At 69.6% G+C, this 48,919-nt stretch carries 47 protein-coding genes and 3 pseudogenes; 23 read left to right on the top strand and 27 right to left on the bottom strand.

All coding sequences use genetic code 11. The features are described 5' to 3' along the window. The 4 genes and pseudogenes from C468_RS15120 to C468_RS15105 all read right to left on the bottom strand — a co-directional run. Positions 1-203: pseudogene (locus C468_RS15120) on the bottom strand (hypothetical protein); the annotation flags it as partial. Continuing rightward, the gene (locus C468_RS15115) at positions 196-2,130 is read right to left on the bottom strand and encodes an ABC transporter permease (RefSeq protein ID WP_008849775.1); all 1,935 of its coding nucleotides are present in this window, start codon (positions 2,128-2,130) and stop codon (positions 196-198) included. The gene C468_RS15115 and the pseudogene C468_RS15120, both read right to left, overlap by 8 nt. Then, positions 2,127-3,197 (bottom strand): ABC transporter ATP-binding protein, encoded by a 1,071-nt coding sequence (locus C468_RS15110; protein WP_008849774.1) that lies wholly within the window; start codon positions 3,195-3,197, stop codon positions 2,127-2,129. Before C468_RS15110 ends, C468_RS15115 begins: the two co-directional genes overlap by 4 nt. A gap of 175 nt (positions 3,198-3,372) precedes the next feature. After that, complete coding sequence (locus C468_RS15105; protein WP_008849773.1) at positions 3,373-3,888, bottom strand: CNNM domain-containing protein; 516 nt, start codon at positions 3,886-3,888, stop codon at positions 3,373-3,375. Between the two features lie 367 nt (positions 3,889-4,255). On the opposite strand from C468_RS15105, the gene C468_RS15100 reads away from it, so the two are divergent. Beyond that, the gene (locus C468_RS15100) at positions 4,256-4,795 is read left to right on the top strand and encodes an SRPBCC family protein (protein ID WP_008849772.1); all 540 of its coding nucleotides are present in this window, start codon (positions 4,256-4,258) and stop codon (positions 4,793-4,795) included. Between the two features lie 402 nt (positions 4,796-5,197). Continuing rightward, positions 5,198-7,675 carry a glycosyl hydrolase gene (locus tag C468_RS15095; RefSeq protein WP_008849771.1) on the top strand — a complete coding sequence of 826 codons (2,478 nt, stop codon included), beginning with the start codon at positions 5,198-5,200 and terminating at the stop codon, positions 7,673-7,675. Between the two features lie 55 nt (positions 7,676-7,730). Here C468_RS15095 and C468_RS15090 read toward each other — a convergent pair whose 3' ends face one another. Continuing rightward, on the bottom strand, positions 7,731-8,213 hold the full coding sequence (locus C468_RS15090; protein ID WP_008849770.1) for a VOC family protein: 483 nt from the start codon (positions 8,211-8,213) through the stop codon (positions 7,731-7,733). A 97-nt stretch (positions 8,214-8,310) separates the two neighbouring features. Continuing rightward, on the bottom strand, positions 8,311-8,760 hold the full coding sequence (locus tag C468_RS15085; protein ID WP_008849769.1) for a DoxX family protein: 450 nt from the start codon (positions 8,758-8,760) through the stop codon (positions 8,311-8,313). Positions 8,761-8,829: 69 nt separating this feature from the next. Between C468_RS15085 and C468_RS15080 the strand changes: the two genes are divergently transcribed. Next, on the top strand, positions 8,830-9,219 hold the full coding sequence (locus tag C468_RS15080; RefSeq protein WP_008849768.1) for a winged helix-turn-helix transcriptional regulator: 390 nt from the start codon (positions 8,830-8,832) through the stop codon (positions 9,217-9,219). A 390-nt stretch (positions 9,220-9,609) separates the two neighbouring features. Continuing rightward, positions 9,610-10,071: a hypothetical protein gene (locus C468_RS15075; protein ID WP_049912268.1), complete on the top strand. Its 462-nt coding sequence runs from the start codon at positions 9,610-9,612 to the stop codon at positions 10,069-10,071. A 38-nt stretch (positions 10,072-10,109) separates the two neighbouring features. Here the strand turns inward: C468_RS15075 and C468_RS15070 are convergent, their stop codons facing one another. Further along, on the bottom strand, positions 10,110-10,388 hold the full coding sequence (locus tag C468_RS15070; protein ID WP_008849766.1) for an acylphosphatase: 279 nt from the start codon (positions 10,386-10,388) through the stop codon (positions 10,110-10,112). Between the two features lie 116 nt (positions 10,389-10,504). On the opposite strand from C468_RS15070, the gene C468_RS15065 reads away from it, so the two are divergent. From C468_RS15065 to C468_RS15035, 7 genes are all read left to right on the top strand, one after another. Next, positions 10,505-11,956 (top strand): phosphoglucomutase/phosphomannomutase alpha/beta/alpha domain I, encoded by a 1,452-nt coding sequence (locus C468_RS15065; RefSeq protein ID WP_008849765.1) that lies wholly within the window; start codon positions 10,505-10,507, stop codon positions 11,954-11,956. A gap of 229 nt (positions 11,957-12,185) precedes the next feature. Then, complete coding sequence (locus tag C468_RS15060) at positions 12,186-13,268, top strand: BMP family lipoprotein (protein WP_008849764.1); 1,083 nt, start codon at positions 12,186-12,188, stop codon at positions 13,266-13,268. A gap of 141 nt (positions 13,269-13,409) precedes the next feature. Next, positions 13,410-15,014: an ABC transporter ATP-binding protein gene (locus C468_RS15055; protein WP_008849763.1), complete on the top strand. Its 1,605-nt coding sequence runs from the start codon at positions 13,410-13,412 to the stop codon at positions 15,012-15,014. Continuing rightward, complete coding sequence (locus C468_RS15050) at positions 15,011-16,312, top strand: ABC transporter permease (RefSeq protein ID WP_008849762.1); 1,302 nt, start codon at positions 15,011-15,013, stop codon at positions 16,310-16,312. The genes C468_RS15055 and C468_RS15050 overlap by 4 nt, the downstream gene beginning before the upstream one ends. Then, positions 16,305-17,351, top strand: coding sequence for an ABC transporter permease (locus C468_RS15045; protein WP_008849761.1), 1,047 nt, complete (start codon positions 16,305-16,307; stop codon positions 17,349-17,351). The genes C468_RS15050 and C468_RS15045 overlap by 8 nt, the downstream gene beginning before the upstream one ends. 133 nt (positions 17,352-17,484) lie before the next feature. Next, positions 17,485-18,855 (top strand): geranylgeranyl reductase family protein, encoded by a 1,371-nt coding sequence (locus tag C468_RS15040; RefSeq protein ID WP_008849760.1) that lies wholly within the window; start codon positions 17,485-17,487, stop codon positions 18,853-18,855. A 251-nt stretch (positions 18,856-19,106) separates the two neighbouring features. Continuing rightward, positions 19,107-21,311, top strand: a complete 2,205-nt coding sequence (locus C468_RS15035) for a HAMP domain-containing methyl-accepting chemotaxis protein (RefSeq protein ID WP_008849759.1) — start codon at positions 19,107-19,109, stop codon at positions 21,309-21,311. A 51-nt stretch (positions 21,312-21,362) separates the two neighbouring features. On the opposite strand, the gene C468_RS15030 is transcribed toward C468_RS15035, so the two are convergent. Continuing rightward, positions 21,363-22,643 (bottom strand): amidohydrolase, encoded by a 1,281-nt coding sequence (locus C468_RS15030; protein WP_008849758.1) that lies wholly within the window; start codon positions 22,641-22,643, stop codon positions 21,363-21,365. Positions 22,644-22,812: 169 nt separating this feature from the next. Next, on the bottom strand, positions 22,813-23,145 hold the full coding sequence (locus tag C468_RS15025) for an uS10/mL48 family ribosomal protein (RefSeq protein ID WP_008849757.1): 333 nt from the start codon (positions 23,143-23,145) through the stop codon (positions 22,813-22,815). A gap of 205 nt (positions 23,146-23,350) precedes the next feature. Between C468_RS15025 and C468_RS15020 the strand changes: the two genes are divergently transcribed. Beyond that, complete coding sequence (locus C468_RS15020; RefSeq protein WP_008849756.1) at positions 23,351-23,797, top strand: bis(5'-nucleosyl)-tetraphosphatase; 447 nt, start codon at positions 23,351-23,353, stop codon at positions 23,795-23,797. 55 nt (positions 23,798-23,852) lie between these two features. After that, positions 23,853-24,854 (top strand): DUF5787 family protein, encoded by a 1,002-nt coding sequence (locus tag C468_RS15015; RefSeq protein WP_008849755.1) that lies wholly within the window; start codon positions 23,853-23,855, stop codon positions 24,852-24,854. Positions 24,855-24,938: 84 nt separating this feature from the next. Here C468_RS15015 and C468_RS15010 read toward each other — a convergent pair whose 3' ends face one another. Next, complete coding sequence (locus tag C468_RS15010) at positions 24,939-28,016, bottom strand: FAD-binding and (Fe-S)-binding domain-containing protein (protein ID WP_008849754.1); 3,078 nt, start codon at positions 28,014-28,016, stop codon at positions 24,939-24,941. Between the two features lie 194 nt (positions 28,017-28,210). Here C468_RS15010 and C468_RS15005 point away from each other — a divergent pair, with 194 nt between their 5' ends. Next, positions 28,211-28,513, top strand: coding sequence for a PRC-barrel domain-containing protein (locus C468_RS15005; protein WP_008849753.1), 303 nt, complete (start codon positions 28,211-28,213; stop codon positions 28,511-28,513). Between the two features lie 35 nt (positions 28,514-28,548). Here C468_RS15005 and C468_RS15000 read toward each other — a convergent pair whose 3' ends face one another. The 9 genes from C468_RS15000 to C468_RS14960 all read right to left on the bottom strand — a co-directional run bounded on the left by C468_RS15000 (position 28,549) and on the right by C468_RS14960 (position 35,521). Continuing rightward, the gene (locus C468_RS15000; RefSeq protein ID WP_008849752.1) at positions 28,549-28,875 is read right to left on the bottom strand and encodes a DUF5789 family protein; all 327 of its coding nucleotides are present in this window, start codon (positions 28,873-28,875) and stop codon (positions 28,549-28,551) included. Between the two features lie 93 nt (positions 28,876-28,968). Beyond that, positions 28,969-29,385: a hypothetical protein gene (locus tag C468_RS14995; protein WP_008849751.1), complete on the bottom strand. Its 417-nt coding sequence runs from the start codon at positions 29,383-29,385 to the stop codon at positions 28,969-28,971. 64 nt (positions 29,386-29,449) lie between these two features. Next, positions 29,450-30,142 (bottom strand): hypothetical protein, encoded by a 693-nt coding sequence (locus C468_RS14990; protein WP_008849750.1) that lies wholly within the window; start codon positions 30,140-30,142, stop codon positions 29,450-29,452. Between the two features lie 114 nt (positions 30,143-30,256). Continuing rightward, entirely contained in the window at positions 30,257-30,709 is a 453-nt protein-coding gene (locus C468_RS14985; protein WP_008849749.1) for a DUF5804 family protein, read from the bottom strand. An 83-nt stretch (positions 30,710-30,792) separates the two neighbouring features. Beyond that, complete coding sequence (locus C468_RS14980) at positions 30,793-31,995, bottom strand: methionine adenosyltransferase (protein WP_008849748.1); 1,203 nt, start codon at positions 31,993-31,995, stop codon at positions 30,793-30,795. A gap of 130 nt (positions 31,996-32,125) precedes the next feature. Then, complete coding sequence (locus tag C468_RS14975) at positions 32,126-33,247, bottom strand: pyridoxal phosphate-dependent aminotransferase (protein ID WP_008849747.1); 1,122 nt, start codon at positions 33,245-33,247, stop codon at positions 32,126-32,128. 25 nt (positions 33,248-33,272) lie between these two features. Then, a complete protein-coding gene (locus C468_RS14970) occupies positions 33,273-34,304 on the bottom strand; it encodes a transcriptional regulator TbsP domain-containing protein (RefSeq protein WP_008849746.1) in 1,032 nt (343 codons plus the stop codon). A gap of 46 nt (positions 34,305-34,350) precedes the next feature. Beyond that, positions 34,351-35,091: a methyltransferase domain-containing protein gene (locus C468_RS14965; protein ID WP_008849745.1), complete on the bottom strand. Its 741-nt coding sequence runs from the start codon at positions 35,089-35,091 to the stop codon at positions 34,351-34,353. A gap of 10 nt (positions 35,092-35,101) precedes the next feature. After that, positions 35,102-35,521 (bottom strand): nascent polypeptide-associated complex protein, encoded by a 420-nt coding sequence (locus C468_RS14960; protein ID WP_008849744.1) that lies wholly within the window; start codon positions 35,519-35,521, stop codon positions 35,102-35,104. A 171-nt stretch (positions 35,522-35,692) separates the two neighbouring features. Here C468_RS14960 and C468_RS14955 point away from each other — a divergent pair, with 171 nt between their 5' ends. After that, positions 35,693-36,466: a creatininase family protein gene (locus tag C468_RS14955; RefSeq protein WP_008849743.1), complete on the top strand. Its 774-nt coding sequence runs from the start codon at positions 35,693-35,695 to the stop codon at positions 36,464-36,466. Between the two features lie 22 nt (positions 36,467-36,488). Here the strand turns inward: C468_RS14955 and C468_RS14950 are convergent, their stop codons facing one another. After that, complete coding sequence (locus tag C468_RS14950) at positions 36,489-37,202, bottom strand: 6-hydroxymethylpterin diphosphokinase MptE-like protein (protein ID WP_008849742.1); 714 nt, start codon at positions 37,200-37,202, stop codon at positions 36,489-36,491. Between the two features lie 186 nt (positions 37,203-37,388). Next, a pseudogene (folP, locus tag C468_RS14945) lies at positions 37,389-38,607 on the bottom strand (dihydropteroate synthase). Between the two features lie 188 nt (positions 38,608-38,795). On the opposite strand from folP, the gene C468_RS14940 reads away from it, so the two are divergent. Beyond that, on the top strand, positions 38,796-39,026 hold the full coding sequence (locus tag C468_RS14940; protein WP_008849740.1) for a hypothetical protein: 231 nt from the start codon (positions 38,796-38,798) through the stop codon (positions 39,024-39,026). 6 nt (positions 39,027-39,032) lie between these two features. On the opposite strand, the gene C468_RS14935 is transcribed toward C468_RS14940, so the two are convergent. Beyond that, positions 39,033-39,635, bottom strand: coding sequence for a DUF192 domain-containing protein (locus C468_RS14935; RefSeq protein ID WP_008849739.1), 603 nt, complete (start codon positions 39,633-39,635; stop codon positions 39,033-39,035). 96 nt (positions 39,636-39,731) lie between these two features. On the opposite strand from C468_RS14935, the gene C468_RS14930 reads away from it, so the two are divergent. The 4 genes from C468_RS14930 to C468_RS14915 all read left to right on the top strand — a co-directional run bounded on the left by C468_RS14930 (position 39,732) and on the right by C468_RS14915 (position 42,233). Continuing rightward, a complete protein-coding gene (locus C468_RS14930) occupies positions 39,732-40,325 on the top strand; it encodes a hypothetical protein (protein WP_008849738.1) in 594 nt (197 codons plus the stop codon). Beyond that, entirely contained in the window at positions 40,322-41,170 is an 849-nt protein-coding gene (locus C468_RS14925) for an RNA methyltransferase (protein ID WP_008849737.1), read from the top strand. The genes C468_RS14930 and C468_RS14925 overlap by 4 nt, the downstream gene beginning before the upstream one ends. Before the next feature lie 65 nt (positions 41,171-41,235). After that, positions 41,236-41,877, top strand: coding sequence for an AzlC family ABC transporter permease (locus C468_RS14920; protein WP_049912269.1), 642 nt, complete (start codon positions 41,236-41,238; stop codon positions 41,875-41,877). Next, entirely contained in the window at positions 41,874-42,233 is a 360-nt protein-coding gene (locus tag C468_RS14915; RefSeq protein WP_008849735.1) for an AzlD domain-containing protein, read from the top strand. The genes C468_RS14920 and C468_RS14915 overlap by 4 nt, the downstream gene beginning before the upstream one ends. Before the next feature lie 42 nt (positions 42,234-42,275). Here C468_RS14915 and C468_RS14910 read toward each other — a convergent pair whose 3' ends face one another. The 3 genes from C468_RS14910 to C468_RS14900 all read right to left on the bottom strand — a co-directional run bounded on the left by C468_RS14910 (position 42,276) and on the right by C468_RS14900 (position 44,111). Continuing rightward, entirely contained in the window at positions 42,276-42,644 is a 369-nt protein-coding gene (locus C468_RS14910; RefSeq protein ID WP_008849734.1) for a hypothetical protein, read from the bottom strand. Positions 42,645-42,689: 45 nt separating this feature from the next. Continuing rightward, positions 42,690-43,310: a GTP-binding protein EngB gene (engB, locus tag C468_RS14905; RefSeq protein WP_008849733.1), complete on the bottom strand. Its 621-nt coding sequence runs from the start codon at positions 43,308-43,310 to the stop codon at positions 42,690-42,692. Positions 43,311-43,397: 87 nt separating this feature from the next. Continuing rightward, complete coding sequence (locus tag C468_RS14900; RefSeq protein WP_008849732.1) at positions 43,398-44,111, bottom strand: DUF4013 domain-containing protein; 714 nt, start codon at positions 44,109-44,111, stop codon at positions 43,398-43,400. A gap of 117 nt (positions 44,112-44,228) precedes the next feature. Here C468_RS14900 and C468_RS14895 point away from each other — a divergent pair, with 117 nt between their 5' ends. After that, entirely contained in the window at positions 44,229-45,032 is an 804-nt protein-coding gene (locus C468_RS14895; protein WP_008849731.1) for a 5-formyltetrahydrofolate cyclo-ligase, read from the top strand. Positions 45,033-45,079: 47 nt separating this feature from the next. Here the strand turns inward: C468_RS14895 and C468_RS14890 are convergent, their stop codons facing one another. Then, complete coding sequence (locus tag C468_RS14890; RefSeq protein ID WP_049912267.1) at positions 45,080-45,301, bottom strand: hypothetical protein; 222 nt, start codon at positions 45,299-45,301, stop codon at positions 45,080-45,082. Positions 45,302-45,473: 172 nt separating this feature from the next. Beyond that, on the bottom strand, positions 45,474-46,568 hold the full coding sequence (locus tag C468_RS14885; protein WP_008849729.1) for an archaeosine biosynthesis radical SAM protein RaSEA: 1,095 nt from the start codon (positions 46,566-46,568) through the stop codon (positions 45,474-45,476). Between the two features lie 185 nt (positions 46,569-46,753). Here C468_RS14885 and C468_RS14880 point away from each other — a divergent pair, with 185 nt between their 5' ends. Together C468_RS14880 and C468_RS14875 are read left to right on the top strand one after the other, a co-directional pair. Beyond that, complete coding sequence (locus C468_RS14880) at positions 46,754-48,310, top strand: methyl-accepting chemotaxis protein (RefSeq protein ID WP_008849728.1); 1,557 nt, start codon at positions 46,754-46,756, stop codon at positions 48,308-48,310. 159 nt (positions 48,311-48,469) lie between these two features. Then, positions 48,470-48,919, top strand: a pseudogene (locus C468_RS14875) (bifunctional metallophosphatase/5'-nucleotidase); the annotation flags it as partial.

The following is a 48,919-nucleotide window of genomic DNA, read 5'->3' as shown; positions in this document are numbered from 1 at the left end:
AGAGATGTGTATAAGAGACAGACCTCGACCTCCGCGCCGCCGAGCGACCCGGGGTCGTACATCGAGACGAGCCCGACGACGAGGAACGACGAGAACGCGGCGATGAACAGTTGGATCCCGATCGCGAGCAGGATCGTCTTCTCCGCGCGCAGCCCCGACAGCTCCCGCCCGGCGATCGTCAGCCGGCTGTCGCGGTCACGCATAGACGCGCACCACCCCGAAGTTGTACGCGGCGTGGATCAGCGTCGCCAGCGCCAGCGTCAGGACGTAGTACGCCCGGCCTCGGCTCGCGCCAACCGCGGCGACGGTCGTCGCGAACCCGTGCAGCACGAGGGGCGCGAGGAACAACCCCGCGATTGCGATCGGCGGGAGCCCCTCCATCCCGGCCACGCTCCCGAACGCGGCGCGGCCGACGTACAGCTCCGTGAGCCCGACCGCCTGCACGACCGCCGTGGCCTTCTCCGCGAGGAAGAAGCCGACCGCGGAGGCGAGCCCGACCGCGACGGCCACCCGATCGGTCCGGGCGAAGGCGTCGCGCTCGAAGCCGGCGTAGAGGTGGAGGCTCTTCGCGAGCTCCTCGATGAACGCGATGGTCACTAGGAGTACGGGGATCGACACCGTCACCGGCAGCGCGAACAGCAGCGCGACGGCCAGCAGCTCCGCGACGAACACGAAGGGGACCGTGCAGGCCGTCAGGAACGCGACCGGCGCGAGCGCGCGGAGCCGCTCCCGGAGCGCTCGGTCCGAGCCCGCGCCCCCGATCGCCGCGAGCCGCACCGCGAGCGCGTCGAGGAACTTCCGGCCGACCGGCTTCTGGGTGAACATGTCCTCCTCGCGGTACACCCCGAGCCCGAGCCCGAACAGCAGCGCGGCCCCCGCCGTCATCGGCGCGGTCGAGAACAGCACCTCGCCGGCTCCGACAGCCTCCCCCTGCAGGTCGAAGACGACGAGCGTGAGCGGCGAGACGAGCGCCACCGGCGTGACGTTCGTGAAGATCGCCGGCACGAACGCGTACGTGGTGAGGAGGACGCTCACACCCACCGTGACGAAGGTGAGCTCCTTGAACGACCGCGCGAACATCGCGCCGACGAACGTCGCCGCGAGGAACGTCAACGCGACCGGGAGCACGGCGATCACCGAGAGCGGTCCGCCCCCGACGGCGACCGCGATGAGCGTCGTGACGAGCGCCGCGGCCGCGACGTACGGGAGCGTCTTCCCCGCGACGATGTCGACCGGCGAGAGCGGCGTGACGAGCAGGGGCTCCCCGCGCCTGTTCGTCCGCTCGTCGAGGACCGACGAGCCGTACGCCTGGATGAGGAAGTTCATCGGGACGAGAAACACGAACGCTAAGAGCAGCGAGACGAACGGGAAGGGCGGCGAGATCGACCCCGGCGACCCGACCGTGTCGGCGCCGAACGCCGCGCCGCCGACCGAGGGGACGGCGAACCCGTCGTCCTCGCTCCCGGTTTCGTCGCCGACCGATCCATCGCCGCTCCCGGTTTCGTCGCCGACCGATCCGTCGCCGCTCCCGCCGTCGGCGTCGCCGTCGCTTTCGCCGTCGGACCCGTCGCCGCCAGCGCCGCCAGACCCGTCGTCACTTCCCCCTTCGTCGTTTCCGCCGAGCGTCGAACCGTCGTCGAGCCCGCTCGTCCGCCCCACGTACTGGAGCGTGACGGTGATCGGAAACGCGGCCGTTCGGTTCTCCTCGGCCGCCATCAGCCGCTCGTTGTGCGCCTCGACCGCCTCGCGGAACTCGGCGGCCGCGGCCTCCCCCTTCCGGGTGTCGCTGGCGCGGACCGTGACGGTCTCGACCGTCCCGCTCCGCCCGCCGTCGAACACGACGAGGTCGGCCGTGTCCCCGAGCTCGGCGCCGTCGACTGGGACGGTCGTCAGTGCCGGCGCCTCCTCGACCGCGTCCGCGTACGGGGAGCCGCCGTCGACGGCCACCCGGTACACGTTCTGGTCGACATCGAGCCCGACGACGCCGGCCGCGAGCCCCCCGCCGAGGACGCCGCCGGCGACGAGGAGGAGCGCGAGCGCCGCGAGCAGGGTTCGTCGGTCGACGCCGCCGCCCGCGCGGGCCGTCTCCCAGCGTGCGACCCGGAGGACCCGTCGGAGTCGGTCGATCACTCGGTCCCCTCCGGCGGCTCCGACGGTCGCGTCGCGTCGCGCTCGTCCTCCTCTGGCGCGTCGCGCTCGTCCTCCTCTGGCGCGCGGTCCCCTCCGGCCGAGTCCTCGGCGACCGCGCCGCTCCCGGTGTACCGCCCCGGCATCGGCCGCCCGACGATGTCGAGGAACACGTCCTCAAGGCTCGGCTCTCGGGTGCGGATGTCGACGACCTCGCCGCCCGCCGCGGCGGTGGCGTCGCGGACCGCCTCGACCCCGTCCATCGTCGGGACGGTCGTGCGGAACCGGTCGCCGACCTCCTCTGTCGCGGCGTCGAGGTCGTCCAGATCGTCGATGTCGTCGAGGACCTCGGCCAGCGCGTCGGTTCGGGCGGGCGACACGTCGGTGAACACGCGGTAGGTCGTCTCGCCGTGTCGTTCGCGGATCCCGTCGACGCTCCCGCGGGCGACGATCCGGCCCTCGTTCATCACCGCGACGCGGTCACAGACGGACTCGACGTGGTAGAGGTTGTGCGCGGAGAAGACGACGGTCTTCCCGGTCTCGCGCAGCTCGCGTGTGAACGCCAGCACGGAGTTCGTCGTCACCGGATCGAGCCCGGAGGCGGGCTCGTCGTACACGAGCACGTCGGGGTCGTTGACGAGCGACCGGGCGATGGCGACCTTGCGTTTCATCCCCTTCGACATGTCGCCGAGCCTGCGCTCGCGGTGGTCCAGTTCGAGTCGGTCGAGCGCGGCCTCGATCCGTTCGTCGGCCGTCTCCCGGGGCACGTCGTACAGGTCGGCGAAGAACCGCAGGTACGACAGCGGCGTCATCTCCTCGTACAGGGGCGACTCCTCGGGGAGAAAGCCGAGCCGCCGGCGCATCTCCGGGTCGTCGGAGGCGAAGCCGGCGACCTCGACCTCGCCGTCGGTCGGGTCGACGAGCCCGGCGAGCACCTTCAGCGTCGTCGTCTTCCCGGCGCCGTTCGGGCCGACGACGCCGAACACCTCGCCCTCCGCGACGGAGAAGGTGCTGTCGACGACGGCGGCGAAGTCCCCGTACGTCTTCCGCAGCCCCTCCACTTCGATCATGCGCTCGGGTCCGCCGCCGGCCGGGTTAAACTCACGCCCGCGGCTATCACCCGCGAGAACGCGCCGACCGGGGCGGGGAGTTCGTCACCGGCGGTCGTCGGCTTGGCCGGCGTCGCGCCTCCGTCACCGGTATCTCGACCCGGTCGCCGGTGAAGGGCTCGCCGGCCCGTCTGCGTCAGTCCGTGTACGGCTTCTCGATGTTCGCGTCGCCGCTGATGTAGGCGTTCATCCGACGCGTGATGCCGTCGAACAGGGTGATCAGCGGCGAGAGAACGCGCTCGACCAGTCGGATCGGCGACGCGATCCGTAGCGACCACCGCTCGGCGTTGCCGAGGCCGAACGCCTTCGGGACAATCTCGCCGAACACCAGGACGAGAAAGCTCGTACACAGGGTCGTCACCACGACCGCGCTGCCCGTGGGGAGGTAGCTAGCGACTAGCACTGTCACGATGCTCGATATCGCGATGTTGACGACGTTGTTTCCGACGAGCAGCGTCACCAGCAGGCGGTGTGGATCGTCGTAGAGTTCCTTCAGGACGTGCGCCCGCGGGTCGTCCGTGGCCGCCTGCCGCTCGAACCACTCCGCCGGCAGCGAGAAGATCGCGGTCTCCGAACTCGAGAAGAACGCACTGAGCGCCAGCAACACCGTCACCGTCGCGATCCCGGCCAGCCCGAGCGTGACTCCGACCATACGGCGTAGTCAGAAACGACGTCAAAGAGGGTGCCGGCCGGAGGCCGACGATCGGAGCGCGGACGCTCCGCTCTCGCCTCGGTGCGCGACGACTGTCGGTGACTCCGCAGTCCGCAGAATCGAACTCCCGCGTTACTCCTCTTCTTCCTCTTCTTCGACGGGTCCTCGTTCCCAGACCCCCTTCGCCGAGGTGTCGTTCGGTGCCGTGTGCGAGACGTCTTTCATGGTGTCGCGATCGTTTGCCATCTTGAAGCAGGGTAGCGAGGATCCCCGTATTAACCCTTCGTGGAAAGAGATAATGATACCTGATACCATATAAGGTCTTAATATATGCCGGCTTAACTGCGACGAGACCGTTGGACGGATCGTGAATTACCGGTCTCGAGTCGACGGGGAATCGGACGAACGTTTCGATACCGGAGCGTGCGGCGGCGAGTCCGCGTCGACGGTCGCTCGGGAAGGTGCGACGCTCGCCGTGGGTCGCGACGTCGCGGTCCCGCCGGCGGTCGCCGCCGAGGCCCTCCGCGACACGCGCACGTGGCCCGACTGGGGGCCCGCGATCGACGGCGTCGAGAGCGACGACCGGTACGTGACACGCGGGACGACGGGCCGGGTCCGAGTCGGCGGCGCCTGGGTCCCGTTCCGCGTGACCGCGTGCAACGGCCGGCGGTGGGACTGGCGCGTCGCCGGGCTCCCGGCGACCGGCCACCGCGTCGACAGCTACGCCGGCGACCCCGACCGCAGCCGGGTCGTCGTCGAGGTGCCGGCCCTCGCGGCGTGGTACGTCCCCGTCTGTCGGCGGGCCCTGGACCGGTTCGCGGCGCTGGTGGAAGGCGGAAAGGGCGACTTGAGCCGAGACGAGAGTTCCGACGACGGCTCACGCACCGCCGTCGACGGGGATAACTAACGGGACTGCCCGGCTCGAACCGAGCGCCGGCGCCCGCGTTCATTCCCCATCGGGTCGGCCGCAGAGGGGGCCTGGTCAACCGTCCAGCACGTTTATCGGGCGATTTCCACGGCACCGAGACACCGCGCGATACCGCGCGCTGTGGCTCGCGAGTATATGATTGTAATGTTACAAATCAGGTGGGCAACGAGGATCGGCCTGCCCAATTTTTCGTAGAACCTGTTTATCGCGTTTTTCAAGCCGTCTCGCCGAGCAAATGCGTATCGTTATTGTATCAAATAATTGTTTAGTTACTGACTACACAACAATAATTTTTTATTTTAATAAATATTTTTAATGAATGAATGTCACAGGTAACTAGCGAGGCGGTGTCCGGCCGCCCAAACGCGGTGAGCGACAGCTATGGAAGACGACTCATACACCCCGATCGACGGATCGAGATCGAACGTACGCAGACGCACCTGGCTCAAAGGGTTGCTCGCGGGCGGCGTCATCACCGCTACCGGGAGCTTCAACGCGAGCGCGGCGGACGCCGACATCGAACGGGTCGGTGCGGGCAGCATCGCGCGGGTTACACCGGGCGAAGCGAGTGTTCCGCCCCGAACGATATACGCGGTAGACGAACTCTCAAGCCCATATCCGACGAACGACTGGTGGACAACACTCCTGTGGCGACCGCTCTCGGAGAACCTCTGGATACACCCGTTGGCGGCGCGCGTGACCGAGGCGGGTCTCGCCGTCACGTACCCCGACGAGTGGCAGGTCGGTGATGCGCCCTTTTCCTGGGGCGAACGGACGGACGACTTCGCGGAGTCGGTGTCATCACCGGACGCGAGCACCGGTCCGATCGACCCCGACCTGACCGTCTCTCACCCGCACGTCGACGCTGACGTGCCGGCCGAAGTCGCCGACTACGGCGACTGGTCGGTCACGTATCGACGGTCCAGCGGTGACGCGAGCCTCGACGCGACGCTCACACAAGGGTCGCCGTTCGTTTACTTCGAGACGACGGGGGGCGGGGTCGACGTGGCGTTCGAAGGCGAGGTCTCGGTCTGGCACGAGCGAAGCCACGTCTTGGGCGTCTCGGTCGGGGGACACCATTACGGCTTGTTCGCACCGCCGGGAGCCGCCTGGGAGGGTGTCGACGGAGACGTCGTCTCGTCCCGGCTCGACGGTGAGGGGTACGTCTCCGTCGCACTGCTCCCCGAGGCCTCTCCGGACGTCCTGAACGCCTACCGACGGCGCGCATACGCCTTCGTCACGGACACCACGGTCACCTGGGAGTACGATGCAGAGCGATCGGCGGTCGTCACCGACTACGAGTTCGAACTCGAAGCGAAACACGGCCGCGCCGACGAGACGCTGACCGCTCTCTACCCCCATCAGGCGAAGCGAACCGGGGACGAACTGAGCGACTGGTCGTACGTCTCGCCGCGGGGTGAGATGCCGGTCTATGCCGGCTCACGCTTCACGACTGAACTCCCGTATCGCGGGATTCTGCCGTTCCTTCCCGACGCGGCGGACGTCCCGAACCTCGCAGACCACGTCGAGGCGGTCGAGTCCGAAGACACGCTCATCCGAGACTGGCAGGGCGATGGGACCTACTGGACGGGGAAAAACTTCGAACGGCTCCTCCAGCTCGCTCCCATCGCCGAGCAGGTCGACGACGGGGCCGCCGCGGAACGCTTCAGGAACGCGATCCGCGATGAGCTGGAAACGTGGTTCTCCGCCGCATCCGACGGCGACGTAGACGAGCGCGACCTGTTCTGGTACGACGACGTCTGGGGGACGTTGAACGGAGCGCCGATGGGGTTCGGTGCCGACGCCGATCTGAACGATCACCACTTTCACTACGGCTATTGGGTGAAGGCGGCGGCGGAACTCGCTCGGGTCGACCCCCAGTGGGCGCGTGAGGAAGCGTACGGAGGAGTCGTCGATCTCCTCGTTCGCGATTACGCGAATCCCGACCGCGGCGATTCCCAGTACCCGCTCTTTCGAAACTTTAGCCCGTACGCGGGTCACTCGTGGGCGTCCGGAAGCGGAGAGCTGCCGGCCGGCTGCAACCAGGAGTCGTCGTCGGAAGCGATCAACGCCTACGCCGCCCTGATCCTCTGGGGCGAACTGACCGGCGACGAGGAGATCCGCGACGCGGGTATCTACCTCTACACCCACGAGGTCCACGCGGCGCTCGAATACTGGTTCGATATCGCCAACGAGAACCTCCCCGACGCGTGGCCGTACGACTCCGCCGGAATGGTCTGGGGTCGGGGATACGCATACGCCACGTGGTTCAACCAGGACGCGGAGTCGATCCACGCCATCAATTACCTGCCGATCGGTGGGCACTCGTTCTACCTCGGGTGGAACCGCGACGCCGCCTCGGCGAACTGGGCGGAGCTCCTCGACAACGACGACGGCGACGAAACGTTCGACCTCGGATGGTACACGGACGTTCTCTGGGAGTTTCGCGCGCTCTCGGCCCCGGACGAAGCGCGCTCCTGGTACGAGACCGAATACGCTGCCGGCGACTTCGCGGAATCGCGCGCACACGCCGCCCACTGGATCCACACCCTCGATGCCGTCGGAGTGCCGGACGCGTCGGTGTCGGCAGACACGCCGCTTTACAGCGTCTTCCGGGACGGAAACGTGCGAACGTACGTCGCTTACAACGCCGCCGACGAGCGCTCTGACGTCTCCTTCTCCGACGGAACGGAACTGACCGTCGGACCAGGCGAAATGGCGACGACGACTCGGGCGTTCGAATCCCTGCCGCCGATGGACGGTGCGTTCCCACGCGTCACCGGTTCGGACGACGCCGGTTCAGACGCCAACACCGGGTCGGGTGGAAAGAGAGACGAACGGGGGACTCCCACCGAATAGACCAGTCGGCGTCCGGGCGGTATCTCTCCGCCGGATCGACGCGCTTGCCGACTGGTCAGCTCTCGTACCCCTCCGCGAACGGGTCGATCTCCTCGCTTCCGGGATCCGCCTCGTCGCGGGTGAACCCCGGCCCCGCCGTCGCCAACTCGAAGACGAGCCCGTCGGGGTCGCTGAAGTAGATGCTCTTGAAGTAGGTGCGGTCCTTCACCTCGGAGACGCGCACGTCCCGCTCGCGGAGGTGGGCCTGCCACTCGCGGAGCGTCTCCTCGTCCGCGACGCCGAACGCGAAGTGGTGGCTCGCGCCCGGTCCCGGGGCGCCCTGCGAGCCCGGGTACTCGAAGTAGGTGACGTTGGTCCCCGGCTCGCCCGTCGGCGTCGACGAGAAGTAGTAGTGCGGCGTCCCCGGGTCGTCGTAGTTCTGGGTCCGCTTCACCGTGTGCCAGCCGAGCACGTCCTCGTAGAACGCCACGGTCTCGTCCATGTCGGTGCAGATGTTCGTCACGTGGTGCAGTCCGGTGGTGGGCGGCGCGTCGCTCATGAGTCGTGTGATCGGTTGTCGGGAAGACAGTTAGTGGTACTGACGGGTCGACGGCCGTCGGAACCGGACCCGTAACGCCCAGACCGGGGAGAGTCGCTTAGAACAGGCCGAGGCCGACTGCGTACGGCCACGCGGTGCCGCCGCCGGCCAGCAGCGCGAGCGCGGCGCCGGCGCCGTAGACGTTCTTGAGGAAGCCCGTCATCTCGCTCTGCTTCTCCTCCGGGTCGTCGACCGACCAGAAGTCGTGCATCGTCACCGCCGAGACGAGCAGGAAGACCGCGAGCCCGCCGGCCGCGAGGACGGGGAACGCGCCCGCCGCGACGCCGACGCCGCCCAGCGCGAGCACGAGCCCGGAGGCGATCACCGAGAAGCGCGGCGCCGGGAGCCCCTTGAACTCGGCGTAGCCGGCCATGGTGTCGACGTCCATGAAGTGGTTCAGTCCCATGAACGCGAGTGTGGCGCCGAAGAGGATCCGGCCGAGCAGGAACAGCTCGCCAGCGAGGGGGGCGTCGAACTGGAGCGGTATCGTCGTGGTTTCAACTAACATAGTGTAACCACATATACGAACGTAACCTATTTATCGCTTCCCGGACAATACGGTTAGTAGGTAACACCGATGTCATCGCAGGACCTCGCCGGCGCCGATCCGGCGGACACGACCGACGGAGAGCGCGACGCGGATGCCTCGTCCGGCCCGGACACGCCGTGTCCGGTCGTCGACTCGCTCGAGCAGATCGGCTCGCGCTGGCGGCTCGTCGTGCTCCACGAGCTGTTGAACGGCGAGTCGCGGTTCAACGAGCTGAAACGCGAGACCGACGCGAACGCCCGGACGCTCTCGCGCGTGCTCGACGACCTCCAGGAGACCGGCTTCGTCGACCGCCGGCTGGAGGAGGACTCGCCCGTGGCGACGTACTACAGCCTCACCCCGAAGGGCGAGTCGCTCGCGCCCGTCTTCGACGAGATCGACGACTGGGCCCACGAGTGGCTCGCGGAGTGTAGTGGGTAAGCGTACGCTGAGAGACCGCCTATTGTCTCTACGTGGATATCGCTCCCGTTACGGGCTGTTTATAAGTCGCCAACCGCGAATCGGCGGTGACACCCTCCAAAGCCCCAGTCGCGAGGGCGACTGCCCCTTTGAGTCCCACCCCGCACAGCCGCAGCCTCACGCCTCCCCAGCCTCGTCGCTCACTCGAGGCTCCCTCCGGTCGCCCGCGTCGTTCGCGACTCCCTCGCGCGGGCTCCTCGCGGGCCATCGGCCCGCTCGGAGGCACGCGCCACCGCACCGCATTCATTTATATCCAATTGGCGTTCCGCTCGCGCCGTTTATACACTGTCTCCCCGGCGGCTGACTCTCGGCGCCGAAACGCACACCACTCTCCGACCCGTATAGTTCGGCGTGTACGCCGGACTGAAGAACACCCCCTGTTGCCTGTGCGGCCGGGACGACACCCATACCCGGATCGCGGTGCCGCCCCGAGCGATCCGGCTCATGGACAACGGCGGCCCGATCTCCTGGCGCGACGTGGTCGGCGCGGTGACGCTCCGCTTCTGCGCCGACGACTGGGAGCTCGTGAGCGATCTCGCGGTCGAGATGGACACCCACCCGCTCTCGCGGTGTAACGCGGCGCACGTCTCGCTCGACCTCCGCGAGGACCACGAGGCGTTGCTGTCGGCGACGAAAGAAGAGACGGACCAGACGGAGTTAGAGGCGCGACTCGTTTCGGAGGCCGAGGCGACGCTCGACGCCGTCGACGACCCCTACACCGAGGCGCGCGACGTCGTCGAGGCGATCGTGGTGTTGCGCGCGTTAGAGGAGCTCGGCGTGCTGGACCCGCCGGGCGACGCGGTGGTGCCGTAGCGCGTCGTCGCGCGCCGGCGATATCTAAATACGCCCGCCTACCACCGAACCTCGAACCCGTCCAGTCCCTCCGGCGCCTCGTACGTCGCGTCGACGTCGTCGACGTCGGCCGCCTTACTCCCGGTCTCGCACCACGCGACCAGCTCCTCGACGGCCGCTTCGGGGCCTTCGAAGACGGCCTCGACGCGCCCGTCGTTGAGGTTGCGCACCCACCCGTCGACGCCCTGCTCCCGGGCGGTGTCGCGGGTCGTCGCGCGGTAGTAGACGCCCTGCACGCGCCCCGAGACGTACACGTGTGCTCGCGTTCGGTCGGTCATCGGTGGGGGCTGCGTCCGCCGGAGAGTTAAAAATCGCGGGGCGCGCCGCGAGGCGGCGGCGCCGCCGACGGCCCGCAACCGACGGCTTCTAACTCTCGCCGACCGACACCGGAGGTATGGACCTGTTCGGAACCGCGGGGATCCGCGGCAGCGCCGAGACCCGAGTGACGCCGGAGCTCACGCTGGCCGTCGGCCGCGCGGTCGCGGCGGAGGTACGAGAGGCCGCTGGCCGAGACGAACCCGCCGAGGTCGTGCTCGCTCGCGACGGGCGCGTGACCGGCCCGGCGATCGCGGCCGCGATGGAGTCGGGGCTCGCCTCCGGCGGCGTCCGTGTGCTTCGCGCCGGGCGGCTGCCGACCCCGGCGCTCGCCCACGCCTCGCGGGGGCGGTACGGCGTGATGCTCACGGCCTCGCACAACCCGCCGACCGACAACGGGATCAAGCTGTTCCGGGACGGCAGCGAGTTCGACCGGGAGGCCGAGCGCGCCGTCGAGGAGCGCGTCGCCGCCGAGGAGTCGCCCGCGCCGTGGGACGAGTGGACCGAGGCGGAGCGCGTCGACACCCTCGGCCGCTACCTCGACGCGGTCCGCGCGTACGCGGCGGGGTTCGGGGACGACCTCGACGGCCTCCGGGTCGCGGTCGACTGCGGGAACGGGATGTCCGCGCCCGCGACGCCGGCCGTCCTGCGCGAGCTCGGCGCCGAGGTCGTCACGCTCAACGGGAACGTCGACGGCCACTTCCCCGGGCGCGGGAGCAAGCCGACCCCCGAGACGCTGCGGGACCTCCGAGCGTTCGTCGCGGACAGCAACGAGGGGGTCGAGCGGCCGGGTCGCCCGGGCGCCACCGACGAGAGCGGCGGCGACGCTCAGGGGTTCGCCTTCGGGATCGGCCACGACGGCGACTCGGACCGCATCGTGATCGTCGACGCCGACGGCGACGTGGTCCACGAGGACACCGTCCTCGCGCTGCTCGCCGAGCGCTACACCCGCGAGAGCGACGCCGCCGACCCGGTGGTCGTGACGACGCCGAACGCCTCGGGCCGGATCGACGAGCGCGTCCGCGAGGCCGGCGGCCGTGTCGAGCGCGTGCGGCTCGGCGCGCTCCACGAGGGGATCGCCGCGGTGCGGGCGGACGCCGCCGCCGGCGACGACACCCGCGTCGTCTTCGCCGCCGAGCCGTGGAAGCATATCCACGTCGGCTTCGGCGAGTGGATCGACGGCGTCGCCTCGGCGGCCGTTATCGCCCGGCTCGTCGCCGAGTCGGGGCTGGACGCGCTCCGCGAACCGATCGCGGAGCGCCCGTACCGCAAGGTCAGCGTCGACTGCCCGGACGGGGCGAAGGCTGATGCGATGGACCGGCTGGAAACGGCCCTGCCGGACGCCTTCCCGGACGCGACCGTCGACACCGACCACGGCGTCCGGCTGGAGTTCCCGGACGCGTCGTGGACGCTCGTGCGTCCCTCGGGGACGGAGCCGTACGTGCGCGTGTACGCCGAGAGCGACGAGGTCGACGAACTGGTCGCGAGCGTCGAGGCCGTCGTCGAGGACGCGGTCGCCGCGGCCGAGTAGCGTCGCCACGCTGCGTCGCCGAGGCGGGTCACCGTCCGCGGCGGCAGGGCGCGCCACGCGCGTCACTGAATCCCGCCTGATCGTTCCTGATATACCACGAACGTGGGGACGACCCCCAGTCGATCACGGCTAATCGTCGATTCCAGTTCAGTTGGAGTGCGCGAACGTGCAACGCCGGGGCGAGAAGAGCGACGAATTTATGCCGCGTACCCACTCCCTTGTAGGTGACATGGCATCCGACTTCGATCGGCGGCGGTTCCTCAAGGCGGCAAGCGCGGCTGGCCTCGTCGGCCTCGCCGGCTGTAGCGGCGGCCCGAGCGGCGACGGCGGCGACGGCGGCGACGGCGACGTTCCGGCGCGCGTCGGCATCGTCTACTCCGACGGCGGACTGGGCGACAACTCGTTCAACGACGCCGCCCAGCAGGGCATCTTCCAGGCCGAGGAGGAGTTCGGTATCGCGTACGACGAGTCGGAGCCCGACGGCGCCGGCGAGTTCGAGCAGTTCCAACAGCAGTACGCCGGGTCGACGGACCCGGCGTACGACCTCGTCAGTACCATCGGGTTCAACCAGGGTGACGCGCTCTCTCAGACCGCGCCCGAGTACCCCGATCAGGACTTCATGATCGTCGACACCGTGGTCGAGGAGCCGAACGTCGCGAGCTACCTGTTCCGCGAGCACGAGGGCTCGTTCCTGATGGGCGTGCTCGCCGCGGAGCTGACGCAGATGGACTTCTCCGCGGGCGCGGGGTCCACCGACACTGACTCGGCGGAAGTCGGCTTCGTCGGCGGCGTCGACAGCCCGGTCATCCGCCGGTTCCAGGCCGGCTACGAGGCCGGCGTCGAATACGTCTCCGAAGACGTCAACGTCACCACGAGCTACGTCGGTAGCTACGCGGACCCCTCGGGCGGTCAAGAGGCCGCGCTGTCGATGTACCAAGGCGGAACCGACATCGTATATCACGCCTCGGGCGCGACGGGCGTCGGCGTGTTCCAGGCGGCACAGGAGGAGGAGCGGTTCGCCTTCGGCGTCGACCAGGACCAGTCGGTCTCCAACGAGTCGTTCTCCGACATCATCCTGGCCTCGATGGTGAAGCGCGTCGACACCGCGGTGTACGAGTCGATCTCGAACGTCATCGACGACGACCACCAGGGCGGGTCGACGACGGCGCTCGGCCTGGACTCCAACGGCGTCGAGTGCGTCTACGGCGACCAGATCGGCGGCGAAGTGCCCGACGAGATTACGACCGCGGTGGCGGACGCGCGCGACGAGATCATCGCCGGGAACATCGAAGTCCCGGAGACCACCGACTAAACGCGGCGCCGCTGACGCGGCCTCGAGATCGAACCCCCGTTGGCGGAACTTTCCTGTAGCTCTGGTCAGACGAGATACACGACGGAGCGCGTTAGCTCGGAATCCGCGCTCTTTTAGGCTCCGACGCGGAGTTACGGGTGAATGAACCCGGCGGTCCACATGGACGGCATCACGAAGCGATTCCCGGGGGTCGTCGCGAACGACGACGTGGATCTCGCGGTGGAGCGCGGGAGCGTCCACGCCCTGCTCGGCGAGAACGGGGCCGGAAAGACCACGCTGATGAACGTGCTGTACGGCCTCTACGAGCCGACAGAGGGGACCGTCCGCCTCGACGGCGAGCCGCAGTCGTTCGACTCGCCGCGAGACGCGATCGACGCCGGCGTCGGCATGATACATCAGCACTTCATGCTGGTCGACCCGATGACGGTGTGGGAGAACGTCGTGTTAGGTAACGAGCCGACGACCTGGGGCGGGCTGCGCGTCGACAGGGAGGCCGCCCGCGAGGCGGTCGTCGAACTGAGCGAACGCTACGGGTTCGACGTGGACCCGGACGCGAAGATAGCGGACATCTCGGTCGGTGAGCAGCAGCGGGTCGAGATCCTGAAGGCGCTGTACCGCGGCGCGGACGTGCTCATCATGGACGAGCCGACCGCGGTGTTGACTCCGCAGGAGGTCGAGGAGCTGTACGGCGTCTTCGACGAGCTGACGGAGCAGGGGAAGACGATCATCTTCATCTCGCACAAGCTCGGCGAGGCGCTGTCGGCGGCCGACGAGATCACGGTCCTCCGCGACGGCGTCAACGTCGGGACGGTCGCCTCCGGCGACGTGACCCGCGAGGAGCTCGCGGAGATGATGGTCGGGCGAGAGGTGTTGATGGACCCCGCGACGTCGCCGCAGGACGCGGGCGACACCGTGCTGGAGGTGACCGACCTCTGTGTCGACGACGACCGAGGGGTCGAGGTGGTCTCGGACCTCTCCTTCCGACTCCGCGGGGGCGAGATTCTGGGAGTCGCCGGCGTCGACGGCAACGGTCAGTCCCAGCTCGTCGAGGCGATCACCGGCTTACGGGACGCGGCGTCCGGGGACGTCCGCTACCGCGGCGAGTCGATGGTCGGCAAGACGCGCCGCCACCGGATCGACCGCGGGATGGCGTTCATCCCCGAGGACAGACAGGAGCGCGGGCTGGTGATGTCGTACGACCTCGTCGAAAACGGCATCCTTGGCAGCCAACACGACCCGCCGTTCGCGCGCGGCGGGCGCCTCGACTGGGGCGCGTCTCGGGGCCACGCCGAGTCCGTCATCGAGCAGTACGACGTCCGGCCGCCGGACGCCGACGCGGAGGCCGAGTCGCTGTCGGGCGGTAACCAACAGAAGTTCATCGTCGGCCGCGAGTTCGAACGCGACCCGGAGCTCGTCGTCGCCACCCACCCGACTCGCGGCGTCGACATCGGGTCGACGGAGTTCCTCCACGACCGGCTGCTCGAACTGCGGTCCGAGGGGAAAGCCGTCCTCCTGGTCTCCTCGAAGCTCGACGAAGTCCAAGGGCTCTCGGACCGGCTCGCGGTGATGCACGGGGGATCGTTCACGGGGGTCGTCGACCCCTCGACCGTGACCGAAGAGGAGATCGGCCTGTTGATGGCCGGCGAGTCGCTCGACGACGACTCCGTCGAGGGAGCGGCGCTCCACGACGACGCGGGCGACGGGATCGACGGATCGACCGCCGGCGGAGAGGAGGTGGACGCGTGAGCGACCCGGACGCTGACCGGACGCCCTCCGTTCTCGCTCGACTGGTCGCGCCGTTCGTCGACCGGAGCGTCGCAGAGCGGCTCGTCATCAGCGTCGCCGCGATCCTCCTCTCGATCGCCGTGGGCTTTGCGCTCGTGCTCGTCTCCGGGCGGATCGCGCAGTGTTCGACCGCCGCCTGGACGATGCCGTTCACGGGGCTCGGCTTCTGTTATAACCCGGTCGAGGTGTACGTCGTGCTGTTCAACGGGGCGCTCGGCTACCCGTTCGCGGTCGGCGAGCCCGGGCTGTTCAACGCCGGGTGGACGCCGTTCAACCTCTCGCTGGGGCTGACGCTCTCGGAGACGACGCTCCTGATCTTCACGGGGCTGTCCGTCGCGGTCGCCTTCCGCGCCGGCCTGTTCAACATCGGGACGCAGGGACAGCTCGTCGTCGGCGCGCTCGCGACCGCGCTCACGGTGTTGGCGCTCGCGCCCCTCCTTCCGGCCGGTCCCATCGCCGGGGTCGTGCTGATCGGCGTCGGGACCGCGGCCGGCGCCGTCGGCGGCGGGATCTGGGGGGCGATACCCGGCGCGCTCAAAGCGTACGCCGACGCCAACGAGGTGATCACGACGATCATGCTCAACTTCGTCGCCGCGAACGTCGCCTACGTGCTCGTGTTGGAGGTGTTCCGCGCCGAGGGCTCCTCCGTGGTCGCGACCCGGTACGTCCCGGAGTACGCGCAGTTCCGCCCGTGGCTCTTCCCCCCGTCCAGCGACTTCGCGCTGCTCGCGCTGCTCGTCGGGGTCGCCTTCATCGGCGCGCTCTACTACTTCGTCGAGCACACCTCGGTCGGGTACGACCTCCGGACGAGCGGCGTCCAGGCCGCCGCGGCAGAGTACGGCGGCGTGAACGCGAAGCTCACGACCGTGCGGGCGATGACGCTGTCCGGCGCGCTCGGCGGTATCGGCGGCTCGGTGTGGGTGCTGATGTCCGAGGGCCGGTGGATGGCGTCGATCCCGGACCTCGGCTTCGACGGGATCACCGTTTCGATCCTCGCCGGCAACAACCCGATCGGCGTGTTGCCGGCGGCGTTCCTCTTCGGCATTCTGAAGGGCGGCGCCTTGGAGATCGGTTTCCGGACGGACGTCCCCACGGAACTCGTCGCGGTGTTGCGCGGGCTCATCATCCTGTTCGTGGCGATGCCGGAGTTCTTCCGGATGATCGGGCGGTACACCGGGGTCGCCGGCGGCGCCGGCGGCGCGGTGTCGACGGGACCGGAGGAGACCGCCGGCGGCGACGGGGGTGAGACCGATGCGTAATCCCCTCTCGCCGACCGCGGTCCTCGGCGGGGTGATCGAGTCGGACTACCTGCGCTCGTTACTCGTCGGCACCGTCGGCGCGGTCGTGCTGCTCGGCGTGCTCGGGATCGCGTTCCCGGACTCGGTCTTCGGTGACTTCTCCGGCATCGTCTTCTCGACGAGCACCGGGGCGTCGACGGCGCGGCTCGCGGCGCCAATCGTGCTCGCCGGGCTCGGCGGTATCTTCGCCGAGAAGTCGGGCGTCATCAACATCGGACTGGAGGGGCTGCTCATCATCTCGGCGTTCATCTCGGTGTACGCCGCGTCGGTCGTTGGCGTCGGAAACACCGTTCTCGGCATCCCGGCACTCGGCGTCGCGTTCCTCGCCGGGATCGCCGCGTCGACGTTCCTGGCGGCGGTGTTCGCGGTCGTCTGTATCGAGTTCAAGGCCGACCAGATCATCGCCGGACTGGCCGTCTGGCTCATCGCGCTGGGGCTCGCGCCGTTCATGTCGACCGTGTTCTTCGGCGGCGTCAACACGCCGAACCTCGGCGTGAGCGTCGGGTGGCACTACTCCGCGACCCTGGTGCTCCTCGCGACGGTCGGCTCGTGGTGGCTGCTGAACCAGACCGCCTTCGGGAAGCATCTCCGTGCGGCCGGCGAGAACCCGAAGGCGCTCGACACGGTCGGCGTCTCCGTCTCGAAGGTGCGCTACGCCGGCGTCCTCCTCTCGGGCGTCCTCTCCGGGGTCGGCGGCTCGGCGTTGGCGCTGTCGATCGGCCAGTTCGTCGGCTCCGGCGAAACGATGGTTCAGGGGAAGGGGTTCATCGCCATCGTCGCGTACCTGTTCGGCAACTACAACCCGATCGGGACGCTCGGCGCGGGCGTGTTGTTCGCCGGCCTCGACGCGATGCAGATCCGGCTCCAGCAGCTCGGCTACGCGGTTCCGGACACGCTGGTCCAGACCATCCCGTACGTCGTCGTGATCGTCGTGCTCGCCTTGGTCGGTCGGACCCAGATCCCCGAGGCCGCCGGCGAACACTACGAGACCGAGGACTGAGACGGACCGCCCGCCCGGCGGGCTGACGCCCGCGACCGCCGCCGCGCTCGGCGGCCGACGCGGCTCGTGTCGCCCCACAGGCGACCGAATCGGGAACAAAGAGTTTTGCCACAGGGGCGACCACAGACGTGGTATGAGCATCGACGAGTACGACGTCGTCGTGGCGGGCGCCGGGACCGCCGGCTGTTACGCGGCCGCGACGATCGCGAACGAGGGGCTCGACGTCGTCATCGTCGAGCGGAAGGACGCGGAGGAGGCGGGGCACATCGCCTGTGGCGACGCGCTGAAGGGCGCCGACGCCTTCCCGGAGGCGATCCCGAAAGAGCGGTTGGAGCCAGCGTTCACGAACACCGGCGTCGACCACGGGCGCTTCGAGATCCCGCAGGAGGACACGGTCCTCGAGATCCCCGTCCCGGGCGAACTCGCCGTCATCGACCGCTGGGAGTACGGGCGGCGGATCATCGCGGGCGCGGAGGACGCCGGCGTCGACTTCCACTACGACACCGTGATCAACGACGTGGTCCAGGCCGGTGACGGCCGGGTCACCGGGCTGCGCGCCAAGCGTAAGGGCGACCCGGTCACCTACGAGTCGGACCTCGTCATCGACGGTGCCGGGTCGCTGTCTCTGCTCCAGGACAAGGCGGACTTCGAGGGGACGACGTTCGACACAAACGTCCGCTACTCGCAGTTCTGCTCGGCGTACCGCGAGATCGTCGAGGTCCCCGAGCCGGTCGAGTGGGACGACGCGCTCGTGTTCAAGGCGACCGACCGCGCCGCGGGCTACCTCTGGTACTTCCCGCGCACGAGCACGGAGATCAACGCCGGGCTCGGCTTCCAGATGAACGAAGAGCCGATGCAGCTCGTCGAGGCGCTGAAACGCGACCTCCGGAACCGCCCCGAGTTCGAGGGCGCGGAGGTCACGGACAAGCTCGGCGCCGCGCTCCCCACCCGCCGTCCGTACGACTCGGCGGTCGCGCCGGGGTACATGGCGGTCGGCGACGCAGCGGGTCACGTAAACCCGACCACAGGTGGCGGCATCGCCGGCGCGGCGTACGCCGGGAAGTACGCCGGCGAGCAGGCGGTGAAGGCGGTCTCAGACGGCGACGTGAGCGAGGAGAACCTCTGGCGGTACAACACCCGCGTGATGGACCACTTCGGCGGCCGGTACGCGGGCCTCGACGTGTACAACGTGCTCGCGACCGCGGTGGACGTCGACGACCTGATGGGCCTGCTCGCGGCGCTGCCGGGCGAGAAGCTCGCGGAGGCGCTGTACGAGGGGTCGACCTCGATGTCCTTCGGGCTGAAGCTGAAGGCGGCGGTCAAGAGCTTCGGTTACTGGGGGACGATCCGGAACTTCTACCAGACGAAGACGCTCGCCGACGAGCTGCTCGACCACTACGGGTCGTACCCCACCAGCCCCGCCGCGATGGCGAACTGGACGGGCGAGCGCGACGCGATCATGGACCGGATCTACGAGACGACGGGCGCCGACGCGAAGTACTGAGTCGGGTTTCGATCGCTGTTCTCCGAGACCGTCCACCTCATCGATCTATCTGGTTCCGCGTCCGGGTCTGCCGTGTGCTCCCGTGTGGCAACCATCAACTGGAGACACCTCGGGGTAGGTGATAGCACAGAATTAACCGCGGAGCGGAGGCTTATCGCACGGAATCACCCGATCTCTGAGTCGATTGCTTGTTTATCTCCGGCGATACTTTGGCAGGAGCCTATTTATATGTATTATAAAAATTTTGATTTATGATGGATATGATTGCTATCGACCGGTTGGACCTGCGACCGAAACTGATCATCGCCTTCGTCCTCGTGGCGCTGCTGGTGGGCGTCACCGGAGCAGTGGGATACCAAGCCGTTGACTCCGTTGATACCGAGGCACACGTCATTTCTGCCGATGCCGACCAGATTGAGGCGTCGATGAAAATGCTGGTCGCCGTCGAAGAGCAACAAGTCGCCGTCCACGCCGCGCTCCTCGGAGAAGACGGGTCACAGGCCGAGTTCGAGGCGGCCGGAGCGGAATTCGACGAGTGGGCGGCGACGATGACGCGACAGGACCTGACAGACCAACAACAGACCGAGTTCGACGCGCTGCTGGAGCAACACGAGGAGTACTCCGCGATCGCCCAGGACCTCTTCGCTGCCGTGCAGGCCGGTGACACAGAGCGAGCGCGCGCGGAAAGCGACGAGCTTGACTCGATCGTCGTCGAGACCAAAGAGACGGCGACCGCGCTCGAACAGCTGGCGGTCGAAGACAAGGAGGCGTCGGTCGCCGCGGCGGACAGCACGACGCAAACCGCACAGCAGACCGTTCTCGGCTTGACCGTCGGCGCGTTCATCGTGGCAATTCTGATCGGCCTGTTCGTCGCCGGTCGCGTCACGCCGCCGATCACGCAGCTGTCCGAGGGCCTTGTGGCGATCAGCAACGGGGACCTCAACAACGAGATCGACCCCCACGTCGAGAGCGACGAAATCGGGCGCATGGTCGACGCGTTCACCGAAATGCAGGAGAACCTGGGAGGCGTGTTCGCCCAGATCGGGACCGCCAGCCGAGGACTTAAAAAGGGCGACCTCGGCTGGGAGTTCGAGGCGGAATACCCCGGCCGGTACGGCGAGACGATAGCGGATCTTGAAGCGGGTGCGGACGAGCTCGCCGCGAGTTTCGGGGCGATCCAGCAGGTGAGCGGTGACCTTCAGGAGGGCGTGCTCGACGGCGACGTCCACACCGACCGGCCCGGTCAGTACGGCGCCGTCCTCGAGGACCTCGCGACGGGAACGACACGGCTCTCGGAGAGTTTCGCACAGATTTCCGCGGCGAGTGAGGGGTTAAAACAGGGCCGCCTCGCGCAGGAGATCGACACCGACTACCCCGGGACCTACGGGAGCGTGCTGGCCGACCTCGAAGACGGGATCGACCGCCTCGGCGACAGCGTGGAGACCGTCAAGAACATCGCGGGCCGCGTCGCGACGTCGAGCGAAACGGTCACACAGACCACCGAAGAGATCGAGCAAGCCAGCGAGCAGGTCGCCGGATCCGTCGAGGAGATCTCTCGCGGGGCGGACACGCAGAGCGAGAACCTGCAGGAAGTCGCCAATGAGATGAACGATATGTCGGCCACCGTCGAGGAAATCGCGTCCTCGACCGACCAAGTGGCCGCGACCGCAGAAACCGCTGTCGAGCAAGGCGACGAAGGCCGGGAGTACGCCGCGGAGGCGACCGAGGAGATCCAGTCGATCGAGACGCGGGCCGACGAGGCGGGCGCACAGGTCGAGGCGCTCGAAGGAGAGATGGAAGCGATCGGTGACATCGTCGAGATGATCACCGGAATCGCCGAGAAAACGAATATTCTGGCGCTCAACGCATCGATCGAGGCGGCGCGTGCGGGAGAGGCCGGCGAGGGGTTCGGCGTCGTCGCCTCGGAAGTCAAATCGCTCGCCGAGGAGGCGTCAGAGGCCACCGCCGCCGTCGAAGAGCGCATCGAGAACGCGCAAGCGAGTACGACGGAGACGGTCGCGGGAATGGAGCAGATGAGCGAGCGCGTCGAGCGCGGGTCGGAGACGATCGAGAACGCTATCGAGATGTTCGACGAGATCGCGGACGCCGTGCAGGAGGCCGAGCGCGGGATCCGAGAGATCAGCGACGCCACCGACGATCAGGCCGCCTCGACCGAGGAGGTCGTCTCGGTGATCGACGAAGTGGCCAGCGTGAGTCAACAGACCGCGGCGGAAGCGAGCACCGTCTCGGCCGCCACGGAAGAGCAGACCGCATCGCTCGGTGAAACGTCGGAGAGCGTCCAAGAGCTCTCCGCGTTGGCGGGTGACCTCGACGATCAGGTGTCCGGGTTCGAGACGCAGGCGATCGGCGTGCCCGAGGCCCAAGCACGCGCTTCCACAGCCGCAGACGGGGGCTTCGAGACCCCCGACGAACTCGCCGATAGCACCGACGAGTGATCGGCCGCAGCGGCTCTCGGGCCTCGCCTCGAACTCGAGGCCGGTGGTCCGTCAGGGCCGGGTCTCGGCGACGCGCCGAATCGCCCCGGAGAGCACGTCGATCCCGACCGCGATGTCGCCTTCGACCACGTCGAACGTGCTCGTGTGGTGGCCGCCGGGGTGGTCGGTCCCCACGCCGACGTAGCAGGCGAGCCCGCCGCGCTTCTGGACCGACCGCATCAAGTAGGTGGCGTCCTCGGAGCCGCCCAGGTCGGCGCGGTCGACGATCTCGGTGACGCCGTCGGTCTCACCGGCGACCTCGCCGACGACCCCGGCGAGCGCGTCGTCGCTCGTCGCGCTCGGGGCCTCCCCCTTCGTCGAGACGTCGACCTCGCAGTCGTGCATCTCCGCGGCCGACTCCAGGATCCGGTCGGCGTGGTCGGACATGTAGTCGGCCAGCTCCGTCGTCGCGCCGCGGAGCTCGCCCTCGACGAGCGACTCCTCGGGGATGACGTTCGTCGCCGTGCCGCCGCCGACGAGCCCCGCGTTCACCCGCGTCGGCCCGTCGGCGTGCCGGGGGATCGCGTAGAGGTTCTGGACCGCCGCCGCCATCGCCTGCACCGCGTTGCGGCCCCGTTCGGGGCGCGCGCCGGCGTGCGCCGGCTCGCCCGTGAACTCCGCGAGGAAGTGACGCACGGCGAGGAAGCCGTCGACGCCGCAGACGACCTCGCCCGAGGGGTGATCTAAGCCGACGTGGACCGCGTAAAGGTAGTCCACGTCGTCGAGGTGGCCCGACTCCGCCATCGGCTTGCCGCCCGCCACCTGCTCTTCGCCGGGTTGGAAGAACAGCTTGAGCGTGCCGGAGAAGTCGGAGTCGAGGACGGCGTCGAGGGTCCCGAGCCCCATCGTCGCGTGCGCGTCGTGGCCGCAGGCGTGCATGTACCCCTCGCGCTCCGAGCGGAACCCCTCGGCGGCGGGGACGTGGTCCGCGTCCGCGGACTCGGTCACCGGGAGCGCGTCGATGTCGACTCGGAGCCCGATCACCGGGCCGGGGCCGCGCTCGGCGACCGCGACGCAGCCGGTGTAGCCGCCCGAGAGCCGGTCGACGATCTCCGGGTCCGCGCCGGCGTCGCGGGCCCGCTGTTCCCACTCGGCGAGCGCCTCGTCGTCGGGGACGTTCATGCGGTCATCGGTCGCCAGCGCGTCCGGGCCGACGTACAGCTCCGTGAGATCGCGCTCGCGGAGTTCGGTCACGATTCTGGCCGTGGTGTAGAACTCGCACCACGCGGGCTCCGGGTGGCGGTGCAGGTCGCGGCGGAACGCGCGGTACGCGTCGTCGTCGAGGGCGCTCATGAGCGTCGGTGGCCGCGGACGCGCTTAAAAGGTCGCGTGGCGGGCACCGACGCCGGGAGTCGACGGCGGAGGGCGACGCATCGGCGTCGGGTCGGTCCGGTCAGTCACGTCGGGTCGGTCCGGTCAGTCACGTCGGGTCGGTCCGGTCAGTCACGTCGGGTCGGTCCGCTCAGTCCCGCCGGTGACCGAGCGGCTTCTTCTGGTCGACCTCGACCTCGACGTGTATCGAGTCGGAGAAGTCGCGACCGACGACCTCGCGGGCGATGTCGTCCGCCCCGTGGATCTCCATCGAACGCTTGTACACGTCGTAGGTCCACGGCGAGAACTCGTCGCCTGCGCGGAGCTGTTTATAAAGGGGGACACGGACGGTCTCGGCGGGCGTGGCGTGCGGGCCCTTACACTCCGCGCCCTTTCGTTCGAGCGTCGATTTGAGCTCCTGAACCGTCTCGGCGAGCACGTCGCGGTCGCCGGACGCGAACGAGAGTTTCGTGACGAAGGTCATGGCTGGGGGTCGTCCGTGGATGGTAGCCCGAGGAGTAAAAACGCATCTACCGCGAACGCGACGCAACATCCACCGGCGAGCGTGCCGTATAAAAACCGCGGCGGTTGGCGACTAACGGGGCGCAGATCGGCCGAAGAGGGCCGTAACGGCCGGTGCGTTCGCGACTCCGACACCCTCTTTAGGGGTGGTGGCTTACCTGACGCTAATGACGGTCGAAGCGACCAGCGCTGGAGCCATCCTCTTCCGCGACACCCGCGGCGAACGGGAGTACTTACTCCTGAAGAGCCGGCCGGGGGACTGGGAGTTCCCCAAAGGCGGGGTCGAGGGGGACGAGGAGCTCCAGCAGACGGCGATCAGGGAGGTGTCGGAGGAGGCCGGAATCGAGGATTTCCGGCTGATCGACGGCTTCCGCAAGGAGTACGACTACGTGTTCGAGGCGAACGGCAACACCATCCACAAGACGGTGCACCTGTTCATCGCCCGCTCGTTCGAGGCGAGCGCGGAGATCTCGAACGAACACCGCGACCTGCAGTGGCGCGACTACGATCAGGCCCTCAACACGATCACCCAGAACGGGCCCCGCGACATCCTCGAAGACGCCCACGAGTACCTCGACGAGCGGAAAGACGAGGACACCGGCGAGTACATCTGACCGCCGGGCGACACGCGGCGGCTCGTTTTTTATACCAGCGTCGACTACCCGAACCGTGACCCCGGACGCCGAGTTCGGCTACGAACTCCTGGTCTGTCGGTACGCCGAGCTGGCGTGGCGCCCCGGCGAAGCGCCGCGCCCGGCGATCGTCGCCCGTCAGCTCGGCACCGAGGCGCGCCGCTGGGACACCGTCGTGATCGAGGTCGACCCGGTCGCGTTCGCGGCCCGCCGCGCGTTCGGCGACCGGACCATCGACTCCGACCTCCTCCACGTCGTGCGCCACGCGCCCGCCGAGTGGGCGTGGTACCGCGACGCGCTCCCGCACCCGGGCTACCCGTGGCGTTACGTCCGACAGGCGGTCCACCGCGCCGCGGGCCGCGACCTGATCGAGAAGCGCCGGCGGAACAACCGCATCCAGCTCCGCCGCGTGCGGCCGTACCCGGACTGGGTCGACCGGATCGTCGCGATCGAGAACAAGCCGGACCTAGACCGCTCCGCGGCCGACCGGCTCGCCGACCAGCTCGCGCACGACGTCGAGACCGCGCTCGCGGACGAGGCGTGGGTCGCGACCGAGACGACCGGCGAGCGCGTCGAACCGGCCCTCCTCCGCGAGATGCCGGTCGAGGCTGGGATCCTCGCGACGGACTTCTCAGGGGGCGTCGACGCCGACGCGGCCGAGGTGGCGTGGCACCCGAGCGACCTGACGCCCGCGGAAGGCGAGCGCCGAGACCCGGAGGCGGTAACCCACCGACTGGAGATCGCCGAGCGCGCCTACGGGAAGGGGTGGCGCTCCTTCGCCGACACGATGCGGCCGGACTGCCGCCACTTCGAGCTCCGCCGCGACGGGCGGGCGATCGTCCCGTACTGCGCGGCGAAAAAGAAGGTCCCGACCGCGCGGGAGTGCTCGGGCTCGTGCCCGTCGTTCTCGCCCGAACCGCCACAGTGGCGCACCAAGGGGTGGCCGATCGAGGGCGGGCCCGGGAAGGGACTCGAACTGGTCCTCGGCCGGCGGCGAGAGCGAGAGCGCGATCGGGCCGCCGAGGGCGACACCGAGTAGCCCCGGCGTTCGGACCGACCGCCTAGGCCGGCCCCGCCGCCCGGACCGACCGCTTACGCCAGCGCCGGCGCCCGGACCGACCGCCTACGCCAGCGCCGCCGCCAGCTTCTCGACCGGGTGCGGCGGCTCGGGGGCGCCGCCGTCGCGCTCCTTCAGTTGGCTCCGGCAGGACGCGCCCGGCGCGACGACCTCGTCGCCGTCGCTCTCGTCGATCTGATCGAAGAGGATCCGGCCGATCGCCTTGCTCATCGAGTAGTGCTCGGCCTCGTAGCCGAACGAGCCGGCCATCCCGCAGCAGGAGGAGTCGAGCGGGTCGACGCCGTACCCCGCGCGCCGGAGCACGCCGACCGCGTGGTGGTCCTTCTTCGTCGCCTTCTGGTGGCAGTGGCCGTGGTAGGTGAGCGACTCCGTGGGCGCGTCGAGGTCGATGTCCTCGTCGAGGCGGTGGGCGTCGACGTACTCCATGACCCCGTAGGTGTTCTCCGAGACGGTCGCCACGTCGGCGTCGGGCACGTCGCTGGCACCGCCGTCGAGCAGGTCGTGGTAGTCGGACTGGAGCATCACGGCGTCGGTGGGCTCGACGACCACCACGTCCCAGCCGTCGGCCACGTCCGGCGCGAGCGTCTCCACGGCGGCCTCGGCGGCCTTCTTGGACTCGTCGAGCATCCCCTTCGAGTGCGGGGGGCGCCCGCTTCCGTCCACGTCAGGGATACGGACGTGGCAGTTCGCGGCCTCCAACACCCTGACCGCGGCCTTCCCCGCGCCGGGATTCGTGTAGGTGGTGTACACGTCTGGGAACAGCAGCACGTCGCGGTCGGCCTCGGCGCGGGGGACGCCGGCGCCGCCGCGGGCCTCAAACCAGTCCGTCAGGCTCTCAGAGCGGAACGTGGGGAGCTCGCGCTCCTTGGCGATCCCAAGGACCTTCTCCGCGAGGAGGCCGGCACCGGGGAGCTTCCCGGGGACGTTCGACAGCGGCGCGAGCGCCGAGCCGATCGGCGCCAACCGCTCGAAGTTCCCGAGCAGCCGCGTGCGGAGGTCGATCCCGTGTTCCTCGTGGTGGGCGTGTTCGACCTCGGCTTTGAGCTTCGCCATGTCGACGCCGCTCGGACAGTCCTTCGTACAGCCCTTACAGCCGACGCACAGGTCCATCACCTCGGTGACGAACTCGTCGTCGGTCGGGTCGTCCGGGAGCTCGCCGCTGATCGCCCCGCGGAGCATGTTCGCCCGGCCGCGCGTCGCCTGTATCTCCTCCTCGGAGGCGCGGTAGGTCGGGCACATCACGCCCCCGGTGGTCTCCTGCGGGCCGCGACAGCCGCCGCAGCCGTGACAGAGCTCGACCATCCCCTGCATCCCGTTGTCGATCGCCCACTGCATCGCGGGGTCGAAGCCGGCGTCGTACTCGTACTCCGAGTCGAACCGGAGGTTCTCGCCCATGTCGAAGTCGCCGCAGACGTTCCCCGGGTTGAGCAGCCAGTCGGGGTCGAACGCGGTCTTCAGGTCCCGGAAGGCGTCCCAGAGGTCGTCGCCGTACAGCTTCCGGTTCCACTGGGTCCGGGCGCGGCCGTCGCCGTGCTCGCCAGACACCGACCCGCCGAGCCGGACCACGGCGTCGGTGACGCGGTCGGCGATGTCGACCATCGCGTCCACGTCGTCGACCGCCTTCGTGTTGATCAGCGGGCGGATGTGGAGCACGCCGGGGCCGGCGTGCGCGTAGAACGTCGCGAAGGTGTCGTTGTCGTCGAGGATCTCCTGGAACTCCCGGGTGTACTCGGGGAGGTGTTCCGGCGGGACGGCGCAGTCCTCGATGAAGGAGATGTGCTTCTCGTCGGTGGTGCGCGACAGGAGAATCGGGAGCCCGGCCTTGCGCATCTTCCAGAACCGGTCGCGCTGCTCCGGGTCGTGCGCCTCCATCGCGTCGACCGCGCGTCGCGGCTGGGCCGTGATGTCGGCGGCGCCCTCCCGCGGCTCGACCTCGGTCTCGGGGACGACCGCGTCGGCCGCGCCCTCGTCGCCGACCCGGTCCGCGATCAGGTCCGCCACCTTCCGCTTGCCTTCCGCGTCGGTCTCGGCGTAGAACTCCACGAGGAGGACGGAGTCGGTGCCGTCGGGCAGCATCCCGACGACGTCCTCGAACTCCGGGGTGTCGGCGGCGAGCCCGAGGAGCACGTCGTCCATCACCTCGACGGCGGCGGGGTCGTGGTCGAGGATCGGCGCCACGTCCTCCATCGCGTCGAGGAGGTCGTCGTAGGTGAGCAGCGCCACCGCCTTCGTCTCCGGGATCTCGACGAGCGAGACCGTCGCCTCCGTCACCGTCGCGAGCGTCCCCTCGCTGCCCGCCATGAGCCGGCCGAGGTTGACCACTCCCTCCTCGCCGTACTCGCCGCGGTACTCGGCGAGCAGGCGGTCGAGGTTGTAGCCCGAGACGTTCCGCTTCATCTCCGGGAAGCGCTCGTCGATCGCGTCGGCCTTCTCGTCGATGATCCGGACGATCTCCGCGTGGATCCGCGGGAGGAGGTCGTCGGCGTCGGGGTCCGCGGACTCCCGGAGCTCCTCGACGGCGACCGATCCGAACGTCGTCACCGTCCCGTCCGCGAGCACGACCTCCAGCTCCTCGACGTAATGATCGGTCTTCCCGTACTTCAGCGAGTGGGCGCCCGTGGAGTTGTTGCCGATCGCCCCGCCGAGCGCGGACTTGTCGCGCCACGCCGGGTCGGGCGCGAACTTCAGTCCGTGGGGCTCGACCGCGGCGTTGAGGTCGCCGACGTACGCCCCCGCCTGCGCCCGGGCGGTCCCCGCGCCCGGGTCCGTCGACAGCACCCCGTCCATCGAGTCGGTGAGGTCGAGGACGACCGCTTCGTTGACCGTCTGGCCCGCGAGCGAGGTGCCGCCCCCGCGGGGCAACACCGGAATCCCCTCCTCGTAGCAGTACTCGTGGACCGCGGCCACGTCCGCCGTCGACTCCGGGACCACGACCCCGATCGGCGTGACCTCGTACGCCGAGGCGTCGGTGGCGTACAGCCGCTTCGAGTACTCGTCGAACCGCACGTCTCCGTCGACCCGGCCCTCCAACGCGTCCACGAGGTCCGGTCGCTCTACCGCGCCGCCAGTGTAGTCGAAGTCTCCCCCGTCCCGCGGATCCGGGTCCGGCGTGTGTGTCGCCATGCAAATTCCTCACGGTCGAACCGTGAAAAACCTCCCCCCGTCGTCGAACCCTGGGAACCCGCCCTCCCGGGGTGCGGGGGTACCCGGAGCGGGCGGACCGTCGCTGTGAGAGCGGCGGGAACCCCGCGGGTCCCGTCTGACGGGCGTCGTTCGACAACGAACGCTTATTAGGCGCGCTCGTGACCGTATCGCATATGAACGCTGCTCCGGAGGAGATCACGTCTCTCGTCGGTCGCGAGGTGTACTCGAACAACGGCGTCTTCGTCGGCGAGATCGAGGACGTGCGGCTGGACCTGGACGCGCAGACGGTGACCGGGCTCGCGCTCGCGGAGCTCAACCACCAGCTGTTCGCCGGCCGCGTCGGCGGGAACACGGGCGTCATCGTCCCGTACCGCTGGGTCCGGGCCGTCGGCGACGTCGTGCTGATAAACGACATCATCGAGCGCCTCGACACGGGAAGCGACGAGTCAGAGACCGAGGCGGAAGTCGAGGTCTAGCGGCCGAACGCCGGGCGGCCGAGGAGCTCGCGGCGTCAGAACGGAAGCGCGTCTCGCAGGCTCGTCAGGAACCCGCCGCCCTCCCGCCGCTTGCGGTCGAACACCGGATACAACGCGTCGAGGAACTCCGTCTCGTTTTCGAACCGGGTCTGCGGCACCTGATCGAGCGCCTCGCCGAGCGCGATCGTCCGCCCCTTGGCGTCGTAGGGGACCTCGCGGTCGCCGAGGGCGTCGCGGAGCTCGTCGGCCGTCGCCGGAAACGACACGTCCGCCTCCTCGATCCGCTCGTCGAGCACGGCGATGCCGAACTCGATCGCGTCCGGCTCCGAGGATCCGCCGCCGCCGGGTGGGCGTGCTGCCATTGCGACCTGCTACTCGCTCGGGACGTTTGAAACCCATGCTCGGAGCGCGGGCGGCTGGCCGGTCGATCCGGACCCGATCGGCGCCGCGGGCGCTCACTCCGGGAGCGACTCCTCGGGCGGCGCCGCGTCGAGGGCCGCCAGCTCGATCCCGTCGCCGGCGCGGTCGAACGCGGCCACCGCGTCGTCGTCGTACGGCGGGACCGCCACCAGCACGACCGCCGCGAGGTCGTCCGTCTTCGACACGCCGAGGAACCCGTCCGGGTGCGAGACGAAGCGCGCGCCGCCCCGATCGGCGGGAATCCCGATGTCGACGCCGAACACGGCGTTCACCGACCCGCCGACCCCCGAGGGCGTGAAGTGGGTCAACACCGGGGTCGCCGGGTCGAGGCCGGTATCGTCGTCGAACTCGCCGGCGCGCGTGGCCGAGAGACGCAGGCTCGTCGCGTCGGGGTCGCGCTCGGCGGCCCGCTCGAGCAGCACCGTCAACAGATCGCGCGTGACGTGGATCACGGGCGGGCGGGGCTCGTCGGTCGGGAGCCGGACGCCGACGGACAGGGGGCGACGCTCATCACGGTCAGATCCCGATCGCCGACCGGAGGGTCTTCGCGTACAGCCCGGGCGCCTTTCGCCGCGAGCCGGAGAGCGCGTCCTCGACGGCGAGGGCGGCCCGCTCGTCGACGCCGACGCCGTGACCCACGCGCACCCGCTCCGGGTTCAGCCCGGAGAGCGCCTCGGTCGGCGGCGTCAGCCGAAGCATCGGGTGGACGCCGATTCGCTCGCGAGCGCCCCGGAAGTAGGACGCGGAGCCGAGCGACTCGGGGACGATCAGCGTCTCGCCGTCGAAGAACCCGACCTCCTGCCACGGCGGGACCGACGAGTCCCGGATCCGGAACGCCTCGAACCCCGAGTCCGCCAGCCGCGAGCCGAAGCGCTCGACGGGCGCGTCGAGCTCGCTCGCGACGCCGGTCATCCAGTCGGCGACGTAGACGGGGACGTCGTGTCGGTTCGCGATCGCCGCGCAGTCGCGCTTGTGGCGGTCGAGGCCGATCACGACGCCTGCGACCGTACCGAGGTCCGCGAGGAGGTCGTCGAGCCCGGGGGCGTCGACCGGGTCGAACACCCACACGTCGTCCGTCTCGGTCTCCTCGTTCGGGACCGCGACCGCGTGGCTCGCCCGCTCCATCGCCTCGTCCGGGTACGCGATCCAGCCGACGCCCCGGCCGAAGCGATCGATCTCGTGGAGGTTCGCGTCGCCGTCAGCTTTCATTCCCATACCCCGTGTTCGGCCCGGATCCTTTTTAACCCGTCTCCGGCGGAAGCGCGGGCCCTCCGAGACGCCGAGCCACCACAAGACACCGAGGCACCGCGAGCCACCCCCGACCTACCCCGAGAACTCCGACTCGCTCACCCGGACGATCACCGTCTCGTCGACGTCGCGGAGGTCGTACTCGGGCGTCTCGCCCTGCGTCCGGCGAACGTAGAGGGGCTCGACCGGTCTGCCGTCGACGAGCCCGAACACCTTCAGGCGCTGGTCGGTCTCCTCGGGCGGGACCGCGCCGTCGCGCACCTCGCGGGCGAGGTCGCGGGAGAGCCACTCGTCGGCGGAGACCGAGGGCTCGCGGACGAGCGCCTCGTCGGCGAAGCGGACGAGGTACCAGTTGAGGTCGTTCAAAAGCGACACCGCCGCGCCGAGGCTCACGGTGTCGACGGCGACGCTGTTCTCGTACGGCTCCTCGATGTCGTAGGTCGCGAGCGCGTCCCGGGCCGTCTCGCGGGACAGCAGCTCGTAGGTGAGGTTCACGTCGGGGTCGCCGAGGAGACACACCCGCGTCACACGCGAACCGACTCGGCCGCTCCTCAAATCGGTTGCGGTCGGCCGTCTCCCCGCTTCGAAAGCGCGCCGCCGCCCCTCCCGGCTCAGAACGTCGACACGTCGCCGTCGATGACGCTCCGGGTCACGTCGGTGACGTTCGCCAGCTCCTCGTCGACGATGGCGACGACCTCCTCCTCGATGTCGTCGATGTCCAGCCCCTCCTCGGTGACGAGCTGCGCGTCGGCGACGTGGGGCTCGTCGATCGGGCGTCCGATCTGCGAGAGCAGGCGGACCTGCAGGTCGCGGATCCCGTCGACCTCCTCGGTGACGGACTCCGCGATCCGGGTCGACAGGAGGTTGTAGATCTTCCCGATGTGGTTGACGGGGTTCTTGCCGGAGGTCGCCTCCATGGACATGGGGCGGTTCGGCGTGATGAGCCCGTTGGCGCGGTTCCCCCGGCCGACGGAGCCGTCGTCACCGTGCTCGGCGGAGGTGCCGGTGACGGTGAGGTACACCGATCCCTCCTCGTAGTCGTCGGCGGTGTTGACGTCGACGTGGACCTCGCGGTCCGTGCGCGCCTCGGCCAGCTCGGTGACGAACTCGCGGACGTTCTCGACGGCGTCGTCGTACTCGTCGAGGTCGTCGACGTACCGGTCGACCATCGCGGCCGCGACGGTGATGTCGATCCGGTCGCCCTCGCGTTTCCCCATGATCTTCACGTCCGGCCCGAGCTCGGGGTGGTCGGCGTGGTAGGTCGTGTTGAGCTCGCGCTCGGCCTCGTGGACGATGGTCTCCGTCTCGGTCAGCGGGGCGTGGCCGACGCCGAAGGAGGTGTCGTTCGACATCGGCACCTGCTGTGTCTCCTCACCGAACACGTCCTGCAGGTCGCCCGACCCCTCGCCGAGCCTCACGTCGACGACCACGTCGGTGCCGTACTCGAGCTCCGGAATCGCCTCGGAGAGGTAGTCGCGGGCGGCCGCCAGCGCGGTCGAGTCGACGGGGATCTGCGCTCCCTCGTACTCCTTCGTGGCGCGCCCGACGATGAGCACGTAGAGCGGCTCGACGACCTCGCCGCCGCCGTAGGCGGGCGCGGCGCGACCGGCCACCAGCTGCGTCTCGTCGGTGTTGTAGTGAAGCACTTTCCCGACGCGGTCCAAGTAAAGCTGCGAGAGCGCCCGCGACACCGACTCCGCGATACCGTCGCAGATCGAGTCCGGGTGTCCGATACCCTTCCGCTCGACGATCTCGACCTCCTGGTCCTCGACCGCTCGCCGATCGAGGCGGCTGACCTGAATGTTCCGGTCCATTACGCTTCGGTACTTGGCCGGCGGCAGTATAACTTGCGGAAACCTCCCGCGACCGGCTAATGCTCTTCAGTTATCGTTTGGCAGGTGTTGCCAGTATTTCGCGACCGCGTGGCGACCGCCCGCCGCGCGGCTACGTCGACGCCTCGTAGGCCTGCGCCATCACGTCGAGCGCCTCGCGGAGCTCGCTCTCGTCGGTCGCGTACGAGATCCGGGCGTGGCCGCGCCCGCCCTCGCCGAACGCCTCGCCGGGCACGACGACCACGCCGCGGTCGAGACACTCGTCGACGAACCCCTCGGGGACCCGCGGCATCGCGTAAAACGCGCCCTGCGGCGTCGGGCAGTCGATCCCGATGTCGTCGAAGCCGTCGAGGAGGAGGTCGCGGCGCCGCTCGAAGGAGGCGGTCATCTCGCCGACGACCTCCCGGTCGCCCCGCAGCGCGGCCTCGGCGGCGTACTGGGCCGGCGCCGAGGCGCAGGCCTGCGCGTACTGGTGGACGCGCAGCATCCGCTCCACGCGCTCCGCGGAGCCGTACACCCACCCGAGCCGCCAACCCGTCATCGAGAACAGCTTCGAGGCGGAGTTGACCACGACGACGTTGTCGGTCTCGGCGAACTCGACCGGCGAGCGGTGCGTCCCGTCGAAGACGGTGTACTCGTACACCTCGTCGGAGACGCAGAGCACGTCGTGCTCGTCGGCGATCCGCGCGAACTCGCGCACGTCCTCCTCGGAGGAGACCGCCCCGGTGGGGTTGCCGGGCGAGTTTACCACGAACGCCGCGGTGTCGTCGGTGATCGCCGCCTCGATCGCGGCGGGGTCGATGGTGAGGTCGTCGCGCAGCGGGACCGGGACCGGCTCGGCGCCCGTCAGCTTCGTCAGCGCGTCGTACGAGACGAACCCGGGATCCGGGATCAGCACCTCGTCGTCGGCGTCGACGTGCGCCTCCAGTGCGATGTGAAGGGCCTCGCTCCCGCCCGCGGTGGCGATCACGTTTCCGGGGTCGAGGTCGATCCCCTGGTCAGTCCGGTGTTTCTCGGCGATCGCCTCGCGGAGCGACCGGGTTCCCTTGTTCTCGGTGTAGGCGTCGGCCTTCCCAGACTCGATGGCGTCGACCGCGGCCCGTCGCGCGTGGTCCGGCGTCGGGAAATCCGGCTGCCCGAGCCCGAGGTTGATCGCGTCGTCGCCGGCCGCCTCGAACACCTCGCGGATCCCGCTGATGGAGATCCGCTCGACCCTGTCGGAGAAGTTCGGCATACCCGTTCGGGGGCGCCGCCGGGAGTTAGTTCTTGTCACGTCGCGCCCGCTCCCACACCGGCCGCCGCTCGTCGCGCCCGGCCGGTCCCCGGATCCGGCCGTCCCCGTCGACCGGGAGCGCGAACCGGCCGCGGAGCACGCTGAGCACCTCCTCCGGTCTCGCACGGAGCAGCGCGTCGTCGACCGCGCGGAGCCGGAGCTGCGGACGGCCGTCGCCCGCGGGCACCTTGATCGCCTCGATCAGGCCGCGCCGCACGAGGGCCCGCCGGTCGGCGGTGAGGTCCTGTCCGGCGGCGATCCCGACGCCCACGTCGCCGCTTCCGCCGCCCGCGTCCGACTCGTCGCCGATCCACCGCCGGAGGTCCCACAGCAGGTGGTCGTGGCGCGCCGCCATCGCGACGAGGAGCGTCCGGTCGGTGACCGCGCCGCTCCGCCCGACCGCGCCGTACGGTAGAGCGTCGAGCGCGGCCGCCACGTCGTCCGCGAACCGGTCGTCGAGCGCCTCGCGGGCGGCCGCGACCAGGCGGCTTCGCGGGGGCATGTCGACCGACGCGGGCGCCGCCGCCGCGAACCGCTCGCGCACCGCCCGGGCGGCGGGCGCGGCGCGCTCCGGCGCCTCCTCCGACACGAGCGTCCGCGTTCCCTCCGGACCGGCGACCGCGTCGACGCGGTCGGGGGTCGCGAACAGGAGCCGTTCGGAGTCGGCGCCCTCCGCCTCGGTCCGGAGGGCGGCCGCCGTTCGCAGTTCGACCGCGCCCTCTGCGACCGCCTCGGCGACCTCGGTGCCGAGGACGAACGCGCGACCGAGCACGTCGGCGACGCCCGGGCGGCAGGCGATCCGCCACGGCGCGTCGTCCTCGGTCCGTTCCCGGGCCGCGAGGACCGGCGGGAGGAGCCCGAGGGGGACGCCGACGGCGACGACCTCGGCCCGCCCGGCGAGCGCCGATTCGACCGCGTCGTCGAGCCCCTCGTCGACCTCGTCGAGCGCGGCGGTGACTTCGGAGGGGGCGTCGCTCTCGGTATCCGAGGAGCCGTCCCCGTTCGTCGGCGGGATCATACGCTTTGTGGCGGCGGAGCCGGAAAGAACGTTGCGCCGTCGTGGGCTACGGCGCCCGGCCGAACACCAGGTAGCCGGTGTGGCCGACGCCCGCGGTGGAGGGGCGGGAGCCGCGGTCGGAGAAGTCCATCTCGCGCTGGATCGTCTCGAGGGTCTCGACGCCCTCGAAGCCGGCCTCGCGGGCGGCGAGGGCGGCCTCGCGGGTCCCCTCGACGAACGGGGAGTAGACGGCGAGGCGCCCGCCGGACGCGAGCAGGTCGTCCGCACGTTCGACAACCGCCGGGGCGTCGCCCGTGTCGAGCGTTAGCACGTCGAAGGGGTCCTCGTCGGCGAGCGCGTCCAGCTCCTCGGTGAGGTCCCCGGTGCGGACCTCGACGCGGTCCGTCACGCCGGCGGTCGCCATGTTCCCGCGGGCGACCTCGGCGAACTCGGCGTCGATCTCGTAGGTGGTCACGTCGGCGCCGGCGCGGCCGAGGTACGCCGCGAGGATCCCCGTCCCCGTGCCGGCGTCGAGGACGCGGTCGCCGCCGGACGCGCCGGTGTGGCCCATCACGAGCCCCACGTCGCGGGGCATCATCGGGGCGCCGGTGCGTTCGAGGTGGTTGAAGAGGTCGGGGCCGCGGAGCTCGCGGACCTCGAAGGCGGTGCCGAGATGCGTCTCGACGGTGTCGCCGCCCTCCGCGTCGTCGGGGACCTCGAGCACGCCGAGGTCCGTACCGAACTCCTCGCCCGGCTCAAGCAGGTACTCTCGGTCCTCGTGGACCAGCAGGTACGCGGCGTCCGTCACGCCGGATCAGTCACTCCAGCTCCGCGATCGCGGCCGCGAGGTCGCCGTCGGCGTCCTCCAAGGCCTCGCGGGCCGTCGACTTCGGGACGCCCGCGCGCTCGGCGACCAGCGCCACGTCCTCGTCGGGGATCCCGGCGTCGCCCGCGTCGTCGCCGTCGTCCTCGATCGCCGCCGCGCCCGAATCCCCCTCAACCGCCGAGGCGCTTCCGCCGGCGCCGGCGTCGGCGACGGCGTCGGGCGAGCCCACGATCTGGTAGGTCTCCTGACCCTGGGCGTCCATCTTGGTCACCTGGGCGCCGTCGAAGACGAGGTCGTCGCCGTCGGCCGTCTCGATGACGACCCGCTCGGCGTCGAGCTCCTCGACGTCGATCCCCATCTGTTTCATCATCTGTTTCATCTTTCGCGGGTTCATGCCGCCTCCTCCGAACATGCGCCCGAATTCGGCGGGAAGACACAAAAAGGGTGGCGACACGGGACGGCGGCGTCGGTCGGAACCGTTCGGAGTCGATCGCGACCACCGCTCCCGGCGAACCCGACCACCGCTCCCGGCGAACCCGACCGAGAGAGCGGGGTTCATACGTGCCCGAACCCGAGGCCGGGTATGTATCTCGCCGACCACACGTGGCCGGAGCTCGGGGAGGCGCTGTCGGAGGGCGCCGTCGCGCTCGTCCCGCTCGGCTCCACGGAACAGCACGGCCCGCACCTGCCGCTGGCGACCGACCACCTGATCGCCGAGGCGCTCGCGAGCGCGGCGGCCGAGGAGACGGGCGCCGTCCGCACTCCCACGATACCCGTCGGCGTCAGCCCGCACCACCGGCAGTTCCCGGGGACGATGTGGGTCGACCCGCCGGAGTTCCGCGACTACGTCGAGTCGTTCACGCGGAACCTCGCGTACCACGGGATCGACCGCGTCGTGTTCGTGAACGCCCACGGCGGCAACGTTCAGCACCTCCGGGAGGTCGGGCGCCGGCTCCACGAGGACGAGACGGCCTACGCGATCGAGTGGATGTGGGACGAGTCGATCCCGGAGCTCGTCGACGACTTGTTCGAGCGGAACGGTCCGCACGCGGGTCCGAAGGAGACCGCGATGATCACGCACATCGCGCCGGAGCTGGTCGACACCGACCGGCTGGAAGACGCCCGCGACGACGGGCTCGTCGACCTCGACGGGTCGGACGCGGTGGTCCACGGCGCGCGCACCTACTACGACGCGGTCGACAACTCCGCGAACGGCGCGTTCGGCGACCCGACCGACGTGACTCCGGAGAAGGCGGATCGGCTGTTCGAGGCGGCGAGCGACCAGCTCGTCAGGCTCGTCGAGTGGCTCGACGCCCGCGACCGGGCGGAGCTGCTACCGAAAGGCCGCGTGGCGTAGCCTCCTCCGACTCCCTTTTAAATCAAACCATGCTGTCGCGTCCGCGAAGGATCGGGTCGAGCGCGGCGTCGAGCCCCTCGCGGCGGCCGTCGAGGATCCCGAACCGCTCGTCGCGGCGGCGCTCCAGCCACCGCAACAGCCGCGCGGCCCAGTCGAGCTTTCGCGCCTTCATCGGCCCCACGTCCGGGTCCTCGAAGTTCCAGCCCGGGAAGACGAGGCGCCCGGCGCCCACGTGGTCGGCGAGGAAGGCGGCGCGGTCGCCGTCGGTGAACCCGCCGAGGTTCCGGACCGGACCGACCGGGGCCGCCTGCGTCGTCGCCAGCGTCGCCCCGTCCGCGAACCGCGGGAGCCACTCGCGGACCGCGGGGAGGTTGTCGCCGTGGGCGTGGGCCGCGACCGGGACCCCTTCACGCGTGAGCGCGGCCGCGGTGTCGGGGTTCTTGTCGAGGTCGGTCACCATGCAGTCGACGGCGACGCCGCGGTCGCGCAGCGCGTCGGCGGCGGTGGAGGCGGCGACGACGACGTCGGCGTCACGGGCGATATCGACCTCGTCGGACAGGCGGGGCGCGGCGCCGGCGATCGCCACGGTCTCGCCCCGCCAGTCCCCGAGCCGGTCGAGGGCGAACGGCGTCGCGATCGCCGCCGCCGCGTCGCGGGCGCGCTCGTCGGCCGCCCGCTCGAAGCCGAAGTCGGCGAGGATCGCCTCGTAGACGGGCTCGAACGTCTCGAAGTTCATGTGTGAATCCCCGCTGTCGGCGGGGCGGTACCGCGGCGAGCGCGACCGCCCGATCGCCGCGGCGGACGGCGCCGCCGCTGGCGGGGTCGAATATGGTATGGGCCGGAGTAGCACAGAGTACCCCTACCCGCGTGCCCCTCCGGCGTCCACTGAACCGGTTGTCTACACGACGGCATAAACTTTCTCTTACTTGGAGCCGCCGTCGATCGGTTCCAGCGCGGCGTCGAGCGCGGCCGACACGTCCGAAACGGCCGATCGAACCGTCGAGACTCCGTCCGCCGTCGCGACGAGGAGGCCCGACTGGCCCTCGGCGGGGGCTCCGCCGTCGGTGACGGAGGCGGACACCTCGGTCCCGTCGGCGGCCGAGCCCGCCGCGGCGAACACCGCGTCGGCGTCCGGCTCGGCCGTTGCGGCTCGGATCGCGCCGACGGCCTCGTCGGCGAGCCCGCGCAGCTCGTAGGTACGGACGACCGCGTCGTCNGGCGACCGACCGGTCGGCGGCGAGCCGGTCGAGGTGGCGCTCCGCCTCCCGAACGGTCGTCACGTCGAGTTCCTCGACGGCGACCTCGCCGGGAGCGGCGTCCGAGCGGACCCGGTCCCGGGCGAACTCGGCGCCAATGAGGGCGGCGTCGCGTGTCTCGGCCACGTCGTGGGTGCGGATCACGTGCGCACCGCGCTCGACCGCCATCGAGGTGGCCGCCAGCGACACGGGGAGGGCCTCCTCGGTGCTCCGGCCGGCGATCGTTTTGAGGAAGCTCTTGCGGTTGATCGAGACGAGCAGCGGGCGACCGTACCCGCGGAACTCGCGGAGCCGGCGGAACGTCTCGCGGTCGTCGGCGTGGGTCTTCTCGACCGACCACCCGCCGAACGCGGGGTCGAGGATGGTCTTGTCGGTGAGGCCGTTCATCGACAGCGCCTCGTAGATGTCGTCCGCGTCCTCGATGGCCCCCGGTCGCTCCAGGTCCGGCGGCGAGGCCATCTTCGAGACCGCGGCGTCGTGCTCGCGGCAGACCCGCGGCATCTCGGGGTCCGCGAACCCGCAGATGTCGTTCACCATGTCGAAGCCGCGAGAGAGCGCCGCGTCGGCGACCTCGTGGTAGCGCGTCTCGATCGACCAGACGGCGTCGCCCGAGGTCGATTCGAGGGTCTCGACCGCAGTGTCGAGCCGATCTAACTCCTGTTCGGCCGAGAGCACGTCGAGGTCCTTGTTGGCCGACTCGAGGCCGACGTCGACGATGTCGGCGCCCTCGCCGATCAGCTCCTCGTCGACGTACGCGGCGGCCTCGCCGGGGTCGTCGTACACGCTCGGGTCGTACGGGGACTCCTCGGAGACGTTGAGCACGCCCATGATCCGGGGCGGGTGGTCGTCGCCGATTCCGAGGCCGGCCGCGTCCACATTTCGCATACGTTCACCACGGGCGCGAGCATCATAAACGGGACGAGTGTACGCGACGAGTGCACGCGGGAGGCGGGGGCGTGCGGTGACCGGCGTGGGGTCGCGGAACGGCCCCCGATCGGGGCGAGACGTGCCAGTGTGAGACATGACGCCAGCCGTCGGGCACGCGTTAATGCCGTCCAGCACGGAGGTGAGGGATGGACACGAAAACCGAAGACCGATTACTCGGACTCGCCGCGGCCGCCCTGGTCGCGACGCTCGGGGGCGAACTGCTCGGGAGTCAGCTGCTCATCGCGGTCGGGGTGGCCGGGTTCGCCGTCGCGATCGCGACCCTGTTCGCGGTCATGACCGCCGTGCTCGCAGTGAGCGTCGCTCGCTCGCCGGAGCTGGACGCCCTCGACCCGACGGCCACGGAGGAGGCTCGCTGACCGGAGTCACAGTTCGAACGCGAGCGCGTCGCCGACCTCGACGCCGCGACGGTCGGTCCATTCATACGGGACTTCGAGGACGTACTGACCCGAACCGGGGTACCGCTGCTCGCTCCCGTCTTCGTTCGGGCCCGGTTCCGGCGCGTTGTGGATCCTCGTGATCGTCCTGTCTGCGTCGGCGTAGACGATGTCGATCCCGAAGTCCATCTCCGGCATGATGAACGTTAGCGAATCACGCGGCTCCGGGTACGCGAACAGCATCCCGGCGTTCTCGGGCAGCGAGGGGGCGGCGCTGAGGCCGAGGATCCGCTTCTCGCGCGTCTCCGCAATTGCGGCCCGCACCGCTCCCCGGTCCTCGCCCTCGGGGCTCCGGACCGCGACCGTGGTCGCGTCGTAGTCGGCGTACGTCCCGGCGGGCCAGTCGGTCGGGAGGGCGTCGGTGCCGGCGTCCGTTTCGCCGTCGTCGCCGTCGCTACCGTCACCGTCTCCCCCCTCGCTTCCATTGCCCCCCTCGCTTCCGTCGCCCGCGCTCGAAGCGCTCCCGCCGCAGCCGGCGATCCCGCCGGTCGACGCGGCACCGATGGCCGCGAGGACTGCCCGTCGACGCATTGCCGGCGGTACGGGGCCCGCCCGTATATGTCTCGCGAACGGGGCGCTCGTCCCCGGAAGGACGCGTTTTTATCCGCGCCTCGCGTAGCGCCGCGCATGGCGAAAGTGAGCGTCGGCCTCCGCGGATGGCGGTTCGACGAGGCGGACATCTTCACCGACGACGAGGAGCTGAAGCCGCTCGACGAGATCCCCGAGGAGCCGCGGGAGCGCCTCGTCAGGCTCGTCAGCCTCGTCGAGGAGCCCTGCGACGTCTGTTACCTCGAACACGGCGAGGCCGAGGTCCACCGCTGTAACCAGGCCGAGATCGTCTACGGCGAGCCGAAGGGAGAGGTGCTGCTCTGCCCCGAACACGAGCCGGACCTGCTCTACTGGTTCCGCGAGGAGGGCGGCAGCGAGTACGCCGGCTCGCTCGAGTTCGGCGACCGCTTCCACGAGTGGGTCGCCGCGGGCAACGAGGCCCCGGACGGGTACGAGACCGTCGAACACGTCGACGAGGACCCGGACGGCCTTCCGGACCTGCCGGACCAGCAGGATATTCAGGAGCGCGTCGAGCAGGACTTCGAGGGCGACCGGATCGACATCCTCGAGCTCTCCGGCCAGTCGGACGACGAGGCGGGCACCGAGGACGCGCTGAGCGAGGACGAGCTCGACGACGTCGACCTCTCGACCGACTACCCGTCGAATCGATGAGCGACGCCGACGTGGACGCCGAGGAGAGCGACGCCGACGCGGACGCTCATACCGACACCGACTCCGACCAGCGGACCCGCCGCGAGCCGGTCGTGGTCGTCGTCGAGCCGGAGACCCCCGGCAACGTCGGCACCATCGCCCGGGCGATGAAGAACTTCGGGCTCTCGAACCTCAAGCTGGTCGACCCGCCGGAGCTGGCTGAGGACGGCGAGGCGTACGGCTTCGCCGGCCACGCCCGCGAGGACGTGCTCCCGAACGCCGACGAGGTGACCTTCGACGAGGTCGTCGCGAACTACCACACGGTGGGCACCACCGCGATCACCGGCGAGGACGACCGGAGCCACGAGCGGTTCCCGTTCAAGACGCCCGCCGAACTCCGGGAGTCGCTGAAGAGCGTGGACGCGCCCACCGCCATCGTCTTCGGCCGGGAGGGGCGCGGGCTCAACAACGAGGAGCTCTCGCGGCTCGACGAGGTGTGCTCGATCCCGGCCGACGACGATTACCCCGTGTTGAACCTCGGGCAGGCCGCGACCGTCCTCCTGTACGAGCTCCGCGAGCTGACCGTCGACGAGACGCAGCTCCCCGACACCGCGGTCACCCGCGCCCCCGAGGACGACGTGGAGCGCTTCCACGAGTTCTTCGCCGATTTCCTCGAGGTCACCGGCCAGCGCGAGCACGTCCGGGAGAAGAACGCGCTGCTGATGCGCCGGCTGCTCGGGCGTGCGCACCCGACGGAACGCGAGGTCCACTCCCTGCTCGGCACGTTCCGTAAGGCCAACGCGAAGCTGGAGCACGCCGACCACCTCGCGGCGAAGTACGACGAGCCCGTCTACCCCCGGGAGTGACCGTGGACGGAGACCGCCTCGCAGACGGTCTGCTCGACGGGGACGTCTGGGCCGGGGTCCGAGACATGTCGCCGCTCCTGTTCGGGATCGTCCCGTTCGCGCTCGTCGCCGGTATCGCCTCTGTCGACGCCGGCCTCGGGCTCGTCGAGGCGGTCGGGATGTCGGTGATCGTGTTCGCGGGGGCCTCCCAGCTCGCCGCGCTCGACCTGATTGAGTCGAACGCGCCGCTCGCGGTCGTGGTCGGCACCGCGATCGTGATCAACCTCCGCGTGGTGATGTACTCGGCCTCGATCGCGCCGCACTTCGCCGAGTACGGCCGCAGGTTCCGGGCGGGTCTTGCGTACCTGCTCACCGATCAGGCGTACGCGCTCTCCGTCGCGGAGTTCGAGGCGAACCCGGAGCGGAGCCGGTGGCGCTACTACGCCGGCGCGGGCGCGGCGCTGTGGGTCGTCTGGCAGGTCGGGACGGTGGTCGGCGTCGTCGTCGGCGCCAGCGTCCCCGACGCGTGGGGGCTGACGTTCGCGGTCCCGCTGGTGTTCCTCGCGCTCCTCGTTCCCGCGATGAAGGATCGGCCGACCACCGCCGCGGGCGTCGCTGGCGGTACCGTGGCGGTGGTCGCCGGGGGGTTCCCCCTCAACCTCGGGCTGCTCACCGGGGCCGTCTCCGGCGTCGTCGTCGGTCTGCTGACGGAGGTGGTGGGCGAGTGACGGGCGGTTCCGCCCTCCCCCTCGGCGACTCGCTCGAAGTCTGGGTCGCCATCCTCCTCATCGGGGTCGCGACCTACGGCTTCCGGATCTCCTTCATCCACCTCTTCGGTCGGATCGACGAGGTGCCGGATCGGATCAAGCGCCTCCTCCGATACGTCCCGCCGGCGGTGCTCGCGGCGCTCGTGCTTCCCGATCTGGTCACGCTCCGGCCCTCGGTCGCCGCCACGCTCGTCGACGAGCGGCTGATCGCGGGCGTCGCCGCCGGCGCGGTCGCGTGGCGCACGGAGAACGTGATGGCGACGATCGCGACGGGGATGGTCACGCTGTGGCTGTTCCGGTTCGTCGTGTTCGCCTGAGGCCGGCGGCGTCCTCGTCTCCTCCCGGCTCCACCCGTCGACTCACGCGATCCGCTCGCCGTACCGGCGAGCGAGCAGTGACGCGGCGACCGCGCAAGCGACGGCGAAGGGGACGGCCGTCCCGACGCTCACGAAGCCGCGAGCCGGCGGCACCGCGTACGACACCGCGGCGGCGAGGAGCAGCGCGTAGCCGAACGCGGCGACCCCGAGAAGCGGCGGTCGAGCCCGCGGACGGCGCCAGAGGCGCGCCCATGTCGCGATTCCCGCCGCGGCGCCCGCGACGAGCCCGACGGGGAGCCCGACGAACGCGGAGAACGCGATCCGAGCCGCGAGCAGTTCGGTGAGGAGCGCGGCGGCGACGAGGAACGTCGTGAGCGCGACGCCGAGCGCCGCGACGGGACGGAGGTTCATGCGGCCGCGATCGTCGGCCGGTCATTTAAAAGAACGGGCCGGACCTCACGCGACGAACTTCAGCAGGTCGTCGCGGTTGTGCTCGTGGAAGCGCGTCCGGAGGCACTCCTCTAACGCCTCGATGTCGCCGCGCTTCGCGCAGGTCGGGGCGATCCGGTCGGACCACTGCTGCCACGGCGGGTAGAGCCCGAGGCGGTCGCAGATCTCGTCGAGCCGCTCGTCGAGGTCGTCGATCTTATCGGTCTTGTTGACGGCGACGATGGGCTCGACGCCCACGTCCTCGAGGAAGCCGAACATCTCCACGTCGTGCGGGATGTTCCCGCGCTCGGCGTGACGGTCGATGATGTCGACGGCGGCTTTCCCGTCCATCACGACGACGCCGGCGAGAATCGAGTCGGCGTTGTCCTCCAAGTAGTGGACGATGTTCGTCTTGATCGCCTCGCGGTGCTCCTCCTCCACGCCGGACATGAACCCGAACCCGGGCAGGTCGGTGAACATGAACCCCTCGCTGGCCCAGTCGAAGTGGTTCGGCTGGCGGGTCACACCCGGCTTGCCGCCGGTCGAGAAGTCGTGACCCGTCAGCTCGCGCATCAGCGTGGACTTGCCGACGTTCGAGCGCCCCACGAGGACGACCTCGGCGTCGCGGTCCGGCCGGTCTTCGAACATACCCGTACGTGGGCGGTTGAACGGTTTAAAAGGCGCGTCGCGGGACGCGTCGGCGGTCACGCCGACGGCGGCGTCGTCGAGGGCGGCTCAGTACGCGATGTCGTCGCCGCCGACCGCGCCGGAGGCGTTGCCGGGCGACCCCGCGTCGATCCGGCTGTTCACGCTCGCGAACGCCGAGCCGAACATCCGGAAGACGGCGACCTGCCCGTAGAACTGGACGAACGGGAGGAGCAGAATGCCGACGACGGTGATCGCCAGCACCGCGGTGACGATCCAGATGACAACCGCGACGACGATGGGCATGAGCACCGCGACGAGGTACTCAGTGCTGAACAGCGCCGGTTTCAGCAGGTCGAGGTCGAACGCCGCGCCGATCTCGCCGCGGGCCGCGTACGCGGACAGCGCCGCGGGAACGGCGTAGTAGATGAGGAAGAGCACGGGGATGAACGCCAGCGCGAGCAGCACGCCGACCACGCCGATGAGCGCGCCCGCGTCGCCGCCGACCGCGCCGCTCGTTCCACCCACGACCGCGACGACCACCGCATACACGATCACCGGAATCACCGTGTACGCGATCGTGATGACCGACCCGATGACTCCCTTCATCAAGAGGTCGCCCCAGTCGTCGAACTCCGGCGGCACCTCCTCGCCGGCGATCGTCTGTTCGAGCACGCGAACGAGGTACCCGACGATGACGAACGCCGGGAGGAGGAGTACCGAGAGGAAGCCCAGTACGCCACCGATGATGATCCGTCCGATCCAGTCGCCGCGAACCGGATACGAGAGTCCGTCTTCGAGCATGGCTGAATTCACACGCATCTGATACATAAACGCCCCGATAGTTCACGGATCGAGCGACGAAGGGGGGGACGGACGTGGGGGCGGGGGATACTTGTCCGCGCGCTTCCTGCCTCGCACATGAACAAACAGGCCGTCCGCGAGGCCGTCTGGGACGCGTTCGAGGCGGGCGATCAGGCGCGGTTCCCGTTCCCGCCCCGCGACCGGATCCCGAACTTCGCGGGCGCCGACGCCGCGTGCGACTGCCTGACGGAGACCGACGCGTGGGCGGCGGCGTCGACGCTGAAGTGCAACCCCGACGCGCCGCAGCTCCCCGTGCGACGCGCCGCGCTCCGGGCCGGGAAGACGGTGTACGTCGCCCAGCCGCGGCTTCGCGACGCCGACCCGTTCCTCCGACTCGATCCCGAGGCGATCGATGTCGAAGACGGCGTCGATATCGACGACGCCACCACCGTCTCGGGCATCTCGACGCACGGGACGCCGGTCTCGCCCGAGGACGTGCCGCACGTTGACCTCGTGGTCGCCGGCTCGGTGGGCGTCACGACCGACGGCGCTCGGATCGGGAAGGGAGAGGGGTACAGCGACTTGGAGTGGGGCGTGCTCAGCGAAATCGGCGCGGTCGACAACGAGGCGCAACGCGCCTCTGGTAGTCGGGCGAAGCCCGACGACGACGCGACAGCCGTGGCGACCACGGTCCACGAGCTGTCGGTCCTCGACGGTCCCGAGTCGCCGATCGCCGACGCCGCCGACCTTCCGGCGCCCGACGCGCATGACGTGCCGCTCGACCTGGTCGTGACTCCCGAGCGGACGATTCGGACCGAGACGCCCTACGCGCGACCGGAGGGGATCGCCTGGGACGCGCTCGACGACGAGAAAATCGACGCGATTCCGGTGTTGGCCGAGCGCGCGCCTGGAAGGGAGTGAGTGGAGGCGGCGGCGCGGAGACGCGCCCGGCTGGCTGACCCGCTCGTTCAGTCCGCTCGCGGCGTCGGCGTTGACCGCTCCGTCCGGTGATCGGCGACGTAGCCGCACTTCGGGCAAACGATCGTGCGCTCGTCGCCGTCGCTGACGACGAGCCACCCCTCGGAGACGGGGTTCTCGAAGCTGCACTCCGCACAGAACAGCACCGACTTCCCGCGGGAGGACTGGGGACCGCTGGCGGCTGACTGGGAACTGCTGGCGTCTGCGTTCATGAGTCACCTTAGTATCCGGAGCTATAAGGGTCTTTTTCGACCTGATCGTTCGGTATGATCCGCTCTCACACGGATATTCAAATTGAAAACCGGGACAAAACAGATCGATCGTTTCAGAATACCGAATATCCCCGATCGCTATCGGCGACGATCGCGGGCGTTTCAGGCGGACCTACCGCGCCAGCGGCATATTGTAGCTCGTCTCTTCTTCCATCACGAGCTCCCACGTGGCCTCGCAGTCGCAGGACACCTGCGCGAAGACGCTCGGGTCCTGTCGCTTGTCGAAGTCCTTGATCGCGGTCTGGACGCGGTCGTCGCACTCGCCGCAGTTGTGCGCGCCGCGGTCGGAGCCGTGCCCGACCGGGTCGGAGACGACGATGGCGTCGACGTCGGCGGTCTCCTCCAGCACGTGCGCGACCGACCAGAGCCACGGCGGGCGGTACCCGCCCTCGAAGAACAGCTCGTCGACCATCGTGTAGCGCTGGACGTTCGTCGGGTTCATCGAGACGGTGTGGCAGCCGTCCACGTCGGCGCAGCGGCGGATCGAGTCGATCATGTCGGCGGCGGCCTCCGGCTCCGCGAGGAAGGGCGGCTTCAGCAGGAGGTACGCCTTGATCCCCACGTCGGCGTCAAACTCGGCGTCCGCGGCGGCCGCCTCCGCGCAGGCGTCTTCGAAGTCGGCGAAGTCGAAGTACTTGTTGACGCAGTCGTGGCGGACGCGGTCGGTCGCGGTCTCCAGCCCGACCGCCACGTCGGTCGCGATGCCGTGGTCGGCGAAGTCGCCGATCTTCTCCCGACTCACGAAGTCCGGCAGCGACTCGACGACGATGCGGTCCCGGTCCGCGAACGTCTCGGCGATGGCCCGACGGGTCTCCGCGGGCACCTCGCGCTCGTCGAGGAAGGAGCCGGAGGTGTAGATCTTGATCAGCTCGGCGGGGGCGTCGGCCTCCTCGCGCTCGTGGTCGAGACACACCTCGATCTGATTCATAAGGGCCTCGTGGCTCACGCTGCCGCCCTCGACGGACTCCGCGACGTAGCCGCACATGGTGCAGCCGCCGGCGCGGGCCCACCGGCAACCGCCCGTGTTGAGGATGATCGTCAGGGAATTCACGACGCCGTCGGGCGTGTTGTCCTCGTCGATCCACACGCGGGTCGGCTGTGTCGGGTCGTACGTCTCCGAGCGCTCGGCGCGGATGTCGCGCATCACGGCGTTGTGCGCGTCCATTCCGCGCCCCTGCTCGTACGCGTCGGGGCTCGGCTTGCTCATTACCGGAGGAAACGGCCGGGCGCGTAAAGCCGTGTCGTCACGCGCGGTGGCCACTGACGGATCCGGCCGTTCGCCGGTGATTCGGAAAATATCAAAACGTTCGCGGTCGTTTCACGAGTAATTCATTATGATTTATCGATTGACTCAATACTTTTGTGTGATGTCACCATTCCACAATCCAACGAATGTCGACAGATCAGTCGGACGCCACTGAACGCGCACGAGCGGGGATCGAGGACGGGCTCATCGCCAACGCACAGGGGGCCGTCGGCGTCGTCCACGCGACATCGAAGTCCGTCGACAGGCAGCTGTCCGAGATCGGCGACGCGGCGAGCACGCAGGTCAACGACATGGAGGCGGTGGCGGAGGATGTCACGGAGTTAAGCGCGACGGTACAGGAGGTCGCCGCCAGCGCCGACGAGGTGAGTCGGACGACCGACCGAGCGGCCGAGGCGGCCGCGTCCGGCCGGGAGGCGACAGACGAGGCCGCGACAGCGATGACCGAGGCCTCCGCTGCCACGAACCGAGTGGCCGACCGAATGGAGGTGCTCGAGGAGCAGATCGGCCGGATCGACGAGGTGGTCGAGGTGATCGACCGGATCGCGGACGAGACCAATCTGCTGGCGCTCAACGCCTCGATCGAGGCCGCCAGGGCCTCGGAAGGCGGCGAGGGGTTCGGCGTCGTCGCCGACGAGATCAAGTCGCTCGCGGCCGAGTCGCGGTCGCGGACCGAGGAGATCGAGACCGCGGTCGACGAGGTCCGGAGCGTCTCCGACGAGGTGAGCGACGCGCTCGACGCGGCGGTCTCGGCGGTCGAGACCGGCGGTGAGTCGGTCGAGGCCGCCGAGGCGGAACTGGACGTCGTGGACGACGCGATGCAGTCGGCCGCGACCGGCGTCGAGGAGGTCTCCGACGCCGTCTCGCAGGGTGCGGAGGCCAGCTCGCGGGTCGCGGACCGGACGCGGAACACAGCCGAGGTCGCCGGCGAGATAGCGGCGTCGGTGAGAGAGATCGACGACGACCGCGCACAGACGACCGACCTGCTCGCCGAGATCGACGACGCGCTGTCGTCGGCCCGTCGGTACCGCGACGACCGGCTCGCCCGCGCGCCGACGGTGCCGACCGGGATCGACGCCTTCGACGTGGGCGGCGGGCTCCCGGCCGGCTCCCGGAACGTGATCGTGACCGATCGGGCCGGTGCCGCCGGGAGCGGCGGAGGTGCGGCCGCGAACGGCGGAGGTGCGGCCGCGAACGGAAGCGAGGCGGCAGCGGTCGACGAGGCGGTCGCGAAGGCGTGTGCGGCCGCGATCGACTCCGGCCGAACCGTCTCGCTCTCGCCGCCGGCCCCCCTCGACCGGGCGACGCTCCGGTCGGTCCTGCGTCGGGAGGCCGGCGTTACGCTCACCGACGCGCTCGCGACTGACCGCCTGTTCGTCCTCGACCTCTTCGGGACCTGGGAGCCGGAGGAGAACGTGATCGACGTGACGGCGACCACCCTCTCGCGGACGAACGACCGAGTGGACGCGCGGAGAGACCGCCCCTGTGTCGTGATCGGCAACATCGCGGCTGAGCTCGACCTGATGGGTGAGGCGGCCGTCCGAGAGAACACCTACGCCAACGACGGCGACACCCTGGGTGACGACGACCTCGTCGTGAACGTCGTCGACGAGTCGGCGGTCCCGAAGCAGCTGCAGTCGTTCTACCGCGGCGCGGCCGACGGCGTCACGCGGATCGACCCGTGAGAGCGGTGTCGACCTCGAGCCGTCGCGGCCGCAGTCGCCGGGGCGCCCCACATTAAAACATCCTCCGTACGAGTATATTTTAATATATAGAAAGATTTTATAATAATACCCCACACGGTGAATTTGATGTCACACGACCGTGACTTCGGACGGCGCGAGGTGCTTCGGGCGGGCGGAATCGTACTCGGCGGGTCGCTCGTCTCGGGATCGGCGTCGGCCGCGGACGGCGACGAGTCTTCGACGCTGACGCTGCTATCGTACAACGACATCCAGACGGCCGCGGCGGAGGACAAGAACTTCCCGCGGCTGGTGACGCTCATCGAACAGCGGCGAGCGGCGGCCGACGGGCCGGTCGTCGTTGTCGGCGGCGGCGACGAGGTGGGGCCGCACGCGCTCAGCCCCGTCTCGCAGTGGCGCGCGCCGGTGGACGTGCTCAACGAGGTCGGGCCGGACGCCGACGTGATCGGGAACCACGAGTTCGACTACGGGCTCGACCCCATCTCGGACGTCACGGAGGACTCCGAGTTCCCGTGGCTCGCGACGAACCTCGTCGACAGCGAGACGGGAGAGGCGTTCGACGGCACGGAGTCTGTCTCTTATACACATCTC

Source organism: Halorubrum kocurii JCM 14978 (genome assembly GCF_000337355.1).
In the GTDB taxonomy this organism is placed as follows: Archaea; Halobacteriota; Halobacteria; order Halobacteriales; family Haloferacaceae; genus Halorubrum; species Halorubrum kocurii.
The sequence above is the reverse complement of the archived record's forward strand: the minus strand, read 5'-3'. Positions and strand labels throughout refer to the sequence as shown.

Excerpts from the sequence above, each read along its gene's own strand:
- C468_RS15110 (WP_008849774.1), bottom strand. The coding sequence starts at position 3,197 with ATGATCGAAGTGGAGGGGCTGCGGAAGACGTACGGGGACTTCGCCGCC.
- C468_RS15105 (WP_008849773.1), bottom strand. The coding sequence starts at position 3,888 with ATGGTCGGAGTCACGCTCGGGCTGGCCGGGATCGCGACGGTGACGGTG.
- C468_RS15095 (WP_008849771.1), top strand. The coding sequence starts at position 5,198 with ATGGAAGACGACTCATACACCCCGATCGACGGATCGAGATCGAACGTA.
- C468_RS15090 (WP_008849770.1), bottom strand. The coding sequence starts at position 8,213 with ATGAGCGACGCGCCGCCCACCACCGGACTGCACCACGTGACGAACATC.
- C468_RS15085 (WP_008849769.1), bottom strand. The coding sequence starts at position 8,760 with ATGTTAGTTGAAACCACGACGATACCGCTCCAGTTCGACGCCCCCCTC.
- C468_RS15080 (WP_008849768.1), top strand. The coding sequence starts at position 8,830 with ATGTCATCGCAGGACCTCGCCGGCGCCGATCCGGCGGACACGACCGAC.
- C468_RS15070 (WP_008849766.1), bottom strand. The coding sequence starts at position 10,388 with ATGACCGACCGAACGCGAGCACACGTGTACGTCTCGGGGCGCGTGCAG.
- C468_RS15065 (WP_008849765.1), top strand. The coding sequence starts at position 10,505 with ATGGACCTGTTCGGAACCGCGGGGATCCGCGGCAGCGCCGAGACCCGA.
- C468_RS15060 (WP_008849764.1), top strand. The coding sequence starts at position 12,186 with ATGGCATCCGACTTCGATCGGCGGCGGTTCCTCAAGGCGGCAAGCGCG.
- C468_RS15055 (WP_008849763.1), top strand. The coding sequence starts at position 13,410 with ATGAACCCGGCGGTCCACATGGACGGCATCACGAAGCGATTCCCGGGG.
- C468_RS15045 (WP_008849761.1), top strand. The coding sequence starts at position 16,305 with ATGCGTAATCCCCTCTCGCCGACCGCGGTCCTCGGCGGGGTGATCGAG.
- C468_RS15040 (WP_008849760.1), top strand. The coding sequence starts at position 17,485 with ATGAGCATCGACGAGTACGACGTCGTCGTGGCGGGCGCCGGGACCGCC.
- C468_RS15035 (WP_008849759.1), top strand. The coding sequence starts at position 19,107 with ATGATGGATATGATTGCTATCGACCGGTTGGACCTGCGACCGAAACTG.
- C468_RS15030 (WP_008849758.1), bottom strand. The coding sequence starts at position 22,643 with ATGAGCGCCCTCGACGACGACGCGTACCGCGCGTTCCGCCGCGACCTG.
- C468_RS15025 (WP_008849757.1), bottom strand. The coding sequence starts at position 23,145 with ATGACCTTCGTCACGAAACTCTCGTTCGCGTCCGGCGACCGCGACGTG.
- C468_RS15020 (WP_008849756.1), top strand. The coding sequence starts at position 23,351 with ATGACGGTCGAAGCGACCAGCGCTGGAGCCATCCTCTTCCGCGACACC.
- C468_RS15010 (WP_008849754.1), bottom strand. The coding sequence starts at position 28,016 with ATGGCGACACACACGCCGGACCCGGATCCGCGGGACGGGGGAGACTTC.
- C468_RS15005 (WP_008849753.1), top strand. The coding sequence starts at position 28,211 with ATGAACGCTGCTCCGGAGGAGATCACGTCTCTCGTCGGTCGCGAGGTG.
- C468_RS15000 (WP_008849752.1), bottom strand. The coding sequence starts at position 28,875 with ATGGCAGCACGCCCACCCGGCGGCGGCGGATCCTCGGAGCCGGACGCG.
- C468_RS14990 (WP_008849750.1), bottom strand. The coding sequence starts at position 30,142 with ATGAAAGCTGACGGCGACGCGAACCTCCACGAGATCGATCGCTTCGGC.
- C468_RS14980 (WP_008849748.1), bottom strand. The coding sequence starts at position 31,995 with ATGGACCGGAACATTCAGGTCAGCCGCCTCGATCGGCGAGCGGTCGAG.
- C468_RS14975 (WP_008849747.1), bottom strand. The coding sequence starts at position 33,247 with ATGCCGAACTTCTCCGACAGGGTCGAGCGGATCTCCATCAGCGGGATC.
- C468_RS14970 (WP_008849746.1), bottom strand. The coding sequence starts at position 34,304 with ATGATCCCGCCGACGAACGGGGACGGCTCCTCGGATACCGAGAGCGAC.
- C468_RS14960 (WP_008849744.1), bottom strand. The coding sequence starts at position 35,521 with ATGTTCGGAGGAGGCGGCATGAACCCGCGAAAGATGAAACAGATGATG.
- C468_RS14955 (WP_008849743.1), top strand. The coding sequence starts at position 35,693 with ATGTATCTCGCCGACCACACGTGGCCGGAGCTCGGGGAGGCGCTGTCG.
- C468_RS14950 (WP_008849742.1), bottom strand. The coding sequence starts at position 37,202 with ATGAACTTCGAGACGTTCGAGCCCGTCTACGAGGCGATCCTCGCCGAC.
- C468_RS14940 (WP_008849740.1), top strand. The coding sequence starts at position 38,796 with ATGGACACGAAAACCGAAGACCGATTACTCGGACTCGCCGCGGCCGCC.
- C468_RS14935 (WP_008849739.1), bottom strand. The coding sequence starts at position 39,635 with ATGCGTCGACGGGCAGTCCTCGCGGCCATCGGTGCCGCGTCGACCGGC.
- C468_RS14930 (WP_008849738.1), top strand. The coding sequence starts at position 39,732 with ATGGCGAAAGTGAGCGTCGGCCTCCGCGGATGGCGGTTCGACGAGGCG.
- C468_RS14925 (WP_008849737.1), top strand. The coding sequence starts at position 40,322 with ATGAGCGACGCCGACGTGGACGCCGAGGAGAGCGACGCCGACGCGGAC.
- C468_RS14920 (WP_049912269.1), top strand. The coding sequence starts at position 41,236 with ATGTCGCCGCTCCTGTTCGGGATCGTCCCGTTCGCGCTCGTCGCCGGT.
- C468_RS14910 (WP_008849734.1), bottom strand. The coding sequence starts at position 42,644 with ATGAACCTCCGTCCCGTCGCGGCGCTCGGCGTCGCGCTCACGACGTTC.
- engB (WP_008849733.1), bottom strand. The coding sequence starts at position 43,310 with ATGTTCGAAGACCGGCCGGACCGCGACGCCGAGGTCGTCCTCGTGGGG.
- C468_RS14900 (WP_008849732.1), bottom strand. The coding sequence starts at position 44,111 with ATGCTCGAAGACGGACTCTCGTATCCGGTTCGCGGCGACTGGATCGGA.
- C468_RS14895 (WP_008849731.1), top strand. The coding sequence starts at position 44,229 with ATGAACAAACAGGCCGTCCGCGAGGCCGTCTGGGACGCGTTCGAGGCG.
- C468_RS14890 (WP_049912267.1), bottom strand. The coding sequence starts at position 45,301 with ATGAACGCAGACGCCAGCAGTTCCCAGTCAGCCGCCAGCGGTCCCCAG.
- C468_RS14885 (WP_008849729.1), bottom strand. The coding sequence starts at position 46,568 with ATGAGCAAGCCGAGCCCCGACGCGTACGAGCAGGGGCGCGGAATGGAC.
- C468_RS14880 (WP_008849728.1), top strand. The coding sequence starts at position 46,754 with ATGTCGACAGATCAGTCGGACGCCACTGAACGCGCACGAGCGGGGATC.